This is a genomic window from Synechococcus sp. N26, assembly GCF_900473975.1.
GTDB lineage: Bacteria > Cyanobacteriota > Cyanobacteriia > PCC-6307 > Cyanobiaceae > Parasynechococcus.
The window spans coordinates 321,142-362,552 of record NZ_UCNM01000007.1 but is presented as its reverse complement, the minus strand read 5'-3'; the positions used below and the strand labels follow the sequence as shown (position 1 = coordinate 362,552).

Sequence of the window (41,411 nt, the reverse complement as noted above, 5' to 3'; positions counted from 1 at the left end):
TTGACGGCCATTCTGTTCTTGCTGCCCGCCGGTGCCGTCAGTTGCTGGCATCGGGGTTGACCTTGGCGTAGGTCGCGATGGCATCTGCCGCCAGGGCGATTCCCAGATCAAATGTGTTGGGCTCAAGCCGGGCGACGATCTGTTCTGGCAAGGCCTCCACCACAAGCAAGCCCTGACTGCGTGCGATTAGGCCCAATCCCATAGACAGGATCAAGTTGATCCCTGCTCCGGCGACAAGGGTGATCAGTGATCGTGACAACAGCCTGGCCTGCCCGATCAGAATCGCGAACACCGCCACCCGCAGCGGCAGGATCCACGGCGCCACAACCATGGCACCAATGATCACAGCATTGTTGTCGGCGACCAAACCCAGGCTGGCGCCAACCGTCAGAACGATGAAGGACTCGTTCAGTCGTGCTTCGCCGTCGTAACTGCGGCGCAGTTCTTCGAGACGATCTTTGTCTTCGAGAAGCGATTGTTGATCAACAACCACGGCTGGCGTTGGTTTAGCTGCGTCGCCCCACAATTACTGGAGGTGTGCTGGCGTTGCTGCCCGGAAGGGCCGGTACCACCTCCGTTTGCCCATCCCATTTGTCGAGGAAAAGCTTGTAGAGCACCTGATCGTCGAGGCTGCGGTTGAGGGTGTCGTAGCGCAGGGCTTCCTGCTCAGCGATCTTCACTTCGGTCTGGGCGCGTAGCAGTTGCTGTTCTGCGATCTGTTTCTGTTCAATGGCAGCGCGATATTCCTCGGCGATCTGCAGGCCTGTGAGGTCGAGACCGCGCACTTCCACGTAATCAAATTTGTCGAGCTCTTCGGCGACCGTGCGCTCCACCAGGGCGGAGATGTCGTTCCATTCGGTGGCAATGGTGACGAGCTCGTATTGGGAGAAGACCGATTTCAGGGCTTTCAGCAATGACGGCTGAATGATGCGGGGGTAGATCTCGCGATCGTTGCCGGCGATCGTTCTGTAGATCCGTCCGGCTTCGTTGGGGCGAACGGCATATTTCACGGTTGCGGTGGCTTCGATCACCTGGAGGTCTTTGGTGAGGGTGGCAAATTCCTCCGGTTTGACCTGGGTGCGCACATCAAAGGGATACACCGATTGAATGAACGGCACCTTGAGATTGAGGCCCGGGAGTCTCGATCCTCCGCTCACCTTGCCCAAGGTGGTGACCACGGCAACCTTGCCGGCCGGAACGATGAACAGAGCCTGCCCCAACAACAGCAGCGCGCTGAGAACGACGGCAACCACCACGGCGAGGCTATTGGCGGGATCGTTGATCCGTCGTGGGGTTTGCATGATGGGTCGAGATCCTGACTCGATGATGTCGGGTTTGCTCGTAGGCCGTTGGCTTAATGCCCGGTTCTCCGCCAAACCGACATCATCAGGACCCGAAGGATGCCTAGTTCAACCAAAGCGATTTAAAGGCTTTTGGGTATGAATCGCGCATGCTCATCGAGGTCTCGCGGATGAAGGTGATGCACGCCTTGGATCCGTCGAATACTTTCGCTTTGATCATCATCTGCATGGCTTGCTGAAGCGTTTTTCCTTGTCCCAGGCTGGTGTCGATAATTTTCACCGCTTCGGCCGGTTCACAAGGACCCAGCTCAAGAGCGCCTGCTGAAGACGGGAGCACGCTCAGAGCAATCGCGAGCAGCAGCAATCCGTTCAGGGCACGCATCTGGTCGAGATCTTGTGTTGCTGCACAGAGCCTATGGCGTGGATCTCAGTCTTGCCTGAAAAAGTTGTTGGTTGGATTTCACTGGCCTGGGTCATCAGACCTGAAGCAGTTTCTCCAGTTCACTGAGATGAGTCAGATCCGTGAACAAAGTTGTGCAGATGTGGCTTGCCTCTTCTGCATGGACATGCTCCTTGGCCATGTGAGCTCTGCAGACAGAGCTGACTTGTCATGGAAAAAGGCATAAAAAAACCTCCGTTAAACGGAGGAATAAGCCAAGTAATCCCCATCACCCGGCTTTTCAATAAGTGTAGTGCTTCTCGTCAAGTTTGTGCAGCTGATCCACCAGATGTGGTGGATTGAATTTCACAAAATACCGTTTGGCGGCAGCTTATCCACAGGAAGGTGGAAAACTTTGGCAGCCTGTGTTGTCGCCATTTCTTCAAAAGGCCTGCAATCACTGGTTCGTTCGGGTAGGCTGTGGATATCCCCATCACCCGGCCGCCCATATGAGGCGGCTTTTTTGTGCCTGGGCTGCCAGTGTGGTCCCGTATTCCACAAGCCCTATGACGGTGAACCGGGAGCAGGCCAGGGATGCGCTGGCGACACTTCTCGAGGTTTTCGCGGGGCCGAACTACTCGGGCGCATTGCGTGATGGTGATCTCACCACCCGCCTTGAGCGATGCACGGGCTGGGTGAAGGCTGAAGCCTCTGAGGCGGCATCTCTGATCGAATCATGCGTCCCCCATGGCAAGCCGATGCTTGCTCAGGCTCAGCAACGCCTGGCTGTTCTGGAATCGTTGAAGACGTTGCAGGCGGTTGCCGTCAGCCATTTCGGCCCCCTCGACGATCCCAGCTGAGGCGCGTCAGTCGCGACGCAGCCACGGCGAAGCATTGCTGAACCAGTCGCCGAGATCATCTTCTGGATGTTCAGGGTCGTCTGGATGACGTCGCCCCAGGTCGAGATCGGCCATCAAGCCGTCGAGGCCTTGTTGTGTGCCTTCCCGTTGAAAACGTTGCGCTCTGCTCACCCACGTGCTCACGCTGCGATCGCGTTCGGCAAATTTTTGAAGGTAGACGCGTTCCTGGAGTGACACGAACTCACCCTGCGCCAGGCGGCTGCAAATGTTTTGCAGTTTCAAGCGTGTCGATGTGGTCAGCATGATCGGTTCACCTTTGTCAGGTGATAGGGAGTTCCGACCTGGCCGTCAGTGGCCCAAGGCACCATTTGTTGCACGGGTGCATGGGCTGGTTTTCATATCCTGACGGGATGACTCATGAGGAAACCCAGAGCCTGACGCCGATTGCATCGGACTCGCCTTGGCTGGAGCGCTGTGGCACCTTGTTGCGTCCGCAGAGTGATCCTGCCTTGTTCGGTTCAGCGGACGCAGATCTGTATTTCGCTGCAGACGGTCAACCGCGCTTTTACGTGATGCGGATTCGCCGACGGCCTCCTGTGCTCAAGTCGATGACGCGGCACCATCGCGTGAGTCAGTGTCTGGGGTCTGCCGATGCCCAGCCCTGGTGGCTGGCCATGGCCCCTTCCACGGATTCCGGTTGTCCGCCCCCCGCTTCCTCGATCGCTCTGATCAAGTTTCAGGCCGGAGAAGCCTTCAAGCTGCATCCGGGAACGTGGCATGCAGGCCCTTTTGTTCAGGAGCAATCAGCGCTCTTTTTCAACCTTGAATTGAGAACGACCAACGAAGACGACCACAATTCGCTCGCATTGGCGCAGCTTTTGCGGTTGAACTTGATTTAATTGCCTCTGGCTGTAACGGGATGAACAGCGCAACTCAGCTTGGGTGCCCTATATTTATTGTGTAGCAACTGCTACAAACGTTCACTTCGCTACATAGCGAAGCGCAGTTCGACTCAGGGCATGGAACGGGGCCTGAGCTTTCTACGAGGAACACCATGAATGCTCTTCAGCTTCTGAAGGAGCGTGAGCTGCGCGTGCAGCTCCGCAACAGCTCCAAAAAGGCCCTGGCTCGCGGATCTGAATCCGGCGACTACACCTCTGCACATCTCTCTCCCGTCAAGCTGGCGAAAGAGAAGGTTGCTCCAACTCAGTTGAAATACCGAGGAGTGACCTACGAGGCCATGCGTGCCAATTGGCTCTGATCCCTGTTTCATTCAAGGGATGAAGCCCCACTTCGGTGGGGCTTTTTGTTTGGATGGACTTATCGTGCGTGCAAGTCGATAGTGGCCTTTGATGTTGCGACCACCGGGTCAATGTCGTATCTGGATGTAAGGGATCAACTGCCATCGATCGACCCAGAAAATCTTTCGCCGCAGGACGTTCTGACCATTCTCCTGCATCTGTTCCAGCAGCAGCCCGGATTCGTTGACCGTGGCCATGAGGTCAACAATAAAGAGACAGCTTGGGTGAATGGCTTTCTCTTTCGTCTTCAAAATGACGCCTCAGCTGAGCGTCTTTCCATTGAGGAAGTTGGTTCCAGTGTTGACAAAATCTCGGCTTTGCGCTGATTACAACAGCTGATCAAGCGATCCCAACGAGTTTCTGTTGATCCTGCACAGAACGTGCGTGCTCCTCGAGCCTTTGTTCAGTTCGAGTCAGGCGCATGTTTGCTGTTCAAGAGCTAACAGTTGATGGTTGGTCCAATCGTGCCGAACACGCTTCCAAAGACAATGCCTTCTGGCATGCCCGTGCCCGTAGTGATGCTGATGGGCACACGTATCGCCTGATCAGCGAGGAAAAGCACGTTGTCTGCCTGCTCACCAGTCGTGGTTCTGAGTGCTGGGACCTCGACTGATCTGCTGCTCTGCTCCCCCTGTTCAGGCATGATCGGTGAATGACCGACGACACGCAGCAAACCCATCCGCTTTACGCCATTGATCGCGACCAGATCGATGCTGTGTTGGGTTATGAAGGCGAACCAGGCCCGCAGCAGTTGACAACGATTGCGGCGTTATTTTCGCGATATGCGGATTTTCCTGGCGCTGAAGATATTCGTGATGATCTGCAGAAATGTCTCACGCTATGGGGACTTTCGCGCGATGAGTTGAATCTTAAGACGCGTGAAATCTGGGAGAGTGGCTGGCGGCCTGGGCAGGATCCTGTGGCTGAAGGTGTTGGTTCTGGGGCCGATGTGGAGGATGCAGACGCTTGATGCTTACCGGAATGGCTCTTCCCTTAACTATTTAAACGTGAGTCCCAGATGAGATCGGGTGGCTCCTGTTTCATGGGCGATCAGCCAAAGAGGAAGGCCGCCCTTCCCGGTGGAAAGACGGCCTAACTCGCTCGTTTGTGCATCGTTCAACCCATCACTTCAGCTAGGGAAAGAAAGGGTCGAAGCGTCTGGCTCGAGGCGCCCTGGGGCCATGGGCTCGAGGTGTTGGGTCGTTTTCTCCGAGGGCACCTGAAACGGTGCAAGTGGAGCGTCGATTGGCGTGGCGGACCATTGCGTGCCCACCAAAGGACCAACCCAGGTCATTGTTGAGACTGTTGGAGCAGGGGCCAGAAAGTCAGTCTGCTTCTTCGGTCTGCTGGGGTGGAGTGTCGTCCGTCATGGGCTCCTCCGATCTCGATGCCCATAGTTTTGTGCCTTCCGGGCACAAAGTCATCAGCATTAAGGCGCATTGCCTTGAGGGCCTGAACGATCGATTGTTGGGATGGCGTGCCTTTCAGTTGGTTTCAAGCCTCGGGCTGGTTGTCGACGCCCCTTGATGCCCGCTCTTCCGCTGTGAGGTATTCCTCGATGAGGGGGGAGTGTTCACCCCGCTGAACGGCAGCGATCTCCCGTTCAATGTTCTGAATGAACAGCTCGTTCCCGTTCCGCTTGGCCACCGCAAGCACACGTTCGAGGCGCTCGAGTTCCGCCTGCTGCTCGTTATTCATGCCATGGAACGTCAGTGATTCCCCACGCTGGCAGTGTTGGATCAAGAACGCCGAACAAGCTGGCCTGACGTGTTGCTGAGCTCGATTGGTTGTGCTCTGAGGCTGAGGTCAAAACCCGCTTATGCAGCCTCTGATTCCTCCTCCTCATACAAAGCCTTGAGCTGATCGAGCTCAACCATCAGATATTGGATTTCAAGCCAGTCCGTCGAGAGGTCAATGGCGGTTTCCAGGCGGTCAATCTGACGCTTGAGAAGCTCCGGCATTCCGCCATCTGGCTGCATGGCTCCCATCTAACCGCGCATAACGCTGGATGCAAGACGATTGCTGACGACGATTGAGGGAAGGGCTTGCAGCGATCTATCCCGCCGTGTTTGCCCTCACAGACAAGCTGTTTGGCCTGTGGGAATGTTCGTTGGCTTTAACACCTTCCATGACCTTTTTGATGCACTGGTCGTTCAAGACCGGCTACCACGAAATTGCTGCTAAGAAGTTCCTGGCAACGGGTGCGCCTTTCCCCGAGTGCAAGTCCTGGAAGCGTTGGCACGCACCGGGCTCCGTTGAGGGCTGGATTCTCGTGGAGGCAGACAACGCCGATGCCTGTTACGAGCATGCCGCTGAGTGGGCCGAGTGCCTCGACTGGGAGGTCACCCCGGTGCTGTCAGATGAGCAAGCTGGCCCCCTGATTGCCAAGGCCTACAGCTGATCGTCTGATGGGAGCGATGCCCCTCAACACTCCGGGGGGGCATAACCGGTTTGAACCATTCCGAGACGTATTCGTTGGAGTGGCTTCGTCGTACACGCCCCCATTGGGGACCCCGACCGGCCTGACCATCTCCCATTCCGGGAGATGGTTTAGCCCCCGCAAGGCCAGTCCAGGAATGAGTTTCTCGGAACACTTGTTCCGACATGTGCTCCAAGATGTACTCCGAACCCCAAAAAGGGTGCGTCACTCGATCGTCAACACACAGCAGCATCTCGAAGCAGTTCGAGCAACTCAAGTGCTAGTTGATGGCATCAACCCAGTAAAAACTGGGTTGATCCAACTCGCCTGACTATCGAAGCTCCCTGACCATGCCCTCTAAGAAGAGATTCCAGAAGGATTCAGAAGCGGAACACTTCGGAGCTGCCGGTGATTTCGGTGTCGGCACCCGTGTTGATGCCATTGAGGTAGGCATCAAAGTTTGTGGTGCCGTCGGGAGCAAAATTTTCGCACAGCCCAATGGGGTTATCTCACGAAATCTGCATAGGAATCATCGGCTTGGACGAGCGGAGCAGAGAGATACTGCAAAAAATTTGGGAAGGGCGGGTATGAATGCAGGCTATTATCTCTTCAAGTCAAACCGATCAATCACATAGAATGGAACATGCAAACAGACAAAAAATCCACCTATCAAGCGAAACGTACTTCACCAACTCACATGGGAAGTATTTTTATGTATACGAGAAAGGACGCGATACTGTTTGCGATTGGATCATCAACAATAAATGCATTTACGAAGATCATTTGCTAATGATGATTTCCCCAATTCTAAGGGAATGCTCATACATGGTTGACATAGGATGCCACGTAGGGACATATACTTACGCAAAGATGCTTACAGGCAACTACGGCAATACGCTGAGCATTGATGCAAGCAAAGAGAACATAGAAGTTGCCAGAATGAATATTTCTAATCACAAGAATTTTAATTCAATTCATGGGTTTTTGGTTGAAAAAAATGCTGGAGACGCTCACACACTTATATCCAAAGAATACAGAGGTGATCACGATAAGCTCCGCGATTGCATTACAACCAATCCCGAAAATACATTCAAGATCCCCAACGTAAAAACAAGCTCTATTTATGACTGGATCGAGGAAGAGAAACAAAACATAGAGCCAGAAACCAAGCCAGGATTTATCAAAATGGATATTGATGGTTCTGAAAAAACTACAGCCGCTGAACTATGCGCCCTATTAATTCAGGCAAGAGCGCCTTTCATAATGCAAATCGAGACCTGCAATCCTGTAATCATTGAAGAACTATCTAGTCTAGGCATGCAGATCCTTGCCTTGCTGCCAGGAGACAATTTTCTCGTTTGCTGCCCAAAAACTCTATCGCAAAGGCAATCTCTTTTCTGCCTGCATCAAACCTTTGGACTGATTACAAGCCATCTCAACAAGAAGGCAAATGACGATGCCTGGCTCAGGCGAACCGCAACCCAGCGGAATGACAAACCAATTAAGATATCGACGCCGTATGGCGAACACAATTGCGAATCAAGCATTGTCAAAGGTCATTGGATTAAAGATTTGTCGAAATACGATATTCCAATGTTTTGCTACGGATGATTTGAGCTTTTACGCTTCAATTCAAGATGTATGTGCAAATTTCTCGATATGCGGAACTTCTTCAATTAATAGGAACTTGGTTAGCCATGCCCAAAAGAGTATCTGATAAGTCTTCGCGATCGCGCCAAGTAGCTCTTGGCGCCTGCCAGTGTTGCGCTCGATCAGCGTAAGCGCCTTCGATTTCCATTTCTGTGATGTGAGTTGTACCCAGTGCCGGTCATGTGATCGAGCTGGCGAATGCAGGCCACCATCGTAGACCTCACGGCCAGGAACGAGCTGATCAACTTCAAGGTCACCAAGACCTCAACGATCCTTCCTGACCCCAAAGGGCTCTCCAAGCTCCTAATCGGATCAACTCTTTAATGACTCACTTAGTCTGCAGATGAGGAATGATGTCGTCCCAGTAGCTCCACACGTGGTTATTCATTACTGCGATCAAACCATCGCCTCTTGCTGTTTTTGAGTGTAAACTGACCTTTCGCCAAATCTTATGGCTCGCTTGAGTAAATACTTGTAATCACCTTTGATGTCATAAATAGATGTGAATCTCGGCAGATCTAGCTTTTTTGTACATTGGTCTGGATCCCCGTCGTAATCCAAGTAATTGCTAAATCCTCTTCTGTTAAACCAGCAGTAGTATGATCCACTCCAGCATGAATTTGATCTAACAAGCTGCTCTTCTCCAAGGTCAATATGCCAATAGCAGACTCCATCCTTAAGCATATTTGGATTGACTCTGAATATATTTATTCCATTGACCAGGCATCCAGCAGCTATAAGCTTCCCGTTTATATAAAAATAGTGACCTTCGGATACGTAAAGGGTTTTGGCTGGGATATTATCTTCTAGTGAACTTCGAAGAAAAGCAATTGGAGAATTTCGTCTATTTGATTTTAATTGCCTTTGACTGAAATGCTTTCTTCCTATCCAAAGAATTTCTCTAATCCCTGAATGCGTTATAACCTTGTCTCCTTGCCTAAGATTCTGAACTAATTGCTCGGCACCATTTGCAAGAAGAATGCAAGAACCGGAAGCAAAGCAGGGCGCTCCTGATGATTGATTCGTCGCATTATTTGTCGTATTGATTGAGAAAGTCACTGAGTTGTTGCTATCGCTGCCATCGGCATTTTTGTTGCCAAAGGAATTCGAAAAGACACCTGTGGCAACAGAAATCACACCATCGGTGGTGCTGTTGTCGGTTGGGGTAAAAGTGGCGGTGTAAGAGCTGGAGGAAATGGCGTTCCAGTTGGAGAGGGCGCCACCAGAGACAGAAACATCAGATTCGATGAAATCAGTAGAAGAACCAGAAAGGGTGAAGGTGAGTGTTGATGTATCGCCAGCGCTTAAGGAGTCGTCGACATCATCATCGGTGATGGAGATGGTGGGTCGACCGAGATAAAGCAGCCGATTGGCCGAGCCCGTGCCTGCATCCGTAATGACATCGGTGGTTGCATGAGAAATCAGGGCATTGGAAACCTGAGCTGGTGTGGAGCCAGGATTGTTGGATAAATACAAAGCGGCTGCGCCAGCAACGTGCGCCGCTGCTTGGGAGGTGCCGTTGAGTGTGTTGTATTGATTGTCGCCGTTAAACCAGGCGCTTAGCGCTCCTTGACCTGGGGCAAAGATGTCAATGTCTGAGCCATAGTTTGAAAAACTAGAACGGCTATCTGATTCATTGGTGGATCCAACTGCGATAGCAGATGGTGCTAGTGCGGCTAAGGAATTCGCAGTGTCTTGATTATCATTACCAGCCGCTAGTACGACAGTGATTCCTGCCGATGTCAGTGAAGTGACGGCATCAGCAACGCTTTTGGAAGGCGAAGCACTCTTGGATGCCAGGAGCACCACAGCATCTCCGCTGCTGTGGTTGGTGCGAACCCAGTTCAAGCCATCGATGACATCGGAGGTAAAGCCAGATCCGTAGCAATTAAGAACACGTACAGCAGAGATATTGGCTAAAGGTGCAACACCACTTGTTCCGGCTGCAATTCCCGCGATGTGGGTTCCATGTCCATCACAATCATTTGGATTGCTGTCATCATCGACAAAGTCGTAGCCTGCAACGACGCGGCCGGCAAACTCTTGGTGGGTTGTTCGAATACCACTATCGACGACATAAATGGTTACGCCGGCACCCCCACCATCGTGGCTAAGTGCGCTGTTGTCGAGTGGAAGGGTTCTTTGATCCAGGCGATCTAAATTCCAAACCGGTCCTACGGGGAGGGAATTGCGCGCTGCTGGAGTCGGCGTTGGGGTTGGAGTTGGGGCCGGACTCGGACTTCCGGAGTCAGCAACGGAGTAACTCCAGACCCCTGTTGAACCTCCGGTTTTTCCTGAGAGAAGTTCACTAGCTGAAGGATCGCCATTCTGATCAGGAATACGAACAGTATTGTTACTATCTAAAGGGTCAGAAAAACCGACTTCAAACACACTATTTGTTGTTGATCCGGCATTAGTAAGATCGACATAGCGGAACTCAACGGTTGCACCATCTGATTCTTCAATGATGAGCGCCTGAAATTCTTGGCGAGCAGAATTGTTGCCATATTCGGCGACGCCTACCCACTCGGCCCAGAACACATTTTTTGTTGAACCATCGGAGATGGTGCCGGTACCAAACTCGACGGTGCCATTAGCCGCTGGATTAAGATCCGTATATAGCGGCAGGATGTAGGGTCTGCTAGCTGTTCGTAGATCGAAGTTTATATGTTCTGTAAAATCTCCCTTGCCATCATCAAGAACCATACCTCCATTGGTATTGACATAGATATTTGTGTATTGTGTTCCGAACCAATCGAGTGTAAAACCAAGACTCAGACTCGCCGACGATCCATCATCAGTTGAGCTTAAGTTATAGGTTCTGGGGTAATTAATCGTCCTGAATGTTGCTGATTGCTTTTGGAATATATGGTTATCTTCAATATAGTTAACCTTGGAGGATAGAATGAGTTTCTTGATTGCTGAATTCGTTAAATATGCCGTAAATCCATTAACAATGCCGCGTAATTTATTGTGTAAAATTCCACCTAAATTATTGACCTCTGAGATGATTGAATCAATGCTTTCTTCATCGTTGACAACAACAATGACGCCGCGGACTATTTCGGAACCTTTATGAATCTGTGCCCTCTCGCTGGCATTCGGGTTGTTGACAAGAAAGTCTGCCACGGTAAGAGGAGGAAAAGAGGCTTGCCTGCAGGAGCTCTTCCTATTGATTGGTTGTCAAGTCAATTTAGGAGTCATCATGATGTGTTTCAACCGTTAATCCGCGAAGATCGTTAATTGCGGATAAATTGCTTAAGGTGTGTGTTTTGAGGCAGGTTATAACTATGTCTGTAAATGGCTTGCTTATTTCTCTTATAAGCCTGATGCATTTAACTAGAGGTTATCTACATGTTGCTCATTTTAAAAATGACAACTTGTACCCTTCTTTTGTGATGAGTTAGAGGACCAGCGCGCCTTAACTAATTGGAGTTTGTATTGGAACCATTAGTGGTTTTATGATCCGTCGACGTTACGGCTACGCAGTACTCCAAAGAACCAAGACTGCTGGGGCAGTGGAAGTCTCATCTTTTCAGAGTGTTTCTGGGCTTGCAGCAGCACGAGTAGTTCTGATTCTTGATGTTGAAGAGCGAATGAAAACCTTTCCGAGATCTTATTTTTCTCTCGCTCAACGTTTATATCCGTGTGTCTGATTATTCACTTATGTGGTCTAAATACTCCTGTAGTGCCTCTGTCACCCGTTCCATAACGTCTTTCCAATTTCCCTCCTGTTTCTGCCGGAATAGGCGCATTGTGGGATACCAAAAGGAGGTATTGCCTTCTAATCCCCAGCGCCATTCGGGGACTTTTTTTAGTAGCAGCCATGTTGTTTTCCCCATTCCGCCTGCGAGATGGGCCAATGAAGTATCGTTTGTAATAATCAGATCACAGTTTGCAATGTGTGCTGCTGTCTCCAGGAAATCAAAGGTTTTGGAGATCTGATCTTGACAGTTAACAAAGTGCTCTCTGAAGCTGCAGAATTCGAGCTGCTCACTCCCAGATCCCTTTTGCAGCGAGAGAAGTCTGGAATTTGTTTTGTTGGCGATCGGAGCGAAAGTCTCGAGTGGTAAAGAGCGTCCTCTTGAAGTGTATGTTTCATGTGAGGGTTCTCCCTGCCAATGGATGCCGATGATGGGTTTCCTTTCAACAGCAAGAATGTTGGACCACTTCTTTTGGAGATCTGATTTTGCTTTAATGTAGGGTCCAGTAGTCACTGGGTTGTCAGGTTTAATCCCTAGAAGCCGGAGAACTGATGGGAGGGCTATCCAATAGCCCCCAGAAACTTGATTTGCCTGTTCCGGTGTCAGTGGTGAGGAATGAATGCTCGATTCTCGTATCAGACTGTGCAGTTCTGATTGAGCACAAAGTGAAACTTTTGCTCCTCTATTTCTCAATATCTTGATGTAGCGCATGAAATGAAGTGTGTCTCCGAGGCCGCCTTCGCTGATTACTACTAATTGGATATCATTTGGAATTATCTTTTGCTTCCATTGCTGGCATTTTGGTCTTGCGTGGAGACATCTTGCATCTGATTTGCATTGCAACCTGTATTCATATCTTTCGAGTCCTGCATCGTAGTTGCCTAAAAGAAGTTCTACCATTGAGAGGTTCTTATGGACATCTGGGGATTCGGGGTTCAGCTGTATAACGGTCTTGTAGGAATTAATCGCCTTTTCTAGCTCACCGTGATCCTGGAGAGCGCAACCCAAATTATAATGTGCATCTGCGTTCTTGTGATCAATTTTGAGAGCAGTATTGTAGGATTTGATTGCTGCTTCTTTATCTCCTTGACTATGAAGGAGATAGCCAAGATTTTGATGAGCACTTGCGTTATGCCGGTTGAGTTTAAGTGCATTTTTGAAGCTCGTTATTGCTTTCTCTAGATCACCCAGCTGTTGGTACGTATTGCCAAGATTGTTGTAAGCCTCTGCAAAATTTGGCTTGAGCCTTATAGCGTTGTTGTATGAGTTAATTGCTTCTTTTAGGTTGCCTTGAGCATGTAGTGTGCAGCCAAGATTATAGTGGGCATCTGGAAAGTTTGGCCTGAGTTTAAGTGCATCTTGGTATGATGTTGTTGCTTCTCTAAGTTTGCCCTGCTGATGCAGAGCAAGGCCAATGTTGTAGTGAGCTTCTGGATAGCTTGGCTCAAGAAGCAGGGCCTTCTTGAGAAGTCTTACGAGTTCTGTGTATCTTCCTTCCATTAAGCAGATTGCTGCCAGGTTTCCATAGACGATGTGATTGTTTGTGCCATTGGCAATCATATCTTTGTAAATCTCTTCTGCTTCTTGATATTTCTTTTGAACGATTAGAGTCGCGGCCTGTTGCTCTTTAGTAATGTGATCTGGATGGCAATTCACACTCTGTTGATTGCTGCTTGAGAGCTTGATGTTGCTCTGCTTGGGCTTATCCACTTTTAGGTTAAATTAAATCATTTTGACATATTTAATCCTTCCGGTCATCCCAATTGGTGTTTATCGATACAACGCGCCTTCAGGTGGCCCGTACGGCTGGAACCAACAAGTACCTTTAAGTCATCTTACGGCTAAATCTACTGCTCTTGAAAGAGTCAATCCAAAAATATCAAGCACCACAAATCCGTTTAGAAGTCGTACCATTTTTGCAATAGAAGTTTTACATGAATCCTGAGAGTAGTCAAAGCAAACCTCTGCGGCGAAGAAAAAATATTCAAGAGCCCCTGGCCCGTCGGTTACTGCAATTGCAGGCGACAAATTTTTACTAGATCGTCCATGGTTTATTCTCCAATACCACCACGAAAAGCAAATCAAGATTATTGGAATGAAGAGCAAAAGCTCAATAATTAAAAGAACGGGGCTTTTGATAGGAGCAATTAGAAGTAGATTAATAATAACAAGTTCAACGATCCAGCAGGAGGTAAGAAAAATTGCAAGCATATCAATCAATCTTCGTGATTTATTCCCCAACAATCTTAGGGCAATCAAGATAAATGTATACACAAAAAATGCAGCCCCTATTGGCTGCATATGATTTGTGAGTGCATCTAGAAATGAATGAGATATTTCAAGAAAATTTCTAATTGCGCCTTCTTCGACTGCTTCCAGGTCTAAATTTCTGTCAAATTGCTCGGTAAAAATAAAAGTAACAAGCAACACATAAATTTCTCCAGGACTTTTTACCCGATCAATTAATGACATTGTTTCGCCAACTAGTTTTGAACATATAAACAAAAATGCTCGGGGTGTCCAGGCTTCTGGCCAGTACGCACCACAGGCAGGGCGTTGTCATGGTTTGGCGCGCCAATAACTCACTTTCAGGCTTTGGTGTGCCGTGGCGCTCACTCCCTGCCAAGGATGAGCCCAATTTAGGTGACCCACTGCCATTCAGGCAGTCGTGCAAACAACCCAAACACCTTTCAGAGACTGACGTTGATATGGCCTTGAGGGGTTGGTGTGGCCCAATCCGTGGCCCAGAGCGGAGTTGGCCATGATCGACCCCACCGTTTTGAAATGGCTTGAGCCCACCAGTCGCCAGCATTGCCTCTTACCCGTTGGTTGGGGTCAATCAAGGAAGGCTCCGATGCTTTCAGGGTGGACGACTCACCCTGGATTCAGCGTCTCAGAGGTTTCCAGCCACCTCGGGGTGGTTGCTTGCGGTGTCCGCTGCGATCAGCTGTGGTGCGTCGACTTTGACGGCGCATCAGCAATCGAGCGTTCTCGGCAGTTGGGCCTCCACCCAGAAGGCGTTTCAACCTGGCGCGTGCAGCGAGATACAGATCTCTCACGGTTCAAGCTGCTTTTCGCTCCTAGCCCGGCGCAGGTTGACCAGGCGATTGATCAAGGGCTGACCGCCGGACATTTCCATTTCAACGAGAGCACCGGAGCGGGCGAGCAGCTCGAGCAGTTTTTCTCTCCTGGACGGCAGGTGATCGTGCTGGGAAAACACTGGTCGTCAGGCGGCCACTACTACTGGCCTGATAGCAGCGGCCCTGAGGCGTTGTCAGTTCCACCCAATTTCTGGTGGGACACCGTTCTTCAGCTGGCCATCGACAACCACCAAACGTCAGTTCCAAAGCACCGCACCGTGAGCACCGGGCGCAGTGATTGGCATCGGCTAGACGATTGCCCGGTATGCCATCGCAATTCGAATGTCATCTGCGCGCTGCACCGCGACGGCAGAACTTTGCGCTGCTTTCACGGCCAAACATTCGCGCCGCCGCTGGAACTGAAAAAGGGTCAGCTCGCCCCCGGCACCCAGTGGGCTTTTTCAAAAACTCAGCAGGTGCATTTCGGGACCTTCTCGGTCTTCGCCCTGCACCAACCCAACAACCATCAACGACTCCGGGAGTGGCTGCGGAATGGCTGAACAGATCGTCAAAGTCAGCCTGCTGCCTGAAGGCTGGAACACCTTTATCGACAGGGATGGCAAGGAACAGCGCATCAGGCTGGCGCTCGAGGTTGGGGACCTTTCGGTCTTGCTGAAGAAAGCCCTCAAAAAGCGATGGCGCTTCAACCTGCTCACCAAAAAGATCGAGCTGGATGGTGTCGCCGTTCCGGTTGCCGAGATCGACCAGTTGTATGTCGCGCTCTCGGAGCGTGGATACAAGATCGATCAGAGCAAGGCCAAGGACGCTGCCAAAACAGGGGCCATGGCCAACGCGTTCCATCCGGTCACGGATTATCTGAACAAGGTGGCGAGCAATCGCGGCATCGCAGCCGTCGACCTCAACAGCGTGGCCAGCACCTACTGGAACACCACCGACCCGCTGTGCGACGCGATGGTGAAAGCCACGCTGATCGGCGCTGTCCGCTGCATCTTTGAACCGGGCTGCTCACGCCGCAACGTCCTGGTTTTCCAAGGCGGGCAGGACATTGGGAAGAGCCAGGGAATCATCGTTCTCGCCAGCCCTGCGTGGCACTCCGACACCCATCAGGAGAACCACAAGGACTTCCTGATGGCGATCCACGGTTGCTGGATTTTTGAACTCGCTGAACTCGACAGCATCGTTTCCAAGAAGCAGGCCGGAACGCTCAAGAACGACATCTCCTCCCCGAAGGACTACATCCGCGTTCCGTACGGCAGCTCCCATGACTAGTTCCCCAGACAGAGCGTCTTCATGGGCACAAGCAACCGCACTGATTTCCTGCGCGACGAAACGGGCTCATCTCGGTTCTGGGTGGTCCAGCTTCCGCACGATGCGGACGCTGGGTTCGTCATTGATCTGAAAAGGCTCCTGAAGGACCGAGACGCAATTTGGAAGGCCGCCGTTGAGGCGTACCGGCGAGGCGAATCGGACAGGCTGACCTTCGAGGAGCAGGCCGAATCCAACCGGCGCAATCTCAACTTCGAGGTGGATCACCCCTGGGAGGACACCATTGCCGAATGGTTGGAAAAAGCTCCCGACCCTTGGGAGCGCCCAGACCCTTTCACCAGCGAGGAGTGCTTCTACCTCTCTGGCTGCGCTGGCAATCCGATCGAATGGCGACACAGTCGTGCCGACGACTTCTTCAAGCCGTTGGATCAAAAAGTCGCTGTCGAGGTGGGCAAGATCCTGCGCCGCTTGGGGTACGAGAAGGACAAACACCAGAGCCAAGGCCCAAGCGGGAAGAAACGGCGGTGGCGACCCTCAGGTGCCTAACGTCGGCGGACCACACCTGAGGCGGGCCAAACCCCAGCAAGCGACAGCGATGCGGGCGAAGCGTCTCAGGTCTCAACTCCTTTTCATCAAAAAGATCTCAACCAAGGGGAGCCCGTGGCTGCCGCCGCAACTGTTGGGAAAACACCTGAGAGATCTGAGAGGCGCCGCCACCGCATCCCGCAGCTCGAGTTCCCCGATGCGCCGTTTTTCGGCCGACCGTCTCCCAATACAGGAGATGGTTTCGCCCCCACAAAGTCAGATCGCCAAAGAATTTCGCGGAGCAGCTAATCAGGCACATGCTCCAACCTGCACTCCAAACCCCCGAGACAGTGGCTGGCGCAGGCTGTGAACTGACCTGACTTCGTGTTCGCTCGGGAGGCTCCCAAGAGCTGTCAAAACCGCATAAGGCTCAGAGGTAAAGCTTGTGGAGCTGGTTGATTCATTTGGCACAACAGAAGCAGAAGAGGACCTCTAGGGTTGTTAAGCTTCTTAACAATGCTATGGACAGCAAGTTCGGCTTCTCGTCTTTCGCTGAAACCTGGAATGGCCGCCTGGCAATGATGGGGTTCATCATTGGCCTTGGCACTGAGCTACTCACCGGTCAAGGGATCCTTTCTCAGATCGGGATGGGGTGATGCCCAAAGAGGAAATTGATGTTTGGGTACCCGAGACACGTCTTGGGTACCTCAAGCTCTTTTACTTCGGGATGCTTGTGGCAGCTATTTGCGTCGGTGGGAACACAGCACTTGGCTCCCTTTGGCCAACCATGGCTGTTGGACAATGATCCGAGAGCTGACACATGCTTTCTGTTGGAGGTATCGACTAGTCCTCAAAAGACATCACAACAATGCCGCTGCTCATTTGAAACAGCTCTTGGCAACATCTAAAGCACGAACATCCGACCTACATTTCATACTTTGTTCGGAAGTTTCAGTCGCATGGGCCTTCCATCCAATGGTTTCTCCAATAACCATTGGGCGCTGAGTGTCAGCGTTACTATCCCGCGCAGACACAGCAAGCAACGGCCTGGCTCCTCTTATGAAGGGGAGGAGTCAGATCAGCGTTTCAGTTGCCACAACATTGCGCCGACTCATTTGGTCGCTGCTGTCGCCTCATTGGAACTGCACTGAACGCCTGGCCTCCGCGATGGTGTCTTGGGAAGTTCAGTCGCATGGGCCTTCCCTCCAATGGTTATGCAATGCCATTGGGCGCTGATCAGAAGCTGGCTCCTTACTTCCTCTGAGGGGTCAGTTCAGCGTTAAAAAGCCTTCAAGACCGCTTATCGCCTGTGTCAACTCCAAAAGAACTTCAACGCGTTGAGCTTCTGAACTACACCAAAGCCAACGGAGACGAGCTGGTTGGGCTCGCCGTAGAACTAGCTGAAGACCCCAGTGGCGGCGTACAGGTAAGGGTTCTTATGGATTCAAATGTCGTTAGCGGGGTAACAGTGGTCCCCCTGCAACAAGGCGGCTGCTGCGACTAATCAGCAGCAATCACAACTAGAGCAACATTTGTCATCACCGGCATGACCATCAGCACATGACTGGGAGCAATAAATTTTTCCTTCTTTCTCGACGGCTTTTTGAGGGGAAACAACGCAGCCGCAGGGCTCACACGCGCATTGCTGATTTGCGATTGGCATGGATTCCTCGATCAACTCCCCTCTTATTAGGTCGAACAAACAATCAGTGCATCCAGTTGAACTTCACCTGACAGGCGGTGGGCAGCGCCTCCAGCCCGTCTTCTGCATCGTCTGCCAAGCCTCAACGGCGTTGTGCCGCAACATTCGTCGCCGAGTTATCGGCTCTGGTGGGCGGGTCTGCACCTAGCTGTAGGTCCTGATTGCAGCCCCCTCTATCGGCGAGGCTGACTTCTAACAGCCGTTACCGAATCAAAGATGCGGGACCACGGAACCGCGAGAAGAACGATGTTCTTCTCGAGCGATGCGGTATCCGTTTAAACACGTTCTTCGGTATACAAACCTTTGTCTCAAAAGATACAAATTTCTTCAGATTTTTGAAAAGCGCAGAAAGCTACCCCTGACAATCGCTCGTGCCAAGGGTTGCTTTGACTGCCAGCCAACAGGTCGCTCTCCCGTGCTGCCGAGACGGTGATAGGTACGCCATCCGGATACCAAATATGGGGGAAGTTCGGGAGCCTTGCAGCGATTTTTCAATTCCCTCAAAAACCATTGAGCGACGTTCTTTTTGTATTGCCTACTACTGCGAGCGAACACTCGGCACATCACTCCTAGAACGCCTAGATCGCGTTGCCTGGGTTCGACTGATACAGAGGGGAATCACCGAAAGGCAGTGTCGTGCTGAAGATCCTTGTCGGAGTCGGACTGGGGTTCCTGCTCTTCACCAACCCAGAGGCAAGACAGATCACTGCAGACCTACTAAGAGCAACTGCCAGTGCGATTGCTACTGAGCAAGACGACATAACCTTTCAGGACAGGGTGAAGGATGCCGTGGTGGAGAAAGTCATGGAGGAGCAATGAGAGCACTACTCCTCCTGCTGCTCACAACGCAGCCAGTAGCTGCAGTTCCACTTCCATTGGTCTGCGAACTGACCAGTGAAGAGGTCCCTTCAATCAAGGTGCTACTGACTGACAGAACTGCTCTCTCCCTCAAGGGTGAGTTGCTCCAGGGAAGCAGGCCACTGGGAACCTTCCAGACAGGTCAATCCAACGGATACGGGAGTGTCTGGTGGTCCTTCCATGACCAGCACGACAAGAGTGATGGGACTTCAGTGCTCTTCAAGGACGATCAGCACTGGAATCCTCACCGACGTATTCCAAGACCCTCTGAGACAAACAGGGTGTTGTTCGTGGGGTTTGCTTCTGACCTCTGGTATTGGAAGAATCCCGAAGCACCTGGTGTCTTCAGGGGGAACAGAGATTTCCTGAAGGCAGCAGCAGGGTTCTGGTCCATCTCTCCGCAATGCCTCGGTGGACGGATTTTGCGTGGTTGAAACCACTCCCAACCAGTTCGGTATCGCATGGGTACTCAATTCAGAATTTCTTCCGTGAATCTTCGGGAAGCATTGGCACAACAAGGATCTCAGCATCCCTAATTTGCGAAAAATGCACCTCAGACCTCATGTGCCCACCTGACATTTCCTGTCTCAAGTGGGGCGATGACGGCGACCTATCTCCTAACGACACTCTGAACCTGGTGGAGAAATTGACCAGAGCAAAACAAGAGTCCAAAGAGGCAGGCGGAGCAACCCTCAACTCCAGTTCTCTTTCAAAAGAGGTTCCTTCTTAAGGGTCGTAAGTGCTGGACACCTCAAGGACATGGCAAGCGGGCAGTTCCGAATACAAGAACTGAACCCTTTCTTGGAATGGCACCTCCACACGACAGCAGCGACATTGGAAGTCGCTGCGGCAGAAGCAAAGAGGATCGCCAGGATGATCGGCAGGAAAACCAGGGTGCTCAGCGAGAGCGGATCAGTCCTGTTTGAGGTGGATCCAATGGAGATTCGTCGAACGGATTAATCGCCAGCTGCTGCATGGGTAGCACCTGAAGAAGAAGTGCACGCTCTGGGCGCCAACGTGGCAGTAGGGGATGGGCTGGCCTTGATGCTGCCTTTGGTGCCGCCAACGCCAAGCTCACCGCATCGCTGACCAAGCGTCAGCAGCAGGCGCAGCAAAAACAGCAGTGATAACGACTCATTCGGTCGCTGCCATCGCGTCATTTGGAACGTCAGTGCACCTATCTCCGCTGCGATGGTGTCTGCGGAAGTTCTGCCGTTAGGGCTTCCATCCAATGGTTTTTTCGTTTTAACCATTGGTCGCTGTCCAAAAAAGCTGACTCCCTTTCTTTCCGGTCGGGGAGTCAGTTCAGCGTTTTGACTGGCTTCGACGACTCATTTGTCTACCGCCATCGACTCATCTGTGTCGGGCTGAACCCCTGACAGGGGTGATTGTGGTTTCGGAGTCCCCAAGAGCTCCATCCCATGGTTTCTCCAATAACCATTGGGCGCTGAGTGTCAGCGTTGCCATCCCTCGCCGACACAGCAGGCAACGGCCTGGCTCCTCTTATGAAGGGGAGGAGTCAGATCAGTGTTGTATTAACAGTTGCAGGCAACGAGTGCACTACATTCATGAGACTCATTAAGTCGCTGCAAACGCTTCATATTGTCAGCACTTAATCCATAGGCAGAGCAAGAATGACACTGGAGCGTCCACAACCTCCAGCCAATGGTTTAACTACAGCCATTGGGCGCTGAGTTCCGCTGACTTCTCCGCCTATGAGCATCGACGGGGGAGTTAGTTCAGCGTTAATCAACTTCCCAGGAATTTTTATAGGTGTTGGATTCAAAAGCACTTCAACGTCTTGTGATATTGAATTACAAGAATGCCGATAATGAAGAGCTAGTTGGCCTAGCTCTGGAATTAGTAGAGGAATCGAACGGCGGGATTCAAGTAAGAGTACTTAGGGATTCAAATGTAGTTAGCTGTGTATCGGTGGTACCCTTAAAAGAATGCAAAGTGGATGATTTGCAGGGGTGTGACTGCTGCGAATAATTAGCAGCAATTACAACTAGAGCAACATTGCTATTAACCGGCATGACCATCAGCACATGGCTGAGAGCAGTAAATCTTGCCTTCTTTCTCGATGGCTTTTTCCGGATTAACGCTGCAGCCACACGGTTCACATGCGCATGGGTGGTTGGTGGTTTGCATGGCGTTGACAAAGTATTCCCACCTTTATAGATCAAAAATCAATCAACGCATCCCTCAAGCATATTCATAGCATCGTATTTTTTCAATCAAGGAAGAGCCAAAGTATTCAGAAAGTTCATATCTCTACGCTGTCATCACGATGCTCAAAGTCTACCCAATGAATACAATCAACAGGGCAGGTATCAATCGCCTCCTGGATTCGATCTATTGAATCGCCATCTTGTCGTACAGCACGGCAGCGACCTGTTTCTGGGACCATAACAAAAGTATTAGACGCCACATGTGCACAGTAACGACAACCAATGCAATCAGACTCATCAACCCAAACTGCTTTTTCACGCAATGCTCCACCCAAAAATGGCTCTAGCCCAGTGCGTAGACCATTGCAATTAACTGATTTAGTCGAGAAAGCTGATTCAACTGATTTTTCCGAAATGAACATAATTCTGTTTAAATCAATATCACACTCAAATCGTAAACATCTGGCGGAAGACTAAAAGAACCAAGGAAACACTTCCGACGCCTAAAACAAACAAGAAAACAAACCAGAGTTTAAAAAGACGACCCTCAGGCTTTTCATAGATCAGACGGGATACCGTCATTGGCCGACTGATTTTATTGAAGGCATCTACAGAGATCATTAATCCATCACGAATCAGTCGATCACGCCAACTTTCTCCATAGCGAGGAAGTCGCTGATAGATAGGCATCTCTCCTTGAGAGCGTCCTGGCAAAATACGATTTACTTGATCGGGGATTCCATCAATTCCAAATCTCTCAAAATACTCAGGAGATTCCAGGATGCCATCAACAAAAGCTGCAAATCCCTGTTCGGCAATAACAATAGACCAAGATTTCACCTCATCTTGTCCATAAACAGGACGACCAAGGACACGGCCTATGACCTGCTCAACTACTCGATCGTTCCCATTGCATTCGACATAGCCCCTATAAAAACGATCGGAGAGTAGTAGTCCTCTTATAAAATCTCTTACGGTGATGGAACCTGACCTGAGCTGTGATTCTAAAAAACGGTCACGATCACAACTCATTGCATGAAAATATATCTGCCGATAACACCTTTCAATTATTTCTGAAGACAAATCAGGCGCTAGATCTAAACAGGGCTGAAGCGAAGCTGATATTGAGTCAACTCGGGAGTTTTGACTTGATGGCTTGAATGGCAAGCGAGCCCTGGCAAAAAGGGAGGCCAATTAATCTGAGGTGATAATTCATTATTAAAGACATCAAAAAATTACTGGTAAAAACAATGAACACCTCTAACGAAGATAATCGAGACATACAGCGATCACAAAAGGCATATTAAAAAAACCATTTGATACCACATTAGGTAATTTTTAAAAGTTCGATTTAGCAACGCTCCTCAATGATGGGATTGATCATCACGGAAAATGAACCATGGCGTTGAGCGAATTCGAAATTGCGATAGGTGGACTTACCTCAATCCCAGTTGTGGGTGGTCTAATCTTTCTAGGATATAAGTCTTTAGGCGAAGGCTCCTTAGATACAAGCAAACTTAAACCCAAAAAAAAGACAACAGTCACAAAAGAAACACCCGCACCTGACCAGAAAGACCCTGAAGCAAAAAGCCAAAAGATAGAGAAAAATATTAATACGACAAGCACTAACAAAGAAAAAGCTTCTGCGGGAGAACAGCCAAAGCCAGTCAAGGAGAAAGCTTCAATATCTAGCAAAAAGCAGCCTGAAGACAAGTCAAAAGCGATGCCACAAAATCAAACAACTAAGCCAGAAAAGTAGGGGAGCTCAACAAAGCCGAACAGGAAAACATGTAGATGATATGTCTGATCAAGCCAAGTCTTCTCTGCATAATATGAGCAGAAATTTAGGCTACCAGAAAAAGCATTAAAATATACGATCAGCGTGCAAAAAGATAAGCATTTAAGCGGAGTTTTGACGACCAAAGGTGATCGACATTAACCCAGCAAAAGGAGCATTGCAGACATGAATTACTATCAAATTATTTCATAAAAAACCGAAGCCAACGAAGATATGATTTTAAACTAATGGACATTCTCAATGTTCTTGTTGGGGTTAGCGCGATCTTCTGGATTGCCGCTGGAATCAAAACACACAGCGATTGGATTCAATCAATCTTTGTCAATGAGAGCAAAAAAATCCGGCAACAAACAGAAATAATTAGTGAGTTTGGATACGGCGCGCTCAACACACGCAACACACTTGAGGTCAAGAGAGGACTGGTCTTTGCCTATTGGGACAAACCCCTTGGAAAACAAAAAAACGAGGGAACTCCTGAACAAATGCAAAGTCCAATCATTTTTCAGCTGGTATCACTAAACCTGATAACCTGCACATCAATTGCATTATTAATAGTTCTAAGCAGAGGTCTTTTATCGATACTAGGTCTGATTTAATCGCACTTAAACATTAACTTATGTCTTAGAACTAGTAATAGTTTTAACGCTCGATGACTACAAGTCAAAGCGAATAATGATGTCTCACTTTTTCTAGGGCATTAGTGCCAGACATTCCACAACATATCTGGCGTGCATTTGGATGAAGCTATTACCTCATCTGTACTGCACTTAGCTCATGGCTAGTGAGACAATTCTTTTGGAAGTTCTATTACAGCACTTCCATCCAATGGAGTGATGACCATTGGGCGCTGTTCAGGGACTGACTCCTCTTCTAAGCGGGGGAGTCAGTTAAGCGTTACTGGCGCCTGAACATCAAAAAGTGATATTTGCCTGTGCGATCTGCTTGTGCGCTGTTCATCATGTAGTCCAATCCAGATCCTGATCCATGATTCCTTTCGTGCTGCCAATCGTTGGCCTAGTACTGGTGTTATGTCACATCATTTACGGGACTAATCCTCAGAGCCAAAGCGAAAGTACGCATTAATAGGCATCTTTGGCAAAATTGATAAGACTCATTTGATAACTGCCTCTACATCATCGGATTAGTAGTCAACCTACAGCAAAGGTCATGATGTTTATGGAAGTTCTGCCGTTAGGGCTTTCCATCCAATGGCCTATCCACAGTCATTGGGGCGCTGGAGAGTAACTGGCTTCTCTTCTTTAGTGGGAAGCCAGTTCAGCGTTGTCTGATTATTGACTCCACCACATCGAAACATAGGCAACGATCATTTGGCTACTGCCATTGCCTCATCACGACGTAACAGCATCCATCCACAACGCCATGCTTGTTGCGGAGCCTCGGAACCTCCATCCAATGGAGTGATGACCATTGGGCGCTGATAACACCACTGACTCCCTCTCTGACGATGTGGGGAGTCAGATCAGCGTTATTTGACTGCTGATGTGATGAGCCTAAAGACACCTAGTCATCCTTCTTTTACAAAGAGTATTTTGTCTACAAAACCCAAGAGATTATGAAGCGTTCGTTGAAGATTATATTCATTTTCTCTCTCTACACACTTATGTGCAGCGGGGTTTTTATTATAGCCATTCGCGAGTCAACAAGACAGCCAATTGGCCTATTAGTTGTAAGCATGGCATTAACTCCAGCCCTTGTTGCTATTTTTGGCGGCTTACCTGTTAATTTTTTAGAGGGGAAATTTAAAGTAAGTCTTGGTAACAGTTCAACCAAGAATGAGGAAGCCAAAACAAGCTGACGAAGCTTCGTAATGGCATATATTGCGCCCTCAGACTTTTATATAATCGCCTCCTGCATAATTAGCCTGGACCAAGACTGAAGTCGCTCATCGGTTTTTTCGGATTCATTATCTTCATCTAATGGGAGACCGCAGAACATGCCGTCAACAACGCTTTTGGAATCATCAAAGATATATTGCTCAACTGATACATGGCCGATCATCCGACCTCCTGCAGATTCGAATGATCTATAGAGCTCTTCCATTGCATCACAAAAATACTTGCTGAAGGCCGCAGAGTCACCTAAACCTACAATCGCAATAGGCTTACCTTTTAGAGACAAATGAGGAATATGATCAATATGCTCGTCCCATTTTGTACCTGATCTCTTGGTTTCAGAACCCGTATTCCACGTTGGAGTACAACAAATGAGTGCCTCAGACTCTTCCAACTCTTTTGTAAAATCTATTCTATCAAGGTCTTTTAATTCCGATCCAGGCAATAGCACTTTCAGCCTTTCAGCGATGTCTTCTGTATGACCAGTTGCAGACGCATAAACAATGGTAAAGCGCATAAAATTAAGGCGTATAATTAATAGTAAATATCAGCTTTATGCCCCTTGTTCTTATTTGACATAACGAAGTCACCCAAAGCACCTATACGACTTATTTATGCTTCTAAGGCGCACAGCCTCCACTAACGATTAGGAAAACTTGCCGGATACTTGGTCAATAGGATCCGAGCCTTCAGCCTGGTTAACTAAATTGATTGTAGCCAAATTATTCGCTGAAAAGTAATATCAAATGATTTTGCTTTGCAAAGAGGAGGCCGCCCCTCCCAGGTGGAAGAGACGGCCTAGCTCGCTCGCTTGTGCATGGTTCAACCCATCACTATTCAAGAGAGAAAGGGTCGAAGCTTCTGGCTAGAGGCGCCCCGGGGCCATTTGCTCTTGAGGATGGGTCGTTTTCTCCTAGGGCACCTCAGGCGGTGCAAGCGGAGCGTCGAATGGCGTGACGTATCTGATGTGTACCTAACCAAACGACAAACCCAGGTGATTCATGAGACTGTTGGAGCAGGGGCCAGAGAGTCAGTCTGCTTCTTGGATCTGCTCGGTTGGACCGTCGTCTCTCATGAACGCCTCCGATCTCGATGACCACAGTTTTGTGCCTTTAGGGCACAAAGTCATCGGCATTAAGGCGCATTGCCCCTTTGATGGCATCTACGCGAATGTTGGGATGGCTTGCCGCAATGGGTTGATGCAAGCTTTGGGCACTGACGAGAGGCACTGGCTCCTGTTTTTCAGGGGAGGAGTCTGTACAGAGTCTTCGCTTGCCACAACATTGGTGTGCCTCATTTAGTTACTGCCACTGCCTCATCTGAACTGCACTGAACCCCCAGCAGGAGCGATGGTATCTCCGGAAGTTCAGTCGCATGGATCTTCCATCCAATGGAGGGGCAATTTCCATTGGACGCTGTGTGTGTCTACGCTTATCCAGTCCGGCGTTGACATAGCAAGTGACGGCCTGGCTCCTCTCCTCAACCAGGGGAGTCAGTTCAGCGTTTTCAGTCGTAAAAACATTTCAGCGAATCATTTGGACGCCGCTTTCGCCCCATTGGAACGGCACAAGATGCCTGCCGAGGCGATAGTTTGACTGGAGCGCAGCACAGCCTCCATCCAATGGAGTGATGACCATTGGGCGCTGGTAACACCACTGAATCTCCTCTTTTTCCTCAGGGGGAGATTCAGATCAGCGTTATCTGACTGGTGGTGAGCAACGTCTCCTAAACCTCAATGGCGTTGTGTCGCAGCATCCGCTGCAGCTCAGTCCATGGTGATCTAGGAATCCGTCTCATTTGGTCGCTGCCATCGCTTCATCTGAAAGAGCGCAGCCCACGACAGAACTGATCGTGTCTTTGGAAGTTCCGTTGCTGGGCACTTCCATCCAATGGTTTCTCCAATGACCATTGGGCGCTGATCAGAAGCTGACTCCTTCATTCGCAACCGGGGGAGTCAGTTCAGCGTTTTGACTTTCTTCTTCGACTCATTTGGCCACTGCCACTGACTCATCTGTATCGGATTGAACCTTGGCAGGGCTGATTCTGTCTAAGGACGTCCACTTGCATGGACATCCATCCAATGGTTTGCACTTAGCCATTGGGCGCTGGAGCGACCTGGCTCCCTCTCTGGCAAGCGGGGAGTCAGTTCAGCGTTTTGACTGGCTTCGAGGACTCATTTGATCGCCGCTGTCGCCTCATCTGAAAGAACGCAGCCCACAACAGGGGCGATGGTGTCTTCGGAAGCTTCAGTCGGATGAGCCTTCCAACCAATGGTTTTTTCGTTTTAACCATTGGGCGCTGTCCAGAAAAGCTGACTTCCTTTCTTGGCGGACGGGGAGTCAGTTCAGCGTTAACTGAAGGGTGACTTGACCTCAGGAAAAACGACTGAGTTGCTGGAAGTAGTCACCGCGATTGTCGTCACGGCAGGGCTGGTTGGCGGAAACCTTCTGCTGTTCTCACCATTGCGGATAGACAACAGGATTAAAGCTCCAGCACCTCCAGCTCAACCTGAGAACGCGGCTGGTCCAGTATTTAGGTGACCAGCTATGGACGTTGACGCGGCTCATTTGATCACTGCCATCTCCTCTTAAGAACAAGCAATAGCCATAGACGGTGCGACTGTGACTTTGGAGGCCCACCTCCATCCAATGGCCCCTGCATGACCATTGGGCGCTGATAACACCACTGACTCCCTCTCTGACGATGCGGGGAGTCAGATCAGCGTTATTTCATAGGCAGCTGCAACTCGTCTAACTGCCAGAAGCAGTAGAAACCTACTTGAAAAGGTGTATGTCAATTGATCATGCAAGTGGCGCATCAACGCCCAAACCAGATCCGGTCTTTCTCCACGTCAAAGCGGGAATGGCGGTGATCATCAAGAACACTGACAAGACCTGGCGCGTGGCTGACGTCATTAACGTTATTGGCAGCGCCAAAAACCCGAAGGTTCCAAAGTTTTTCCAGGTGATATATGTGGATAATCACGTCACCAACTGGGTCAATGCTGACCTCGTGACTCACATCGTTCCAAGGGTCTGAAGTGCCGGCATACCCAGCGTATGAGCAAACTCCTGCACCTCGGAACGTTGACGCGAATCATTTGGACTTCGACATTGCCTCATCTGAAGAGAGACCACTCAACGAAAAAGTGATTATGTCTTCGGAGTCCCCAAGACTTCCATCCAATGGCAAGCCGTGGTCATTGGGCGCTGACAAGAAAGCTGGCTTCTCTTCTGACCGGGAGAAGTCAGTTCAGCGTTATATAACTGGAGGCGGGCAGCACCTCAAGCCCTAAGACCTAAGAATCATTCCATAGCCAGATTTCAGAACTCCGAGCAGCGCAGACACCCAAAGCGGCATGAAATCGTAGTGATAATAATTAGTTATTCTCTATTGTCTTCTAACAACTATCTCTAGATAGTATTTAGAAACTCAGTCGACGTAGTCTACTCAAAGGGTCAATCACCACTAACCAAAGAACCCTTATGTCGTAGATTTATCGATAAAAATCTTCCCTCTTAAGCGGTGTTTTACGCTCGTTATTCTTAACATAGAAGAACATCGCTGCGGCAACGCACAAGAGCGGTAATACAGTAAAAAGGAGAAGGGCAATAGCGGTGTAGTCTTGATGCATAGCAAGAGAAATTTGTTACATATTAATTTCTAAAATAAAGATCCTTATGTCGAACTCTACCCTGCCTTGAACCAAAAGATATTGCACGCTGTCTGCCAATAGACAAATGTATCTTAATCATATGCGAAAAGCCAATCACGTACTTCATAGGGCATCAATAAACTTCCTGAAAATCACCAAAAACAAAAGACGAGGCATGCGCATTAGTAGCTTTGCAAGCGAGAAGGTATATATTTGGCAATATCTAGACTTATAGAGCTAACTTTCCTTGGCTCTAAATCCTTCTCGAAAAGACTCCAAATCCTGCCTTGCTCTCAAATAGACGATGAGACGCTCACAACTTTGAGATTCCATCCAGTTCGCTTCAGACGCAACAACCTTTGCATAAAGTGCGCGCTCGGTTTTGGTTTCAAAGCGCACTACACCTTCTTCTAAGGGTGCATGGACGAAATAATCCCAATTAGGCTCAACCACCTTCAACAAAGCACTAAAAGTAATCTAAATATTGATGAAATCGAGTTCATCCAAAATTAACCAAAGAATGTGAGGCAATTGGTTAACTGGAGTAAAATATGGGCATAAGCAAGAAAGCGCACTGCATCAAGAAATTTCTCTGAATCTTCGACTAAGTCGACCCTAAGACTTCATAAGCGAGAATAATTTGTGCTACATGCCACATCAATTGAAAATATTTATCACACCCAACATGAATACCTTCGGTCAATATTCCTAAGTCGTCCTTGGACGGGATCGACGGGCCAATGCACTCTCCTCTTTCGCTGGGCTAGCGAAAGAGGAGATGGCCCCTTGGCTACTTCGAAAAGTATCTTTTGAATCGATTTACACATACTTGTCTTGATTGGATCTATAAGGAATTACCCGTCCAAGGTCAGTGAAAGCCCCGACTTAGTCGGGGCTTTTGCGTGCTGAGTCATCGATCAAATGAGGAGCTTGTTCAGCATTTGCGCCTGTTGATGCCGTAACCGCGGTGGGAGTTGTATCCGGTGCCGGTCATGTGATCAAGCTGGCGGATGGCACTCACCACGGCGCCAGGGTTCTTCTGCTGCATCGCCTGCCCAGCCGCGGCCATCAGCGTTTGGATTGACCACGACAGCAGCTCCTGCCGGTCGATTCCGCTCTCATCGATGTCGTCCTTGATCTGCGTCCATGCTTTCTTCAGAAGCCTGTAGCCCTGCGCTCTGGAGACCCCCCACGCTTGTCTCGCAAAACTGAGACAAGCGGTATTGGGCTGCCCCGCCAGGATCATTCCCTGGAGCTGGTCGACTCGCTCGGCGGACTCTGCTGAGGTGGCTCTTTCCATGGCCCATCAACCAGTGAAAGCCGCTGGGGAATCCAGCTTTTGAAGGAACTCGACGATAGGGCGGTTTGGGTCACGGTTTGGGCCACAGAAAGTACCAATCAAGAGAAAAGGGGCTCAGCTTTCGCTGAAACCCCTTGCTGTAAATGACGCCCCCTGATGGATTCGAACCATCGACCGACTGCTTAGAAGGCAGTTGCTCTATCCAGCTGAGCTAAGGGAGCAAGCGACCACATCTTGGCAGGCTGCATCGAGGCAGGCTGGATTTGGAAGCCTTGCGCCACCTAAGGTGATGGGCTCTTGATCGGCATCCATGGCCCCGCGTCGTCTCAGCGACAGCGAGAAGCAGGATCTGGTCGGTCGTTACAAGGCCGGCGAGTCAACATCAGCTTTGGCAGAGGCCTTTGGCTGCAGCCCCAACACCGTGAGTCGCACGGTGAAAGCACTGTTGCCTGCTGATGCTTATGCCGCGCTGAAGGCCAGCAGGCAAAAAGGGCTGGCCACTCCTCCCCCGCCAATCGTCACTCAGGCGGAAGAACCAGAGGCTGACTCCCTCAAGGAAGACGACAGCAGCCTGGCTCTTGATGACGCCGATGACTTCGGCGAAGACTCTGAGGAGGAGCTCGCGGAAGACGATGACAACGGCAGCCTTGAAACGTTTACGGAGCTTGTTCCCCTGCTTGGCGTGGGAAATCTCAGTGATCGTCCACTGAATCAAGCCCAACCGTTCAGTGTCGACCTGCTGCCGGACAGCGCCTACATGCTGGTCGACAAGGTGGTCGAGCTGGATGCGCGCCCCCTCAAGGAGTTCCCCGAGTTGGGCCTCCTCGACGATGCCGAGCAGGAACGGCAGGGGTTGTGCCTGTTTGCCAGCCCCCGCGCGGCCAAGCGCCAGTGCGGGCGGAGTCAGCGGGTAATTAAGGTTCCCGATACGGCTGTGTTTCAGCGCACCAGCAGTTACCTGTTGGCCCGGGGCATTACACGACTGGTGTTGGACGGAACCTTGATTGCGCTGGATGCCTGAGCACCGCCGCTGATTGCTCTTAATCGAAGCGATCGCGTTGATCGGGAAGCAAAACGGCCGTTGCGGTTCCGCCGCTGATCACGCCGATCACTATCGCAATCCCCACGAGAAAACCCGTGGGAAGAGGTACTGAGCGCTGCCCCCCGAGTTGGAGCGTGTGGCGATCCTGAAGGTTCTGGGCTCCAAGGCAGAGCAGCAGCAGCAGCAGCAGGCCACCGCCAAAGCTGATCAGCAGAAGACGCAGGCGAATCAACACAGCACAACCGTCGACGGGCTCAGTTTGACGTGCCCTGGTGCAAGAGGGCATACAGGCGTCGTCTGGACAGCCCTGTGGTCTGGGCAAGTTGCCGGGCAGCGTCACTGGCGCTTGCACCCTCGTCCTGCAACACCTGCAGCTGCCTGAGCAGGTCGTCGTCGTCGGGTTCTTCGACGTTCTGCGACGGTGCTCCTCCCAGCACAACCGTGCATTCCCCCTGGGGCGGGTGCTGCTGAAAGTGCAGCAGGGCGCGATCCACCGTCGGCCCCACCTGCTCTTCATGGCGTTTGGTCAGTTCCCGTGCCACCTGCAGAGGACGGTCTCCTCCGCAGTGGTGCTGGAGTTCCTCAAGCAACGTGATCAGGCGGTGCGGCGCTTCGTACAGCACAGTTGTGCGGGGTTCATGGCTGATGGCTTCGAGGCGGGCCCGCCGTTCCTTGCCTTTGGCCGGCAGAAATCCTTCGAAGCAGAAGCGTCCGCTGGGCAGGCCGCTGCTCACCAGAGCAGTGGTGGCGGCGCAGGGACCAGGGATGCAGATCACGGGATGGCCGGCCTGGTGCGCTGCGGCCACCAGCTCTTCACCGGGGTCGCTTATGCCCGGCAGCCCGGCATCACTGATCACCGCCAGGCTTTGACCCTCCGCCAGCAGATCCAGCAGTTGGGGCACGCGGGTGCGGGTGTTGTGCTGATGAAAGGACAGCTTGCGGCCGCCCGCTCCAAGGCTGCTCAGCAGCTGTCCGCTGTGCCGGGTGTCTTCACAGGCGATCACATCCACGCTGCGGAGCAAGTCACGGGCGCGTGGTGACAGGTCCCCCAGATGACCAATGGGCGTTCCCACCAGATAAAGGCTGCCGCCACTTGGTTCATCCCGCTGCATCACAATGGCGAGCGCCTCTGTTGATCATGATGCCCAGCTCCGCCGTCCTCCCCGCTGGCATTGACAAGGAGGCTCTGCTGACGGAATTGCGTCGCCTGAGTTGGGGTGCCGCCGACATCCTGCGGGCCTATGCCCGCGGCGAGCAGCCTCCGCATGGTTTCCCCAAGGCGTTGAGTGTCGATGAGGGCGGAGAGGGCCCTGTGTCTGCGGCTGATCTGGCCGTGAACAAGTGGTTGCTGGATGGACTGTCGGCCGCGTTCCCCCAGGCCGACTGGACGCTGCTCAGCGAGGAGACCGCCAAGGAGCAGCTCACCGAAGGCCAACCGCTGCCGGCGGATTGGTTGTGGATCCTCGATCCCCTGGATGGCACCAAGGATTTCCTACAGGGCACTGGCGAATACGCCGTTCATCTGGCCCTGGTGCGCGACAAGCGGCCGGTGATCGGCGTTGTGCTTCTGCCGGAAGCCGATGAACTTTGGATCGGCATCGTTGGTGAGGGTGCCTGGTGTGAAGACCGTCAGGGTGAGCGGTCGCCTGTTCGCTTCAGCGACAGAACCGAGGTTTCAGATCTGATCCTGGTGGCCAGCCGCAGCCACCGCGACGACCGTTTGGTCAAGCTCATTGATGCCCTCAATCTCGGCGGTTCCAAAGCCGTGGGCAGCGTTGGCTTCAAGGTGGCCACGATCCTGAGAGGCGAAACCGACCTCTACGTTTCCCTCTCCGGCAAGAGCGCTCCCAAGGATTGGGACATGGCTGCTCCGGAGGCGGTGTTGCTGGCGGCCGGTGGTCGTTTCACCCATGCCGATCAGGCCAACCTGACCTACAACACCGGCGATGTGCGACAGGCCGGCTGTCTGATCGCCAGCCATGGAAAAGCCCACGCCGAGCTCGGAGAGCGTGCGACGCGGGCCATGGCCGAGATCGATCCCGGCTTTCAGGTCTGAGACCTGATCAGCTGAGCGGTGCCACCGGGGTGGGTTGAGGCTCCACTTCGGAGGCATCGCCGGCCTGGGGCACGCCCCGCAGGGTGAGGTTGATGCGGCCGCGGTTGTCGATTTCGCGCACCCGCACGGTCACCTCGTCGCCCACCTTCACCACGTCTTCGACCTTCTCGACGCGAGCTTCGGAGAGCTGCGAGATGTGGATCATGCCTTCCTTGCCCGGAAGGATCTCCACAAAGGCGCCGATCGGGATGATCCGGGTGATCGAACCGGAGAACACCTCACCCTCGTTCACCTTGCGGGTCAGGCCTTCGATGATCTTCTGGGCTTCTTCAGCCGCAGCACCATCGTGGGAAGCGATGGTCACGATGCCGCCGTCCTCGATGTCGATCTTGGTGTTGGTGCGCTCGGTGATGCCCTTGATCGTGCGTCCACCGGGGCCAATCACGGTGCCGATCAGCTCTGGATCAATCCGGAAGCTGAGCAGACGTGGGGCATGGGGAGACAGGTTGTCCCGAGGGGTGTCGATCGCCTCGAGCATCTTCTCGAGGATGTGGAGCCGTGCCGGACGTGCCTGGTTGACGGCTTCAGCCACCGTCTTCACCGAGAGGCCGGTGATCTTCATGTCCATCTGCAGGGCGGTGATGCCCTTCTCGCTACCGGCCACCTTGAAGTCCATGTCGCCGAGGAAGTCCTCGATGCCCTGGATGTCGGTGAGGATCCGCACCTCATCGCCCTCTTTGATCAGACCCATGGCCGCGCCACTCACCGGAGCCTTCAGCGGCACGCCGGCGTCCATCAGCGACAGGGTGCTGCCGCAGACGGAACCCATCGAGGTGGAGCCATTGGAGCTGAGCACTTCGCTCACCACGCGCACCACGTAGGGGAAGGTGTCCTTCTCGGGAAGCACCGGAAGAATGGCGCGTTCGGCCAGGGCGCCATGGCCGATCTCACGACGACCGGGGGAGCGCATCGGCCGCGTTTCACCGACGGAGTAGGGCGGGAAGTTGTAGTGGTGCAGGTACAGCTTCTCGGTGTTGGGATGGAGATCGTCCATCTCCTGGGCATCGCTGGGGGTGCCCAGGGTTGCGGTGGAGAGCACCTGGGTGAGTCCGCGTTGGAACAGACCAGAACCATGCACCCGGCGCGGCAGGACGCCGGCCATGGCGCTGATTTGGCGAACCTCGTCGAGGCCGCGTCCATCCACACGCTTGCCGTCTTTGAGAATCTGCTGGCGCATCAACTTCTTGGTCAGCGCCTTGAAGCTGTTGCCGAGCAGTTTCGGGCTGCTGGCCAGGGCTTGGCGAACGGCGTGGTCGTCCTTGAGACCTGCGATGGTCTCGGACACCTCGCCCTTCACGGTTTCCAGGGCTGTGTCCCGCTCGTCCTTGCTCTGATCAAATTTGCTAAGGACAGCGCTGATCGCCTTGGTGCACTGCTTCTCGAGATAGGCAGGAACGGTGCTGTCTTCCTCCGGCTTCTCCGGCTTCACCTGGGTGATGCCCAGATCCTTCAGCAGCTGTTCCTGTGCCTTGATCAGTTCGCAGATCGCTTCGTAGCCGAAATCAATCGCCTCGATCACGTCTTGCTCGGGCAGTTGGTTGGCGCCGGCCTCAACCATCACCACGCCTTCAGGGGTGCCGGCGACTACCAGGTCCAGATCACCCCGTTCGATCTCCCGATAACTCGGGTTGAGCACGAAGTCATCCCCGAGCAGTCCCACCCGCACGGCGGCCATCGGGCCGTTGAAGGGGATGCCCGCCAGCAGCGTGGCAATCGATGCACCCGTCACCGCAAGAACATCGGCGGGGACCCGCTCATCAAGGGACAGGCAGGTGGCCACCACCTGCAGGTCGTCGCGCAGCCAGCTGGGGAACAGTGGCCGCATTGGGCGGTCAATCAGTCGGGCCGTGAGCGTGGCCCGTTCGGGGGGGCGGCTCTCACGACGCATGTAGCTGCCGGGAATGCGGCCAGCTGCATAAAGCCGCTCCTCGTAATCGCAGATCAGCGGCAGGAAATCAATGCCTTCTCGTCCGCCTGAACGGGTTGCGGTCACAAGCACGGCGGTGTCGCCACACTCCACCAAGACGGATCCTCCCGCCTGAGGGGCGAAGCGCCCGGTGGTCAGTCGAATCTCGCGTCCGTCAAAGGAGATCGACTGGGTTTGTCCTTGCACGACGTCTTATGTCCTTTTGTCAATCCCAAGTCTGACATTTCATGGCTGCTCTTCACAAGAAAGGGGAGGCCAAGCCTCCCCCTCACGACGCCATGGCGACAAGCTGATCACCAGCTGGACTTGACCACGCCGGGGAGTTCACCTTTGTGGGCGCGCTCACGCAGCTGGTTACGGCAGAGACCGAAATCGCGATAGACGCCGCGGGGCTTACCGGTGGCCCAGCAGCGGTTGCGCACACGGATGCGTGCGCTGTTGCGGGGCAGAGCCTGAATCTTGCGGTGGATCTCCAGGCGATCCATCGGATCTTCGGCTGCGTTGAAGGCTGCCATCAGTGCTGCGCGCTTGGCCGCATAGCGCTCAACTGTTTTCTTGCGCTTCACATCGCGAGCGATCATCGACTTCTTGGCCATGCAGCTGAGGGCAGCGAGTGAACGAATCGTCAACGATACATGGGCGCCATCACCCTCCTAGCGACCCATCAATTGTTGGACCACCGGCAGTTGGCTGGTGTCACGCACGATCAGCACAAGCGTGAGCCCCACCAACAGAAGAAAACCGGATTGCACGAAGGCCATTTGGATCCGTTCGGACACCGGACGCCCCCGAACGGATTGAATCGCCAGCATCATCATCTGCCAGCCATCGAGCAGCGGCAGCGGCAGTGAATTGAGCACCGCCAGATTGATGGAGATCAGAGCTGAGAAGAGCACCAACCCGGATCCCCCCTGCTGGCTGAGCTGAGCCCCCATCTCAACGATCTTGACGGGGCCACTCACCTGCCCCGCCGTGGCGCGGAAGTTGGTCAGGAGGCCGGCGTAGCCACGCACGGTTTGCTGCAGCATTTGGCTGAATTGCGAGCCGGTGGTGAGCACCAGTTCACCGGGATTGCGCACGGGGCGCATCTCCCCACTGATGTTGGCCTGCAGCTGGGCGCCGATTTTTCCTGTGCCCTGTTGATCGTCAGGGATGAGTTCAAGGGTGGACGTCTCGTCTCCTCGCTTTCGCTCCACACGGATGGCTCGCTCGGGTGCTGCTTTCACATCCCGAACCATCGCTTCAACGCCCCGTTGTCCTGCAGCAAGGGGTTGGGCATTCAGGCTGAGGATCTGGTCACCGGCACGAAGCCCGGAGCGGGCGGCAGCGCCACCCGGTTGCACCTGCACCACCAGAACCCCTGGATCCGGCGCGGCGGGAACGCCGACAAACGCTGCCTGAGCGAACAGAACAACCAGTGCCAAGGCCAGGTTGGCCAACACCCCTGCAGCCACCACCAGGGCTTGCTGGGGGATGGGCCGGTTGCGCAGAAGATCTGGATCATCAGCCGGGATCGTGCTCTCCTCATCGTCGTCAGGGAAGGCGACGAAACCACCCAGGGGCAGCAGCCGCAGGGCGTAGGTCACCCCACGCCGTTGCCGCTTGATCAGGGCCGGGCCAAAGCCAATGGAAAAACCGCTGACGCGGATGCCCTGGAGCGTGGCAGCGAGGAAATGGCCTGCCTCATGCACCACGATCAGCAGGGCGAGCACCAGAAGGGCGGCCAACACGTTCATATATCCGTCAGGAGTCCAGTCGGATCATTCTGGCTGGAGTCGCTCGCGGCCGACGTAGGGCACCAGCGCTTTGGGCAGCAGGACGCTGCCGTCGGGCTGTTGGCCGTTCTCCAACAGGGCCGCCATGGTTCTGCCGACGGCCAGGCCACTGCCATTCAGGGTGTGAACCAACTTTGTGGCCTTGCCTTCCTTGGTGCGGATGGAGGACCGTCGCGCCTGGAAATCGCCACAGACGCTGCAACTGGAGATTTCCCGGTAAGCCCCCGCCCCCGGCAGCCACACCTCGAGGTCGTAGGTCCGGCGGGCGGAAAAGCCGAGGTCGGCGGTGCAGAGGTCCAAGACCCGATAGGGCAGCTCCAGCGCCTGAAGCACGGCCTCTGCATCGGCCGTGATCTGTTGGTGCGCCTCTTCGGAGTGATCGGGGTGCACAAACCAGTACAGCTCCACCTTGTTGAATTGGTGCAGGCGGATCAGGCCACGGGTGTCGCGGCCGTAGCTGCCGGCCTCACGGCGGAAGCAGGGGCTGTAGGCGGCGTATCGAAGGGGCAGTTGATCAGCCGGGATGATTTCGTCCCGGTGTAGGGAGGTCACGGGCACCTCAGCGGTCGGTGTCAGCCAGAGGTCGTCCTCCGCGCAACGGAAGCTTTCCTCGGCGAACTTGGGCAGTTGTCCTGATCCGGTGAGGCTGGCGCTGTTCACCAGCACAGGGGGCAGCACCTCGCGGTAGCCCTTGCTCGTGTGGAGGTCGAGCATGAAATTGATCAGGCCACGCTCCAGCCGTGCCCCCTGGCCCATCAGCGTGACAAAACGGCTCTGCGCGATGCGGACGGAGCGCTCGGTGTCGAACAGCTGTAACCGCTCAGCGATCTGCCAGTGCTCGTCGAGGCTGTCATCAACCCGAGGGGTTCCCCAGCGGCGCACTTCAACGTTGTCGTCTTCACTGCGCCCATCAGGGCAGGCCTCTGAGGGGAGGTTGGGGAACCCCAGCAGCTGCTGCTTGAGCGCACTGGAGAGCTGCTTTTCCTCCTCCTCCAGCACGGCCACCTTCTGCTTGATGGCATTGCCCTGTTGGCGGAGTTCGGCGACCTCGTCGCCTTTGGGATCAGCGCCCGACTTGATGCGTTGGCCGACTTCCTTGCCGATCCGGTTTCCTTCCGCCTGCAGGTTGCTGCGTTGTTGCTCCAGATCGCGCTGCTGCTGGGCAATCAACTGCAGGTTGGTGAGATCAACAGCCTTACCTCGACGGCCCAGTTGCTGGGCGATCGTTTCGGGGTTGTCACGCACAAGGCGCTGATCGAGCACGGTTTCAGGGGCGTCAGCGCCGGCAGCCTATGGCAGTCCGTTTCAGAGCACCTGGCCGACCATCACCGCCGCGATGCCCGAGAACAGGGTGATGCCAAGGGCGGTGAGGGGGCTTTGCCCCTGGGCGACGGCCATGGTCGTGATCACACCGGCACCAAGGCAGGCCACGCAGAGCTGAGTGGCGATGTCGTTGCGGCTCTCCACGTTGGTCCTGCTGTTGTTGGGACCGTAGGGAGCGCGCCGGCCAGCGCCTTACTCAAGGCGGGTGTTCGTTACGCCGCGTCAGGCTTCGTTACCTGCAGCAACAGAGGCGGGGCGGGCACGGCCGCCGTCAGCCCACTGTTTCAGCCGCTCGAGTTGTTCGCTGGCGGTGCGGGAGAGGGGGATGAGCTGGGAGGCCGCTCCAATCAGATCAGGCTCCGTCAACTCACGGTTGTCGGCAAAGGCCAGGTGCATCGCTTCGATCACGGTCTGCTCCAGCTCGGCACCTGAGAAGCCCTCACTGCGGCTTACCACCGTCTCCAGGGGAAGCTTCAGCCCCGGTCGTCTCCGTTCGAGATGCAGCTCAAGAATGCTGCGGCGCTCAGTGCTGCTGGGCAGATCGAGCATGAAGATCTCGTCGAAACGTCCCTTGCGCAGCAGCTCCGGTGGCAGCTTCTCAACGCTGTTGGCGGTGGCCACCACGAACACCGGTGACTGTTTCTCCGCCATCCAGGTGAGCACGTTGGCCAGAACCCGCTGGGTTGTGCCGCCGTCACTGCGGCCATCCCCGCCGAAGCCCTTGTCGATCTCATCGATCCAGAGCACGCAGGGTGCCATGGCTTCAGCCCGTTGGATCATCTCGCGGGTGCGTGCCTCGCTGGCCCCCACCAGACCCGCGAACAGCCGCCCCACATCCAGTCGCAACAGGGGCATCGACCAACTGCAGGCAATGGCCTTGGCCGTGAGTGATTTGCCGGTGCCTTGAGGACCCACGAGCAGGACGCCACGGGGCAGAGGCAGTCCGAAACGCCGTGCATCTTCCGAGAAGGCCCGGTGCCGTTGGTTCAGCCAGGTCTTGAGACCATCGAGGCCTCCGATGGCTTCGGTGCCCGCATCGCTGCGACAGAACTCCAGCACCTCACTGCGGGCAATCGTCTGGCGTTTTTCGTCCAGAACGTCCTGCAGATCCTCAGATCCCAACTGGCCGCGGCGGGCCAGGGCCCGGGCGGCCACCTGGCGAACACGCATCTCGCTGAGCCCGCTGCAGGCCTGAGCCAATTCATCCAGGACAGGAGCTGGCAGTGGGCTGCCGCTGCTGGTGCCGATGCTGCTGATCAGTCGACGCAGGTCGTCGCTGTCGGGAAGGGGGAGATCGAGAAGCGTGAGGCTTTCTTCCAGATCGCCGGGGGGTGTCCATTGCCCGCAGCACAACACCAGGGTGTGCGGGGTGCTGCGCAGGGATGCTTCGAGATTGCGCAGCATCCGGGCAACGCCAGGGTCATCGCAGAAACGATGAAAATCCTTGGCGAGCAGAAGGGTTGGGCTGCCCGCATCCCGTTGCTGAAGCCACTGCAGCATGGCCATCGGTTGACGGCTCCCCTGGCCATCGGCATTCACCGGCCCGCTGATGCCATCGATGAAATTCCAGCAGACCAGCTGGCGTGCAAGCCGCTGAGCAGCCTCTCCCAGCAGGCTCTCCACCCGGGCTTCCTCATTGCTCCGCACCCAGATCAGGGGTGTGCGCGCCCGCACCAGAAGGTCGATCTGATGTCCCCAGGTGGCACTGCTCATGGCTGATCGATCTGCTGCTGAAGCTGCTGCAGGGCCTGCCAGCGGGGATCCACAGCCTTTGTCTTGGTGTCTGGGATCACGGGCTGCTGCTGGAGGCCGGGTGGGCCTGGGCAGTGGTCACCGCAGTGGTTGACGACCGGCAACAGCAGGTTGAGTTGTTCGAAGGCCCATTGCTGGGGGTCAAATTGACCGCGTGGATCGAGAACATCCACCAGCCCTTCCATCTCGGCCACCTCTCCGGAAAGCTCCAGCTCGTCGGCCGTCGGTTGCTCGTCTCCCAGCCAGATCAGCTCGGAAGGCGTGCAGCTGAGCTTCTGATTGAACTGATTCAGGCAGCGATCGCAGCAGAGCGTGACGATCGTGTTGAGTCTCCCCTCAACCGCCAAGACGTTGCCGCGGTGCTCTGCGGAAACATGGCCTCGCACTGGCGTGAGTGAGGGGAGCTCATCGAGCTCACCCTCAACCTCCCAGACTTTCGCGGTGCCGAGGGCCCGGAGCTCCTGGAGGGGAACAGGCTCCAGTGCCTCGATCACTTGCCCTTCGGTTCAAAGGGCAGGCGTGAGCCGCCTGAGGTGGCAGAGACCGTCACTGTTTTCTGGGCCATTTGCTGATCCAGAATTTTCTGCAGGTTGTCGGGCAGTGCCTCTTTGGTGAGGATGAAGGTCTGCAGGCCTTGGAAGATGTTGGCGATCAGCATGTAGAGCAGAACGCCGGCGGGGAGTGGGAAGAACAGGAACATCCCCGTGATCATCACCGGAGTGATTTTGTTGGCCGTGGCCTGCTGAGGGTTGGCAGGCATGCCCATGCCCGACAGCAGTTGGGAGATGAACAGGGTGATGCCGAAGCCGGCAACGAGAATGGCGATGTCCCAGTTGATGGCACCGTCGGCATAAAAGCCGACCTGGCCCAGGGCTTTGATGAACAGGAAGCCGCTACGGGCTGCCAGGCCCGGAATCTTCGCTTCAACGGTGGCGTCACCGGAGGCGAGTGCCGTGATCGTGCCGTCCTCGCTGACGCTGACGATGTCATCACCTTTGGTCACTGCCCATGTGGGGGAGAAGCGTCCAGGGTTCTCAACATCCGTGAGCACGTCGCTGAAGGCGCGACCGTCCTTCGTATGAAGGTTTACGGTGGCGCTGTCGCCAACGCCGATCTTGGTGCCCCGCGGCAGGCTGGCGATCACCGGCACGTGGTCGGTTTCACCGATGAAGATGGAATGGCTGGCGCTGTTGAAGGGTTTGGGTTCAACGGCAGCGATCTGGTCGGCCGGCAACACCTTCATGTTCAAGGTGTAAGGGACATCAGCGAACGGTGACCCCCGCAGGGTTGCAAACAGTGCAAACAGGATCGGCATCTGCACCAGCAGCGGCAGGCATCCCGCCAGGGGGCTGCCGAATTCCTTCATCACATTGCCCAGCTCCTCCTGCTGTTTCTGAGGATTGTTGGCATACCGGCTTTTGATCTCAGCCTGACGTTTCTGAATCACCGGTTGGGCGATGCGCATGCGCCGAGCGCTGCGAATAGATCCTGCGCTCAGGGGGTAGAGCGCGATCCGGATCACGAGGGTGAGGGCGACGATGGCCAGGCCATAGCTCGGAACCAACCCGTAGAAGAAGTCCAGGATTGGAATCAGCAGGTTGTCGGAGATGTATCCGATCACTTTGAAGAAACG

The 41,411-nt window shown here is 53.4% G+C and carries 43 protein-coding genes, 1 tRNA gene and 2 pseudogenes; 18 read left to right on the top strand and 28 right to left on the bottom strand.

Going from position 1 to position 41,411, the window contains the following annotated elements:
• Nucleotides 1–37: 37 nt before the first annotated feature.
• The 3 genes from DXY33_RS06650 to DXY33_RS06640 all read right to left on the bottom strand — a co-directional run bounded on the left by DXY33_RS06650 (nt 38) and on the right by DXY33_RS06640 (nt 1,683).
• Entirely contained in the window at nt 38–493 is a 456-nt protein-coding gene (locus DXY33_RS06650; protein WP_244275904.1) for a DUF389 domain-containing protein, read from the bottom strand.
• A gap of 13 nt (nt 494–506) precedes the next feature.
• Nucleotides 507–1,301 carry a prohibitin family protein gene (locus DXY33_RS06645; RefSeq protein ID WP_115081715.1) on the bottom strand — a complete coding sequence of 265 codons (795 nt, stop codon included), beginning with the start codon at nt 1,299–1,301 and terminating at the stop codon, nt 507–509.
• A 103-nt stretch (nt 1,302–1,404) separates the two neighbouring features.
• Entirely contained in the window at nt 1,405–1,683 is a 279-nt protein-coding gene (locus DXY33_RS06640) for a hypothetical protein (RefSeq protein WP_115132223.1), read from the bottom strand.
• Nucleotides 1,684–2,246: 563 nt separating this feature from the next.
• On the opposite strand from DXY33_RS06640, the gene DXY33_RS06635 reads away from it, so the two are divergent.
• Nucleotides 2,247–2,540, top strand: a complete 294-nt coding sequence (locus tag DXY33_RS06635; protein ID WP_115081636.1) for a hypothetical protein — start codon at nt 2,247–2,249, stop codon at nt 2,538–2,540.
• 6 nt (nt 2,541–2,546) lie between these two features.
• On the opposite strand, the gene DXY33_RS06630 is transcribed toward DXY33_RS06635, so the two are convergent.
• Nucleotides 2,547–2,843, bottom strand: coding sequence for a hypothetical protein (locus DXY33_RS06630; protein ID WP_115010336.1), 297 nt, complete (start codon nt 2,841–2,843; stop codon nt 2,547–2,549).
• A gap of 107 nt (nt 2,844–2,950) precedes the next feature.
• Between DXY33_RS06630 and DXY33_RS06625 the strand changes: the two genes are divergently transcribed.
• From DXY33_RS06625 to DXY33_RS06605, 5 genes are all read left to right on the top strand, one after another.
• Nucleotides 2,951–3,439 (top strand): hypothetical protein, encoded by a 489-nt coding sequence (locus DXY33_RS06625; protein ID WP_244275902.1) that lies wholly within the window; start codon nt 2,951–2,953, stop codon nt 3,437–3,439.
• 155 nt (nt 3,440–3,594) lie between these two features.
• Entirely contained in the window at nt 3,595–3,801 is a 207-nt protein-coding gene (locus tag DXY33_RS06620) for a hypothetical protein (RefSeq protein WP_115132221.1), read from the top strand.
• An 81-nt stretch (nt 3,802–3,882) separates the two neighbouring features.
• A complete protein-coding gene (locus tag DXY33_RS06615) occupies nt 3,883–4,167 on the top strand; it encodes a hypothetical protein (RefSeq protein ID WP_115010338.1) in 285 nt (94 codons plus the stop codon).
• A gap of 95 nt (nt 4,168–4,262) precedes the next feature.
• Nucleotides 4,263–4,454, top strand: coding sequence for a hypothetical protein (locus DXY33_RS06610; RefSeq protein ID WP_115132220.1), 192 nt, complete (start codon nt 4,263–4,265; stop codon nt 4,452–4,454).
• Nucleotides 4,455–4,493: 39 nt separating this feature from the next.
• Entirely contained in the window at nt 4,494–4,811 is a 318-nt protein-coding gene (locus DXY33_RS06605) for a DUF3288 family protein (RefSeq protein ID WP_115132219.1), read from the top strand.
• A gap of 524 nt (nt 4,812–5,335) precedes the next feature.
• Here the strand turns inward: DXY33_RS06605 and DXY33_RS06595 are convergent.
• Complete coding sequence (locus DXY33_RS06595) at nt 5,336–5,539, bottom strand: hypothetical protein (protein ID WP_115132272.1); 204 nt, start codon at nt 5,537–5,539, stop codon at nt 5,336–5,338.
• Nucleotides 5,540–5,658: 119 nt separating this feature from the next.
• Complete coding sequence (locus DXY33_RS12290) at nt 5,659–5,802, bottom strand: hypothetical protein (RefSeq protein ID WP_170950969.1); 144 nt, start codon at nt 5,800–5,802, stop codon at nt 5,659–5,661.
• A 167-nt stretch (nt 5,803–5,969) separates the two neighbouring features.
• Between DXY33_RS12290 and DXY33_RS06590 the strand changes: the two genes are divergently transcribed.
• Together DXY33_RS06590 and DXY33_RS06585 are read left to right on the top strand one after the other, a co-directional pair.
• On the top strand, nt 5,970–6,242 hold the full coding sequence (locus DXY33_RS06590) for a DUF3303 domain-containing protein (protein WP_114988194.1): 273 nt from the start codon (nt 5,970–5,972) through the stop codon (nt 6,240–6,242).
• Between the two features lie 888 nt (nt 6,243–7,130).
• On the top strand, nt 7,131–7,871 hold the full coding sequence (locus tag DXY33_RS06585; RefSeq protein WP_136975435.1) for a hypothetical protein: 741 nt from the start codon (nt 7,131–7,133) through the stop codon (nt 7,869–7,871).
• A gap of 435 nt (nt 7,872–8,306) precedes the next feature.
• Here the strand turns inward: DXY33_RS06585 and DXY33_RS06580 are convergent, their stop codons facing one another.
• The 3 genes from DXY33_RS06580 to DXY33_RS06570 form a co-directional block, all read right to left on the bottom strand.
• Nucleotides 8,307–11,039 carry a S8 family serine peptidase gene (locus DXY33_RS06580; protein ID WP_136975434.1) on the bottom strand — a complete coding sequence of 911 codons (2,733 nt, stop codon included), beginning with the start codon at nt 11,037–11,039 and terminating at the stop codon, nt 8,307–8,309.
• A gap of 527 nt (nt 11,040–11,566) precedes the next feature.
• Complete coding sequence (locus DXY33_RS06575) at nt 11,567–13,324, bottom strand: tetratricopeptide repeat protein (RefSeq protein WP_115132216.1); 1,758 nt, start codon at nt 13,322–13,324, stop codon at nt 11,567–11,569.
• A 120-nt stretch (nt 13,325–13,444) separates the two neighbouring features.
• Nucleotides 13,445–14,086, bottom strand: coding sequence for a hypothetical protein (locus DXY33_RS06570; RefSeq protein WP_115132215.1), 642 nt, complete (start codon nt 14,084–14,086; stop codon nt 13,445–13,447).
• Nucleotides 14,087–14,648: 562 nt separating this feature from the next.
• Here DXY33_RS06570 and DXY33_RS06565 point away from each other — a divergent pair.
• From DXY33_RS06565 to DXY33_RS12670, 3 genes and pseudogenes are all read left to right on the top strand, one after another.
• The gene (locus DXY33_RS06565; RefSeq protein ID WP_136975433.1) at nt 14,649–15,254 is read left to right on the top strand and encodes a hypothetical protein; all 606 of its coding nucleotides are present in this window, start codon (nt 14,649–14,651) and stop codon (nt 15,252–15,254) included.
• A pseudogene (locus DXY33_RS12675) lies at nt 15,247–16,527 on the top strand (VapE domain-containing protein). The gene DXY33_RS06565 and the pseudogene DXY33_RS12675 overlap by 8 nt, the downstream one beginning before the upstream one ends.
• A 500-nt stretch (nt 16,528–17,027) precedes the next feature.
• Nucleotides 17,028–17,162 (top strand): high light inducible protein, encoded by a 135-nt coding sequence (locus DXY33_RS12670; RefSeq protein WP_114987765.1) that lies wholly within the window; start codon nt 17,028–17,030, stop codon nt 17,160–17,162.
• An 848-nt stretch (nt 17,163–18,010) separates the two neighbouring features.
• Here DXY33_RS12670 and DXY33_RS06540 read toward each other — a convergent pair.
• Both DXY33_RS06540 and DXY33_RS06535 read right to left on the bottom strand, forming a co-directional pair.
• A complete protein-coding gene (locus tag DXY33_RS06540; protein WP_115132271.1) occupies nt 18,011–18,169 on the bottom strand; it encodes a metallothionein in 159 nt (52 codons plus the stop codon).
• 63 nt (nt 18,170–18,232) lie between these two features.
• Nucleotides 18,233–18,352, bottom strand: a complete 120-nt coding sequence (locus DXY33_RS06535) for a DUF1651 domain-containing protein (protein WP_115132211.1) — start codon at nt 18,350–18,352, stop codon at nt 18,233–18,235.
• 492 nt (nt 18,353–18,844) lie between these two features.
• Between DXY33_RS06535 and DXY33_RS06530 the strand changes: the two genes are divergently transcribed.
• Complete coding sequence (locus DXY33_RS06530) at nt 18,845–19,027, top strand: hypothetical protein (RefSeq protein ID WP_115132210.1); 183 nt, start codon at nt 18,845–18,847, stop codon at nt 19,025–19,027.
• A 2,064-nt stretch (nt 19,028–21,091) separates the two neighbouring features.
• Here DXY33_RS06530 and DXY33_RS06520 read toward each other — a convergent pair.
• The 3 genes and pseudogenes from DXY33_RS06520 to DXY33_RS06510 form a co-directional block, all read right to left on the bottom strand.
• Entirely contained in the window at nt 21,092–21,217 is a 126-nt protein-coding gene (locus DXY33_RS06520; RefSeq protein WP_115132208.1) for a metallothionein, read from the bottom strand.
• Between the two features lie 142 nt (nt 21,218–21,359).
• Nucleotides 21,360–21,659: pseudogene (locus tag DXY33_RS06515) on the bottom strand (ferredoxin); the annotation flags it as partial.
• 25 nt (nt 21,660–21,684) lie between these two features.
• The gene (locus DXY33_RS06510) at nt 21,685–22,431 is read right to left on the bottom strand and encodes a phycobilisome rod-core linker polypeptide (protein WP_115132206.1); all 747 of its coding nucleotides are present in this window, start codon (nt 22,429–22,431) and stop codon (nt 21,685–21,687) included.
• A gap of 211 nt (nt 22,432–22,642) precedes the next feature.
• On the opposite strand from DXY33_RS06510, the gene DXY33_RS12000 reads away from it, so the two are divergent.
• The 3 genes from DXY33_RS12000 to DXY33_RS11995 all read left to right on the top strand — a co-directional run bounded on the left by DXY33_RS12000 (nt 22,643) and on the right by DXY33_RS11995 (nt 24,851).
• Nucleotides 22,643–22,996 (top strand): hypothetical protein, encoded by a 354-nt coding sequence (locus DXY33_RS12000; RefSeq protein ID WP_136975432.1) that lies wholly within the window; start codon nt 22,643–22,645, stop codon nt 22,994–22,996.
• A 266-nt stretch (nt 22,997–23,262) separates the two neighbouring features.
• A complete protein-coding gene (locus DXY33_RS06505) occupies nt 23,263–23,631 on the top strand; it encodes a hypothetical protein (protein WP_115132205.1) in 369 nt (122 codons plus the stop codon).
• 1,025 nt (nt 23,632–24,656) lie between these two features.
• Nucleotides 24,657–24,851, top strand: coding sequence for a hypothetical protein (locus DXY33_RS11995; protein WP_170950968.1), 195 nt, complete (start codon nt 24,657–24,659; stop codon nt 24,849–24,851).
• Nucleotides 24,852–24,889: 38 nt separating this feature from the next.
• Here DXY33_RS11995 and fldA read toward each other — a convergent pair whose 3' ends face one another.
• On the bottom strand, nt 24,890–25,405 hold the full coding sequence (gene fldA / locus DXY33_RS06500) for a flavodoxin FldA (protein ID WP_115132204.1): 516 nt from the start codon (nt 25,403–25,405) through the stop codon (nt 24,890–24,892).
• Nucleotides 25,406–27,678: 2,273 nt separating this feature from the next.
• Between fldA and DXY33_RS06490 the strand changes: the two genes are divergently transcribed.
• The gene (locus DXY33_RS06490; RefSeq protein WP_115009818.1) at nt 27,679–27,927 is read left to right on the top strand and encodes a DUF3104 domain-containing protein; all 249 of its coding nucleotides are present in this window, start codon (nt 27,679–27,681) and stop codon (nt 27,925–27,927) included.
• A gap of 853 nt (nt 27,928–28,780) precedes the next feature.
• On the opposite strand, the gene DXY33_RS12285 is transcribed toward DXY33_RS06490, so the two are convergent.
• The 3 genes from DXY33_RS12285 to DXY33_RS06480 all read right to left on the bottom strand — a co-directional run bounded on the left by DXY33_RS12285 (nt 28,781) and on the right by DXY33_RS06480 (nt 30,064).
• The gene (locus DXY33_RS12285; RefSeq protein WP_170950967.1) at nt 28,781–29,002 is read right to left on the bottom strand and encodes a hypothetical protein; all 222 of its coding nucleotides are present in this window, start codon (nt 29,000–29,002) and stop codon (nt 28,781–28,783) included.
• A gap of 475 nt (nt 29,003–29,477) precedes the next feature.
• The gene (locus DXY33_RS06485; RefSeq protein ID WP_115132202.1) at nt 29,478–29,843 is read right to left on the bottom strand and encodes a hypothetical protein; all 366 of its coding nucleotides are present in this window, start codon (nt 29,841–29,843) and stop codon (nt 29,478–29,480) included.
• A gap of 147 nt (nt 29,844–29,990) precedes the next feature.
• Nucleotides 29,991–30,064: transfer RNA gene (locus DXY33_RS06480), tRNA-Arg, on the bottom strand.
• Between the two features lie 89 nt (nt 30,065–30,153).
• Here DXY33_RS06480 and DXY33_RS06475 point away from each other — a divergent pair.
• Nucleotides 30,154–30,864 (top strand): helix-turn-helix domain-containing protein, encoded by a 711-nt coding sequence (locus tag DXY33_RS06475; RefSeq protein ID WP_115132201.1) that lies wholly within the window; start codon nt 30,154–30,156, stop codon nt 30,862–30,864.
• Between the two features lie 19 nt (nt 30,865–30,883).
• On the opposite strand, the gene DXY33_RS06470 is transcribed toward DXY33_RS06475, so the two are convergent.
• Nucleotides 30,884–31,120: a hypothetical protein gene (locus DXY33_RS06470; RefSeq protein WP_115132200.1), complete on the bottom strand. Its 237-nt coding sequence runs from the start codon at nt 31,118–31,120 to the stop codon at nt 30,884–30,886.
• Nucleotides 31,121–31,139: 19 nt separating this feature from the next.
• The gene (rsmI, locus tag DXY33_RS06465) at nt 31,140–31,997 is read right to left on the bottom strand and encodes a 16S rRNA (cytidine(1402)-2'-O)-methyltransferase (protein ID WP_115132199.1); all 858 of its coding nucleotides are present in this window, start codon (nt 31,995–31,997) and stop codon (nt 31,140–31,142) included.
• Between the two features lie 26 nt (nt 31,998–32,023).
• Here rsmI and DXY33_RS06460 point away from each other — a divergent pair, with 26 nt between their 5' ends.
• A complete protein-coding gene (locus DXY33_RS06460) occupies nt 32,024–32,941 on the top strand; it encodes a 3'(2'),5'-bisphosphate nucleotidase CysQ (RefSeq protein WP_115132270.1) in 918 nt (305 codons plus the stop codon).
• Nucleotides 32,942–32,948: 7 nt separating this feature from the next.
• On the opposite strand, the gene DXY33_RS06455 is transcribed toward DXY33_RS06460, so the two are convergent.
• From DXY33_RS06455 to yidC, 8 genes are all read right to left on the bottom strand, one after another.
• A complete protein-coding gene (locus tag DXY33_RS06455; RefSeq protein ID WP_115132198.1) occupies nt 32,949–35,114 on the bottom strand; it encodes a polyribonucleotide nucleotidyltransferase in 2,166 nt (721 codons plus the stop codon).
• A gap of 107 nt (nt 35,115–35,221) precedes the next feature.
• Nucleotides 35,222–35,524 (bottom strand): 30S ribosomal protein S14, encoded by a 303-nt coding sequence (gene rpsN, locus DXY33_RS06450; protein WP_011363576.1) that lies wholly within the window; start codon nt 35,522–35,524, stop codon nt 35,222–35,224.
• Between the two features lie 57 nt (nt 35,525–35,581).
• Entirely contained in the window at nt 35,582–36,664 is a 1,083-nt protein-coding gene (gene rseP, locus DXY33_RS06445) for an RIP metalloprotease RseP (protein WP_115132197.1), read from the bottom strand.
• 24 nt (nt 36,665–36,688) lie between these two features.
• A complete protein-coding gene (serS, locus tag DXY33_RS06440) occupies nt 36,689–37,966 on the bottom strand; it encodes a serine--tRNA ligase (protein WP_115132196.1) in 1,278 nt (425 codons plus the stop codon).
• A gap of 42 nt (nt 37,967–38,008) precedes the next feature.
• Nucleotides 38,009–38,170, bottom strand: a complete 162-nt coding sequence (locus DXY33_RS12280) for a hypothetical protein (protein ID WP_006852120.1) — start codon at nt 38,168–38,170, stop codon at nt 38,009–38,011.
• A 78-nt stretch (nt 38,171–38,248) separates the two neighbouring features.
• Nucleotides 38,249–39,739 carry an AAA family ATPase gene (locus tag DXY33_RS06435; RefSeq protein WP_115132195.1) on the bottom strand — a complete coding sequence of 497 codons (1,491 nt, stop codon included), beginning with the start codon at nt 39,737–39,739 and terminating at the stop codon, nt 38,249–38,251.
• Nucleotides 39,736–40,272, bottom strand: coding sequence for a DUF177 domain-containing protein (locus DXY33_RS06430; protein WP_115010347.1), 537 nt, complete (start codon nt 40,270–40,272; stop codon nt 39,736–39,738). The genes DXY33_RS06435 and DXY33_RS06430 overlap by 4 nt, the downstream gene beginning before the upstream one ends.
• Complete coding sequence (gene yidC / locus DXY33_RS06425; RefSeq protein ID WP_114988224.1) at nt 40,269–41,399, bottom strand: membrane protein insertase YidC; 1,131 nt, start codon at nt 41,397–41,399, stop codon at nt 40,269–40,271. Before yidC ends, DXY33_RS06430 begins: the two co-directional genes overlap by 4 nt.
• Nucleotides 41,400–41,411: the final 12 nt, after the last annotated feature.

Excerpts from the sequence above, each read along its gene's own strand:
- DXY33_RS06645 (WP_115081715.1), bottom strand. The coding sequence starts at position 1,301 with ATGCAAACCCCACGACGGATCAACGATCCCGCCAATAGCCTCGCCGTG.
- DXY33_RS06640 (WP_115132223.1), bottom strand. The coding sequence starts at position 1,683 with ATGCGTGCCCTGAACGGATTGCTGCTGCTCGCGATTGCTCTGAGCGTG.
- DXY33_RS06635 (WP_115081636.1), top strand. The coding sequence starts at position 2,247 with ATGACGGTGAACCGGGAGCAGGCCAGGGATGCGCTGGCGACACTTCTC.
- DXY33_RS06630 (WP_115010336.1), bottom strand. The coding sequence starts at position 2,843 with ATGCTGACCACATCGACACGCTTGAAACTGCAAAACATTTGCAGCCGC.
- DXY33_RS06625 (WP_244275902.1), top strand. The coding sequence starts at position 2,951 with ATGACTCATGAGGAAACCCAGAGCCTGACGCCGATTGCATCGGACTCG.
- DXY33_RS06620 (WP_115132221.1), top strand. The coding sequence starts at position 3,595 with ATGAATGCTCTTCAGCTTCTGAAGGAGCGTGAGCTGCGCGTGCAGCTC.
- DXY33_RS06610 (WP_115132220.1), top strand. The coding sequence starts at position 4,263 with ATGTTTGCTGTTCAAGAGCTAACAGTTGATGGTTGGTCCAATCGTGCC.
- DXY33_RS06605 (WP_115132219.1), top strand. The coding sequence starts at position 4,494 with ATGACCGACGACACGCAGCAAACCCATCCGCTTTACGCCATTGATCGC.
- DXY33_RS06595 (WP_115132272.1), bottom strand. The coding sequence starts at position 5,539 with ATGAATAACGAGCAGCAGGCGGAACTCGAGCGCCTCGAACGTGTGCTT.
- DXY33_RS12290 (WP_170950969.1), bottom strand. The coding sequence starts at position 5,802 with ATGCCGGAGCTTCTCAAGCGTCAGATTGACCGCCTGGAAACCGCCATT.
- DXY33_RS06590 (WP_114988194.1), top strand. The coding sequence starts at position 5,970 with ATGACCTTTTTGATGCACTGGTCGTTCAAGACCGGCTACCACGAAATT.
- DXY33_RS06585 (WP_136975435.1), top strand. The coding sequence starts at position 7,131 with ATGCTTACAGGCAACTACGGCAATACGCTGAGCATTGATGCAAGCAAA.
- DXY33_RS06570 (WP_115132215.1), bottom strand. The coding sequence starts at position 14,086 with ATGTCATTAATTGATCGGGTAAAAAGTCCTGGAGAAATTTATGTGTTG.
- DXY33_RS12670 (WP_114987765.1), top strand. The coding sequence starts at position 17,028 with ATGGACAGCAAGTTCGGCTTCTCGTCTTTCGCTGAAACCTGGAATGGC.
- DXY33_RS06540 (WP_115132271.1), bottom strand. The coding sequence starts at position 18,169 with ATGCCAATCGCAAATCAGCAATGCGCGTGTGAGCCCTGCGGCTGCGTT.
- DXY33_RS06520 (WP_115132208.1), bottom strand. The coding sequence starts at position 21,217 with ATGCAAACCACCAACCACCCATGCGCATGTGAACCGTGTGGCTGCAGC.
- DXY33_RS06505 (WP_115132205.1), top strand. The coding sequence starts at position 23,263 with ATGGACATTCTCAATGTTCTTGTTGGGGTTAGCGCGATCTTCTGGATT.
- DXY33_RS11995 (WP_170950968.1), top strand. The coding sequence starts at position 24,657 with ATGTGCAGCGGGGTTTTTATTATAGCCATTCGCGAGTCAACAAGACAG.
- fldA (WP_115132204.1), bottom strand. The coding sequence starts at position 25,405 with ATGCGCTTTACCATTGTTTATGCGTCTGCAACTGGTCATACAGAAGAC.
- DXY33_RS06490 (WP_115009818.1), top strand. The coding sequence starts at position 27,679 with ATGTCAATTGATCATGCAAGTGGCGCATCAACGCCCAAACCAGATCCG.
- DXY33_RS06485 (WP_115132202.1), bottom strand. The coding sequence starts at position 29,843 with ATGGAAAGAGCCACCTCAGCAGAGTCCGCCGAGCGAGTCGACCAGCTC.
- DXY33_RS06475 (WP_115132201.1), top strand. The coding sequence starts at position 30,154 with ATGGCCCCGCGTCGTCTCAGCGACAGCGAGAAGCAGGATCTGGTCGGT.
- rsmI (WP_115132199.1), bottom strand. The coding sequence starts at position 31,997 with ATGCAGCGGGATGAACCAAGTGGCGGCAGCCTTTATCTGGTGGGAACG.
- DXY33_RS06460 (WP_115132270.1), top strand. The coding sequence starts at position 32,024 with ATGATGCCCAGCTCCGCCGTCCTCCCCGCTGGCATTGACAAGGAGGCT.
- rpsN (WP_011363576.1), bottom strand. The coding sequence starts at position 35,524 with ATGGCCAAGAAGTCGATGATCGCTCGCGATGTGAAGCGCAAGAAAACA.
- rseP (WP_115132197.1), bottom strand. The coding sequence starts at position 36,664 with ATGAACGTGTTGGCCGCCCTTCTGGTGCTCGCCCTGCTGATCGTGGTG.
- DXY33_RS06435 (WP_115132195.1), bottom strand. The coding sequence starts at position 39,739 with ATGAGCAGTGCCACCTGGGGACATCAGATCGACCTTCTGGTGCGGGCG.